Below are 57,671 nucleotides of genomic sequence, written 5' to 3' on the forward strand. Positions count from 1 at the left end.
AGCTATTATTATTATACTTTTGAGTTTTCTACTTTTATTAAAGTCAAAAAATAATAAACGTATTGAGAGTTTGTTATACCGAGATAGTCTTACAGGAATTTGGAATTTAAATAAATTTTGTAAAGAAGCTATTAAGAGTTTAAGAAGTGCAGAAAGTGGTTCATATGTGATTGTTTATTTAGATATAAAACAATTTCGAATGATTAATGACACTTTAGGTTTTTCAGAAGGAGATGAAATACTTTGTGCACTAGCTAAAGCTTTACAAGATTCTGTATCTTTTGAAGAATCTTGTGCTCGCGTTTCTGCAGACCAATTTGTTATGTTATTAAAATACGATAGTTGGGAGTGCTTAGAAGAACGTCTCTTCAAGATTGATAATCAATTAAATGGTTGGGTAGAAAAAATGAGAAAAACTTACCAACTTATTCTTGTATTTGGTGTATATATAGTAGATGAAGTTGAAAAACATGATATATCTCTCATGCTTGACCTAGCAAATTATGCAAGAAGAAATACAGAAATAACTCACAAAAGTTGTGTTGTACTTTATGATATGACTATGAGAGAGGAAGGGCTACATCAAAGAAACTTAACAGATAGAATGCAAATAGCCTTAGAACAAGGAGAGTTTGTTCCATACTTTCAACCAAAGGTAGATATGAATACAAATAAATTGGTAGGAAGTGAAGCATTGGTAAGATGGAATTATCCACATAAAGGTATAATAAGTCCTGCAAAATTCATTCCTTATTTTGAAAAAAACGGATTTGTGGTAGAAATTGACTTTTATATCTATGAAGAAGTCTGCAAAATGTTAAAGAGATGGATGGATTTGGGATTAAATATTAGTCCAGTATCCTGCAATTTTTCCAGAATTCATTTTAATAATGAAAGCTTCTCAGAAAAATTGATAGAAATAGCGGATTCCTATAAAATACCTCACAAATACCTTGAAATAGAAGTCACAGAAAGTATTTTTGTTGAAAATCTCAATCAGATTTTGAGTCATTTTAATCAACTAAGAGAATCAGAATTTCCTATTTCTATAGATGATTTTGGTTCTGGATATTCCTCTCTTGGCTTATTACAACAATTTTCTGTTGATATAATTAAGTTGGACCGTACATTTATACAAAAAGGAATGCATGGTAGTCGTGAACAAGCTGTCGTGCGTGGAGTGGTAAATATGGCAAAAGAATTAAATATGAAAGTTATATGTGAAGGGGTAGAAAGTATAGAACAAGTGAGAATACTAAAAAAAATTGGATGTTATTTGGCACAAGGATATTTTTATGCAAAGCCAATGCCACAAGATGATTTTGAGCAATTATTAAAAAATCCTGTGCTTAAAATCAAATCAAATGTTTAAGGTACTCGTTTATTATATAAGAGAAAAAGAAAAATACCTATTCTAAATTTATATTAACTAAATTGAAAAAGCTATAAATAATAGAATTATTATTTATAGCTTTTTATTATATTAAGTAGTTAATTAAAATTAAATACAAATTGTAGTCATTATATTTTCTGTTTAAGTTTTAAAACTTGTTTTACTATATTTGTTGAATGGTCAGAAATTCTTTCTAAGTTAGTAAGTAAGTCAAGGTAAAGTACACCAGCATCAATTGTACAACTACCATTATTTAATCTAATCATATGAGAATTTCTAAAAGTTTTTTCTAAGTAATTTACTTCATTTTCAACTTCTAAAACTTTGTTTGCTAATTCAAAATCTTTTACATCTAAAACTACTAAAGCATCCTTAAAGTTAGTCATAGTTTTATTGTATATTTCATAGATTTCTTTTATTGCACTATCAGAAAAGTTAACATTCATTTCTTTAACAGTCATAGCCAATTCAGCTATATTTTCAGCATGGTCAGATACTCTTTCGATATCATTTACTGTATTGAAAAGTAAATCTGTTCTAAATCGTTCATCATCTCTGAGTGGTTCTTTAGAAAGTTTTAACAAGTAATTTAATATATCTTTTTGCAATTTATTAACAACTTTTTCAGACTCAAAAGTTTTCTTAATATCCTCACTACTTTTATTTAAAAAACCTGCAATTGAATGTTCTAAAGAGTTTGTAGCCTTATGGCCCATTCTAACAACTTCTTGTACAGTATTACCAAGTGCTATAGATGGAGTACTAAACATTCTTTCATCTAAGTACTTAGTATTGTTTACAATTTCTGACTCAGTTTCCTTAATAGGTATAAGTTTATTTGCTAATTTAACTATGTATTTAGAAAATGGCAATAATATTATAACATTTGTAAGATTAAATAAAGTATGTGCATTTGCTATTTGTCTAGCTGTGTCAGTTGGGTCAAAACGAGTAACTATTGCTGATATAGGTTTATTTAAAACAAGCATAAATATTATTGTACCAATGACATTAAAGCTTAAATGCATTACAGCTGCACGTCTAGCATTTCTATTTGCACCAACACTTGATAAAAGTGAAGTAACACAAGTACCAATATTATCTCCATAAAGTATAGGTAAAGCAGCTGATAGAGGAAGTATTCCTTGAGAAGCTAAAGCTATTAGCATACCCATAGAAGCACTTGAACTTTGTATGATACCAGTGATTGCAAATCCTGCTAATATACCAAGGATAGGATTTTTACTAAAATATAAGAGTGTATCAGTAAATCCCTTATACTCAGCAAGTGGAGCTACTGCATCTTTCATAAATTCCATACCTGTAAATAATATACCAAAACCAATAAGTATTTCAGCTAAGTGTTTTGTTTTTTGATTTGATGTAAATAAATAAAATACTATACCTATACCTAATGCAATTGGGGCTATTCCTTCAAGATTAAATGAAACTAATTGGGCAGTAACAGTAGTACCTATATTTGCACCCATTATTACACCAATGGCTTGACTTAGATTCATTATTCCTGCATTTACAAAACCTACAACCATTACAGTAGTAGCACTTGAACTTTGTATGATACCTGTAACAACTGTACCCACCAATACACCCATAACAACATTACTTGTTAAGAGTTCGATGATTTTCTTTAATTTGTCTCCTGCCGATTTTTGTAAACCTTCTCCCATTAAACTCATTCCATAAAGAAAAAGTCCAAGTCCACCGATAAGACTAACTGCTATATTCACGATATTTCCTCCCTTAAGAAATTAATAAATTTTTTATATGAATTATAAACTTTATTAACTAAAATTTATCGTTTCCATAATATAGAATAACAAATTTTGTCAATTTAAATATTAACGTTTTGTTAAGTATAGGTTAAGAGAATGTTAAATCTTTAAGTTGTTGTTAATTTGAGAAAACTTATATCATATAGTAATTTAAATACTTAAGGTGATATTTAGCATATTTTGGATAAAGTCAACTTAACAAAGAATTAACTGTTTTCGTCAAAATATTTATAATTAAAAAATATCATCCTTTGCAGAATGATATTTTTTAATTATAAATATTTTTATATTCAATTGGTGTAAGGTTGTTGAACTTTTTAAAAACCATACTATAATAATTTTGGCTATTGAACCCAACAAATACAGCAACATCTAAAATAGACATGTCTTCTCGAAGCAAATATTTTTTACTTTTTTCGACTCGAACCTTATTGAGAAAGTTAGTAAATGTATATCCACTTTCTTTTTTAAATAGGGAGCAAAAATAACTTTTATTAAGTTGTAAATCATTACATATATCACTTACTGTTATATCCTCTGAGTAGTTTTTATGAATATAATCGATAGTTTTTTTTACATAAAAACTAAGAGCTGGTTTGTGTTTCATTTTATCATTACATATTTCTGATAAAAGATTTGATATATAATCTACACATGATAGAGGCTTAAATGGTATATCAGAAAACTCAATATCATTATTAATGCATGATTTAAAAGGCCCTATAACAAAATAGCCACTAGAAATATCAAATTTATGTATTGGCATAATTAAAAATTGTATGTCATTGCAAAAACTTAACATTATATAGGATAAGTTTTTATTAGATATAAAATCTGTGCTTTTTATATTATTGAATATGTTTAAACTTGAAAAGTATATTTCTAGTTTATCACTGTAGCCAACACTACAAAGTTCTTTTAAATCCTTATTAATCACTTTTGTTGGGATATTACAACAGTCAAAAAAATCATTAATGATAAGTTCTATATCATCTTTAAAACATTTCAAAAAATCACCTCATCTAAATTTATACAAATATTTTTATAAAAAAACAAATATAGTTAAGAATTTAAAAAACATATCGCGTAAAATAGTTATTGCGAATGATAATTAATTTCGTTAAATAATATTATGATGTAAGAGAGGTAAAAAGTCAATGAAAAAAATAGCTATTTATGGGAAGGGAGGAATTGGAAAATCAACAACAACTTCCAATTTATCTGCATCACTTTCTCATTTAGGATATAAGGTTATGCAAATAGGATGTGACCCTAAATCAGATTCTACTAAAAATTTAATGAAAGGAAAATTTATACCAACAGTTCTAAATGTAATGAAAGAGAAGAAAGATGATTTAAAACTTGAAGACATAGTATTTGAAGGATATGGTGGAGTATTATGTATTGAAGCAGGAGGCCCAACTCCAGGAGTAGGTTGCGCTGGAAGAGGCATAATAGCGGCCTTTGAAAAATTAGAAGAATTAAAGGCGTTTGAAATATATAATCCAGATGTAGTAATTTACGATGTACTTGGAGACGTTGTTTGTGGAGGATTTTCAATGCCAATAAGAAATGGATTTGCAAATGAAGTGTATATAGTAACTTCTGGAGAAATGATGTCAATGTATGCTGCTAGTAATATATCTTTAGCTGTAGAGCAATTTAAAAATAGAGGATATGCTTCTTTAAAAGGACTCATATTAAACGCTAAAAATGTTGAGAATGAAATAGAATTAGTTGAAAAATTGGCTGATGAAATAAAAAGTAAAGTTTTTCACTATATCCCAAGAAATAAAATCATGCAACAGTCTGAGAATAATGGAAGAACCGTTATAGAAGAAGATAAAGATGATGAAATGTCACAAGTATATATAGAACTTGCAAATAAGATTATGCAAAGTAACTAGATAAATATAAGATTAAAATAGAAAATACAGATTTAAAATAAAGTTTATTATGGAGGAAATTTTTATGAAATTTAAAAAGATATGTTCAGTATTTTTACTTAGCGCATTAATATTAACAGGATGCTCAAAACCATCAAATGATGAGTCTGCAAATAAGGAGTCAAATAACAACGTAAAAGTTGTTTCAGCCACAGTAGCAGCAACACAAGTACTAGATAAATTAGATGCTACTTTAGTAGGTATTCCAACGACTAAATCTGAATTGCCAGAAAAATATAAAAATCTACCAGAAGTAGGACAAGCTATGAATCCTGACTTAGAAATTGTAGCATCTCTTGAGCCAGATGTATTTATAGTTGATAGTATGTTTAAAGAAAATGTTGAGAAGAGTATGAAAGAATATAACCTAGATACATTCTATTTTGAAACTGGAACATACACAAAGTTTCTTAAAAGTATAGAAAATTTAGGTAATAAAATAAATAAACAAGATGAAGCAGAAAAACTTATAAAAGAGCTAAAAGGAGTAGAAGAATTGGTCGTAGAAAAATCAAAAAAACAGGATAAAAAACCAAGAGTAGCTATTTTATTTGGTGGTGGAAATAGTTTTATGCTAGCTACAAAGAGCTCATATCTTGGTGATTTGGTTAAAACAGTAGGTGCTGAAAATATAGCTGATAACTTAACAGATAGTGTGGATTCAGATTATATACAATTTAGCTTAGAACAAATTATAAAAGAAAATCCAGATTACATACTTAGATTTGCACATGGGAATATAGAAGAGACTAAAAAAGCATTTGATGATTCTTTTGATAAAAATCCTGCATGGGCTACATTGAATGCAGTGAAAAATGGAAAAGTTATAGATTTAGACTCAAGTATATTTAATGTATCAGCAAATATACATGTCAAAGATTCAATAAATAAACTGGGAGATATCTTATATGGAGATAAATAGATTTTAGGTGAATAATATGGATAATAAAAAAGTCTTATTGATATTTACAGGGTTGATAACTGTAATTATTTTATTAATTGTTTTTTCTACTGTAGGGAGTGTAAATTTAAGTATTGGGGAAATATTTGATGCATTGATAAATGAAAATAATACAATGGTTACTACAATAGTTTATAAAATGAGGTTGCCTAGAAATATTTTAGCAGCGTTAGTTGGTGCAAATCTAGCAGTTTCAGGATTATTGTTACAAGCTGTTATGAAAAATCCATTAGCAGACCCTGGTATAACAGGTATATCTACAGGAGCAAGTGTAGCTGCTATTATAATATTGCTTTTATTTCCACAATATACAAGTATGTTACCAATAGTTGCTTTTATAGGAGGACTCATATCTTGTGGAGTAGTATATTTGATGGCGTATAAAAATGGGCTTAGACCAGAGCGAATTATACTAGCTGGAGTCGCTGTAAACACTATATTAGGTGGTGTTATATCGTATTTATCAACTATGTATAGTGAAAGAATTCAAAGTGCAATGTTGTGGTTAAACGGAAGTTTAGCCACAAAGACTTGGTTAGATGTAAATATGCTAATATGGTATTCTGTTATAGGATTGATAGGATCAATTTTACTTATCAGAAGCGCAAATGTACTACAACTAGGAGATGACGCAGCTACAAATCTTGGCTTCAATGTAAATAAAAGTAGGTTTCTAATCTCATTAGTAGCTATATTTTTAGCAGGTGTTTCTACCTCTATAGTTGGTGTCATCAGCTTTGTGGGTCTTATAGTACCACATATAACTCGTATGTTGCTTGGTAGTGACCATAAATATACGATACCATTTAGTATAGTACTAGGGAGTATAGTATTATTAATTGCAGATACATTAGCAAGAACAATAGGAGGCTCTATAGAGATTCCAGTAGGCGTTATTATGTCTATAATAGGGGGTCCATTCTTCTTATATTTATTAAGAAAGAGAGGCGGTTATTAATGTTCAATGTAAAAAATGTCAAAATAGGTTATGAAGATAAGATTATCATAGACAATCTGAGTGTGAGCATTAAGGAAAAAGAAGTAGTTTCTATATTAGGTCCAAATGGTTCAGGAAAATCTACGCTACTTAAATCCTTATCTAGAATTTTGAAAATTAAACAGGGTGACATATATATTGGTAAGAAAAATATGAAAGTCATGAGTAATAAAGAAATTTCGAGGAAAGTGGCATTATTAGCTCAACATAATGCCTCCTTAAAGGATATAAAAGTAAAGGATTTAATATATTATGGAAGAATACCACATAAAGGTTTTTTTGAAAGTAAAAATAAAAATGATGAAGAGATAGTAAATTGGGCAATGAGAAATACAGGTCTTGAAGCATATAAAGATAAATTGGTAAGCAATTTATCTGGAGGAGAAAGACAAAGAGTATGGTTAGCGATGGCACTTTGTCAAAAGCCAGATATACTTTTATTAGATGAACCTACAACATATTTAGATATATCTCATCAATTAGAACTAATGGAACTTGTAAAAGATATAAATAAAAAATTTGGAATGACTATAATTATGGTTCTACATGATATAAATCAAGCGAGCAAATACAGTGACAGACTTATTATTATGAATAATGGTGCTATAGTAGCGGATGGCCATCCTAATAACGTAATAAGTGAAGAAATAATAAAAGATGTTTATAAGGTAAAATGTGATATAGATATAGACCCAATTAGCAAAAAGCCTAGGATTCATCCAATAATGTTATGTAGAAGAACTAGTAGTATATAAAGTTTTAACATTTGAAATGAGCACAGTTTAAAAATATAAAAAGTAATATAAGTGTAACTTTAAATTTATAAAGTTGTATAAGTAATAGGATTGGAAAGGAAAAAATATGTATACTTTAAATGTATTAAATAGATTAAAAGATATAGCATATGATAAAGATATAAAATCTTTATCATATGCTGTGTTTCCAGGGACTCATTGTCCATTGTTTGGAGTTGTATTAACTGCATCATATATAAAAAACATGGCTCTTGTGATAGTAGGAACAAATGAATGTACTTATTATAGTAAAAACTTTGCATATCATAGACAGTCTGGTCAAGATAGTGTTTATTCAGTAGTTCTAAAAGATAAAGATATAGTTTTTGGTGCAGAAAAAAAAGTAATAGAAGCTGTAAAGTATATTTCAGAAGTTGAAAAGTTTGATGCAATAATGATAGTAACTACATGTGTACCAGAGTTAATAGGTGAGGATTATAATGCTTTATCTGAGGAATTGGAAGAACTGATAGGTATCCCTGTTTTAGCAGTTAATACCGAACATTATACTTGTAATTCTCATATAATTGGAATGACTAGAGCTTTAAAGAGTTTATCATCAGTTATGGAGAATCATACAAATAAAAAAGGTGTTAATATTTTAGGGCATAGACAAGAGAATGTAGAAGATACAGAGCTTGTAAAGTTACTTTTTAAAGAAGGCGTAAAAATAAATTGTGTAATACCATCTAAATGTACTATAAGAGATATAAAAAGTGCATCTAGTGCTAAATTAAATATAGTAACAGACATGATAGCATTGGATTTAGCAGAAGATATGAAAAATAAATTTGGAATAGAATACATATATTTTGATAAAAACATGAAAGAGTCAATTATAATGGAAAACTATAATAAACTTTGTAACATTTTAGATATAGATGTACAAGATGAATTATTAGAACAAAGACAAAAATATAATTTGTTATTGAATAAATGTAGACTTCTAATGGAAGGTAAAAAGCTAATTTATGGGAATACACCAATGATGGTGTTTGAAACAGTGGATTTCTTAACAGAATTAGGGTTAGTGCCAGAATTTATACAAGTGCGTGAACTTTATGAACAAGATGGTTTATTTAAAGACAACATAATAAAAAAAGGACACAATCCATATATAAGCAGAATTGCGAATATAGCTCCACTTAGAAGTTTGTATGATACTATAAATGCAGATATTTATATAGGCCATGAAAATCCAATGTTATTAAAAGAAAAAGGACTTATGCAAATAACGTTAGACGAACATGCACAAAAAATAGGGTTTGAGCTTCCAATAGGCATAATGGAAACTTTAATTAAATTGTTTGATGTGGAGAAAGTTACAAGAAAGGAAGTGATTTAATATGGAAGTATATAAATATTTTCCAAATCCTTCTGATAGAATGGGAATAATATTTACAGTATCATCAATAAGTGAAGCCTGTGTCATAGAATTTGGCCCATCAGGAACAACTCACTATGCGATAGAAGCAATTGGAAGTTTAAATGGAGAAGACAAAGCAAAGATTTATTCAACTCATATGAGTGAAAGTGATGTTACGTTTGGAAATTATGATAGATTAGAAAAGGCTATAATTGAAATAGATAATGATATTAACCCAAAATATATATTTGTAATGGCTTCATCTGTATCTTCTATTATAGGTGTGGATATAGTAGGAATCTGCAATATCATAAGTGATTCTGTAAACTGTAAGTTAATCCCAATTACAACAGGTGGATTAAGAGAAGATTATAATCAAGGAGTTGAAGATTTTCTTTATATATTAGCAAAGGATGTAGTAAAAGAGAGCAATGAAAAAATTGATAGTTTTAATATAATTGGATGTAATATAGACCAATATAACTTTTTATCAGATTGTGAAGAAATTAAAAGGATGATAAAGACTTTTTTCAAAAAAGAAGTAAATGTAACCTTTACATCATACACATCAATAGATGAAATAGAAAATGCATCTAAATCTAGTTTAAATATAGTACTTAGGAAAGAAGGTATTAAAGCAGCCACTTTTATGAAGGATAAGTACAATATACCTTATGTGTATAAAAAGCCTTATGGAATAAAAAATACTGAAGAATTTATTAAAGACATACAAAAAGTAACTATGTGGGATTTGGATAAAAGTGCTTATGAAGCTGAAGTATCTAACATAAAAAGACAAGTATTTAATATAAAAAGGAAGTTTTATTTTTATAAGGAAAGCAAAAAATGTGCTGTATTTGGAGATTATGACACTGCTTTAGGATTTAAAGATTTATTGAATGAATTAGGTCTTGAAGTTGATAGAGTTAATATATTGCATAATACAGATTGTAATGACGAATCTGTATATATTGGAAATAATGAGTTAGAAAGAAATAAATATTTAAAAGAAAATGAGTTATTGGTTTTATTTGGAGATGGTACTAGTATTGATATGAGTCACAATTCAAAGTTAGATATACAGATAAGTAATCCAAACCTAAAAAGTGTAAATATATATCCATATACACCATTTATTGGACTAAGAGGAGTGCTTTACATAATTGAAAGAATACTTAATATATCACTATAAGATAGATTTATTAAAAGGTTAATACATATTTTCTCACAATAATTTATGAATTCTGTTAGGATTTGTAAGATATGGGATATAATATAAATAAGTAAATTTTATAAATAGATAATTTACTTGCTTTATTTTAATTATGCTGGAGAAGTGGGGGAATAGGTTATGGAAAGACTAATGGAGCTTTTAGAAAGAAAATTTTTAAAAGATGTAGAACTCTTAGAATTGGAAGATATAGAAAATGTAGTAGAGTGTAAAATGACACAGCCATACAATGCTCACTATAATGAATACTTAGTAAAAGTGAAAAATGGAGATATAATAGAAGAATATTTTGTGTATTTAAAACATAGATAGATGTAAAAGAGGTGTGTATTTTATTTGTAATATTACAAAATAAATACACACCTCTTTTAGTATTAGAGTGTAAAACTATAAAATTTTAATTTATATCTATTTGATATTTTCAACAATATCAGTTAATATTGAGTCTAAATCATTACTAATGTCTGTAACACCATTATGAGTAATATCTATGATTTCTTTAGTCATAGGAAGTTCACCTAGAAGTTTTAAATCTAAATCATTTAAAAACTTTTCAGTAGAGTCACCATCAAATAGTTTGATTTTTTTAGAACAATCAGGACATTGAATATAACTCATATTCTCAATAACTCCAAGAACATTTATGTTCATTTTTTTAGCCATATTAACAGCTTTTGATACAATCATAGATACCAAATCTTGAGGAATTGAAACCATAACTATTCCACTTATAGGTATAGATTGCATAACTGTTAATGCAACATCTCCAGTGCCTGGGGGCATGTCTATAAGTAAATAGTCTAGTTCTTCCCAAAGTACATCAGTATAAAATTGTTTTACAACTCCTCCAACTAGAGGTCCTCTCCAAACAACAGGTTCATTTTCATCATCTATCATAAGATTTATAGACATTACTTTTATGTTATTTGAATTTTCTACAGGATAAATATAAGAACCATCAGAATAAGCTTTTACATTTTTTAGACCCATAAGTCTAGGAATACTTGGTCCTGTTATATCAGAGTCTAATATACCAACTTTATATCCCATTTTATTTAGCTTATTAGCAAGTAAAGCAGTTACAGTCGATTTACCAACTCCACCTTTCCCACTCATAACACCAATTATTTTTCCGAATTTATTGTTAGGGTTATTTTCAATAGAACAATTTGATTGACTATTACAATTTCCCTTTGATAGACATGAATTACAATCTGCCATATCTATTACCTCCAATGTTTAGTATTTATTAGATTATTTGTAACCTACATATACTATTTTAGTACAATTAAACAATAAAGTCATTATTTAAAAGGAACTTAGAATATTTTCTATTAATCAAATAGTAATTTATTATAAAAAAAAGAAGGTAATAAAAAAATATAACCTTCTCAATAAAATGGTTGTTTCAATTGACCTATAGAGTTTAATCATATAAACATATAGGAAATATTTCAATATATTATACATAAATGGTCATTTTATAAGTATAACTGGGAATTATATATATTTTTTATAGAAGTTTGTTGAAAAACAATTAAAAATCATGAAGAAAAAAGATATAATTAGAAATGTAGTGATAAATTTAAAAATGTGGTAATAAATATTTTACTAAAAATTATAGCATTGAAATATTTTAAATAACATCAGGAGGAATATAGATGGAAATAAAACCAAGAAGTGCAAAAGTAGAAGAGTTTGATAAAGTAACAGGATTAATAAACTATGTGTTTAGAATATCAAGAAACTATAAGCCAACTATGGTGGAAGAGTTTCCACTTTTATTGAATAAAGATAACATAGAAAATATGATTATAATATCAGAAAATGAAAAAGTAGTTTCAGATGTAAACTATTTGGTACAAGATGTATCTATTCAAGGAAATAAACTAAAGGTTGCAGCTATAGGTGGAGTATGCACACATCCAGATTATGAGAAGAAGGGATATTCATCTAAAATACTAGATAAAGCAGAAGAAAAAATGTTTTCTGATGGTGTAGATGTTTTAATTATTTCAGGGACAAGAAGTTTATATAGTAGAAGAAACTGTAGTGTAGTGAAGAGTTTCTATAAATATACAATAAAGCCAGAAAATATTGAAATACCATATGAAATAGTTGAATTTGATGAAACTAATTTTGAAAAAGATGCTGATTTAGATAAAATGATTGAATTATATAATCAAAATAGTACTAGATTTATAAGAACGAGAGATGAATTTAAAAAATTATTACATGCAGCTACTATTGCTTGGGGGCCAATTGATTATAAGAAAGTATTTATAAAAGAAAATAGTAATATAATAGGATATTTAATAATAAGAACAATAAAAAAAGAAGGTTCTATTATAGGAGAAGTGGTTGAAATAGGAGTGAATAATATAAATGTTGAAAATATATTAAAATATGTTACGAATAAATTTGGTTTAGAGTATTTAGACTATAAGGTACATGTAAGAAATCTAAAGGACCAATTAGGATGTAATGAACTAAAGTCTTTAGATTATCAACAAGGAACAATTAAAATAATAAATTACAGTAAATTATGTGATAATTTAAAAGGTTATTTTAATCAATATGTAGATTCTGAACTATTAGAGCATATTGAGTTTAAACAAGTTGAAAATAAATATATCATCAAATATAAGGAAGAGGAGCTTATGATAGAAAGTTTAGATAAACTTAACAAGCTATTTTTCGAAAGAAATGAAGAACAATACAATGAATTTAAACATTTAAAAAAAATATATGAATTTACTACAAAAGTATTTCCTATAGATTTTCCATGGACTGCAAATTTAAACTACCAATAATTATTATACTTTTTGCCTAAGATTTAAAAGAAATGTTCTTAGAGATGGCTTAAAGAAGTTGATTCAATTAGCTAATCAAAGAAGAGATTACCTACATCAAGTAACTTGAGTATAAAGTTATTTGGTATGGAAGATTAGTTCAATGAGTGTTGGAAAAGTACTTTTATGAAGGAATTTGAAAGGATGAGTATTATATGGACATACTTGAAAAAATAGCAGAATGTATATTAAATATGGGTGTAAATAATATAGAAGAGTTGGTAAAAGACGCTATAGAGGAAAATATTAATGTAGAGGATATATATGAATATGGGTTAAACAAGGGTATGATAGGTGCTTTAGATAAGTTTGAGAATAAAGAATACTATCTTTCAGAAGTGATAGTATGTACAGATGCATTAAACAAAGGTATTAGCATCTTAAAGGGCACTGGAAAGATAAAGAAAAAATCAAAGGGAGTAATTTTAATGTCTGTAGTAGAAGGTGACACCCACGAGATTGGAAAAAATATTGTAAAAGTAATGGTTGAAGCTACTGGATATAAAGTAATTGATTTAGGTGTAAATAGAAAAAGCGAAGATATAATAGAAGAAGCTATAAAAAACAATGTAGATATAATAGGTTTATCTTCAATGATGACAACGACAATGGAAAACATGAAATCAGTAATAAATAAGCTTAATAGACTTAATTTAAGTAAAAGGCCAAAGGTAATAATTGGTGGAGGTCCTGTAAGTATGGATTTTGCAGAAGAGATAGGTGCAGATGGATATAGTCCAAATGCTCCAAAAGCAGTTAAATTAATAGACAAACTTATAGGAGGAGAAATTTAGAATGTTTTCAGATATGACTTTATTGCAATATATAAATAGTGAAGATAGAGGATTTTTCCTGCCTGATATGGGTACAAATGGTTTATTTTTAATAAATAAAAAAGCATATGAAGTATATGATAGTGTAGATTTACAATTGGAATTAGCAAGAACTATGGACAAATATTTTGAATCAGATTTTATATATTCATTTTGTGATGGAATTACATTTTGTGAGACTCTGGGCTTAGAGACACTAAGACCAGATTACGATTTTCCAAGTGTATTGACACATACAATAACAGATAGTGAAAAGTTAAGAAAATTAGATGTACCAGACCCTTATACAAGTGGACGTATGCCACTCAATCTAGAAAGCTTGTCACTAATATCAAAAACTATAAAAAAACCATTATATGAATCAATACAAGGTCCATTTACTCTTGCAGGTCAATTAGCTGGGGCTACACAACTTTTAAGGTGTATAATAACTGATAAAAAATTTGTGGAGGAGTTATTAGAATTCACTACTGAGTTAGTAAGGCGATATGCTGTGGCTGCAAATAAAGCAGGTGCAAAATATATTTCAATAGCAGAGCCAACATCAGTAACTTTAAACAAAGCTAGATTTAATGAATATATAGTAAAAAATTTAAATGAGATATATGATGAACTTGATTGTTGGAAAGGTATGCATATATGTGGAGACACAAGAGAGTTGTTAGATGATATGTTGAGTTGCAATGTAGATGCAGTAAGTTTAGACCAAATTCTAGACTATGAAGAGATTGCACCAAGAATTCCAAAAGATATAGTTTTAATTGGAAATTTAGACCCAATAAAACTTCTTGGACGTTCTACACCTGATAAAATCACAAAGGAAACACTAAAGTTGTTAAAAAAGATGAGAAAGTATGATAATTTCCTATGCGATTTTGGTTGTAACTGTTTAAATACAACACCAGTAGAAAATTTACAAGCAGCCATAAAAGCAGGCAGAATTAGTTATAAAGAATTAGATAGGATTGATATGAATGAGTTGGAATAACAGTAAAAATATGCCTTATTTAGAATTTATAGATTTAGAAAATATTTATATAAATAAAGCTACAGTGCTAAAGTTTTTGGGATATTCTAATAGAAAAGTTCCAGAAATGATTAATGAAATAGTTGAAGAAGAAATAAAAAGTATAAAAAGCATATTGAATATTAAAGTTTATATAAGTGAAATTGATACTGATAAAATGCCTAAAGAGTGTAAAAAGGCATTTGCTATTTTATATACTATAGGAGATAAAATTGATATTAAGATGAACGACTACATGAAAAATTGTAATATGATGGCAGGTCTAGCACTAGACAAAATAGGTGTAGTATGTTTAGATTACATTAATGAAAAAATAAAAATGTATTTAAAGGAAACCTATAGTAATCTCAATATATCATACGAGATATATCCAGGAGATAAAGATTTTAAAGTTGAAAATCAAAAAGACATTTATGAATATATAAAAAATAAATACAATAATTTGGAAATAAAAATCAATGATTATCATCAATTGGCTCCTATAAAAAGTGTCGCGATGCTCATATTAATGGGTGATAAGGAAAATACTGAATCAAGATGCAGTAAATGTATTAGAAAGTGTTTTTAGAAATTTTTACAAGATTAAAGTTGATATTGGCAAGTTGCAATAATTTTTTTAGCTTAAAGATACGCTAGCTAAAAAAATTATTGCAAAATAATAAGATTCTACTTATAAATTATAATAAATTTTTTAATTCAATGAGAGTGTTTATTTCATAAGTTGGTATAGAACTAGTATAATTTATACTGTTATTGGAGTTTAACCAACAAGTATCTATTCCTGAATTTATTCCTCCTAATATATCTGAAGTTAAACTATCACCAATCATCAAAGCCGAAGTTTTATCATAACACTTAAACTTTTTAAATGCATATTTAAATATTTCTGGATTCGGTTTTGATACTTTTACTTCTTCTGATACAATCATTCCATCAATATATTTTTTTATTTCTGAGTTTTTAAGCCTATTATTTTGGACTTTAGAAATTCCGTTTGTTATTATGATAATTTTATATTTACTTTTAAGGTATGGCAATACATCAAGTGTACCTGGCATTAAAAAAGTACATTCTGACAAAAGATTTAAGTACATTTTACTAAGAATTATAGGGTCAACATTTAATTTCATTTCCTTTGCAAAAAGTTCAAATCTAAGTAGCTTAAGCTCATCTAAAGTTATAGTGTTTTTTTCAAGGTCAAGCCAAAGCTTATCACTTATATTTCTATATATTTTTATACATTTTTCAAAGTTAAAATCCAATCCAAATTTAGATAAAAGTTTCTTGAAAGCATAAGATTCACTCTTTTTAAAATCAAATAAAGTATCATCTGCATCAAAAAATATAAATTTATATCTCTTCATAAGGTATACCCTTTATAGTATAACTGCAAAAACTACTTTACTTTCACTATTAGAATCATTTTGCCATTTGTGCTTTGTTCCTAGAGGAATCTTAACACTATCACCTTTGAATAGAGTAAATTCATCATCATCCATAAATAGTTTGACTTCTCCTTCTAAAATGTATGCAATTTCATCTCCATTATGAGTAATTCTATCAACACAAGAAGATGTATTTGGAGCCAAATCCATAATAGCAAATTCTAAGTTACCACTAGAATCTGGAATTAAAACTTCATATACAACATCATTACTTCCAGGTAAAATAACTTTCTTTCTACTATCGCGTCTCACTATTAAACTTTTTTTATCTACTTCAGATACAAAAAATGTAAATAGAGGAACATTTAGAGAAGAGGCTATAGATTTTAATGAGTTTACAGATGGATTAGCAAGACCTCGTTCTATTTGACTCAATAATGATGGTGTAACATCTGCTAGTTTTGCTAAATCTCGAATACTTAGATTTTGTTTTTTTCGAACTTCAGCTATTTTTTCTCCTAAATTTAAATCATTCATATAAATATCCTCTCTTTTTCGTTTTAAAAATATTACTTTAAAATAACCTAAATAAAAAGATTATATAGTATGAAATCATTATAACATATAAGATATAATTTTGAATAAATAATGTTAAATCTAATTGAATAAATTAAAATATAATTGACAAGTGGATACAGAATACTTAAAATATATTTAAATAAAATTAAATTAAGTAAAAAATAATTAACTTACTTTAAGATAGGAGGGAATAGTGTGCAAATAACAACTTTTGGAGCTATATTTGGCTTATTAGTAGCAATTATTTTAATTATAAAGAAATTTCAAGCTGTATATAGTTTAATGTTAGGGGCATTTGTTGGGGGAATAATTGGAGGAGCGAGTATAACAGAAACTGTAGATTTTATGGCAACTGGAGCTATGAATATCTCACCATCAATTCTTAGAGCTTTAGCATCAGGTGTATTGGCTGGAAGTCTAATAAAAACAGGAGCAGTTGATAAAATATCAGAACAAATCGTAAAGATATTAGGAGAAAAGAGAGCCTTACTTTCTATAGCTGCTTCAACAATGGTACTTGCAGGAGTAGGTGTAAATTTGGATGTATCTGTAATAACTGTAGCACCAATAGGCTTATACATAGGAAGAAAATTAAACTACTCTAAATTAGCAATACTTTTAGCTATGTTAGGTGGAGGTAAAGCAGGTAATATAATATCACCAAATCCAAATACCATTGCGGTAGCAGGAAATTTTTCTGTAAATCTATCTAGTGTTATGATAGCAAACGTAATTCCAGCAATTGTTGGTATTGTGATTACAGTTGTTTTGGCAAGTTTATTAATAAATAAAGGAAACAAGGTGGAATCATATGAACTCTTGGAGCAAAGAGAGGACTTACCAAGTTTGTTTAAGTCATTCTGTGGTCCAATTGTAGCTATATTTTTATTGTTTTTAGGAAATATATCACCTATAGTAATAGACCCTATGGTTGCACTTCCTATAGGAGGAGTAGCGACCTTAATAGCTACAGGAAATTTGAAGAATACAAGAGAGTATTTATCTTTTGGATTATCTAAGATGCAAGGTGTATGCATATTATTACTCGGAACAGGGACTATTGCAGGTATTATACAAATGTCTGAATTACAACAGAGTACAATAGGTATACTACAATATTTAAATATGTCACAATTTTTATTAGCACCAATTTCAGGTATACTTATGTCACTGGCAACAGCATCATCAACAGCTGGAGCTACTATAGCATCATCAACTTTTTCTGATGCTATATTAAGTGGTGGATTATCGCCAATTTCAGGTGCATCAATTGTTAATGCAGGTTCTAGTGTATTTGAACAATTACCACATGGTTCATTATTTCATACTAGTGCAGGTAGTATAAATATGGATATAGGTGAAAGATTTAAATTGATTCCGTATGAAGCACTAATAGGAATAGTAATGACTATAGTTTCAACATCTATACAATTAATCTTATAATAAATATAAATATTTAATGAAAAAAGTAGGATTTTGTTATTAAATATTGAATTTATATAAAAAAGAAAGATTGGAGTTTTAAGGTGAATAAAAAAAAGATAGTAATTATAGGGATTATTTATTCATTTTTAGTTGTAGTTTTACTCGCAAATATGTATGTAGGTATGGAGTATAATTTGAATATATTTGAATATGTTAAGAAATCACTTCCATTTACAGAAGAGGAAAAACAATGGCTAAAAAAACATGAAAATTTAGTTTATAGTTCTGACCAGAGCTCTCCTCCTCTTAGATATAAAGGTCAAGAAGATGGTCAATACAAAGGAATTGTTGTTGATTTAATTAATTCCCTATCAATCCAAATAGGGAGAGATTTCTATTTTAAACCAAATACATGGTGGAAAGAATCCTTTGTAAATCCAGTGGATGATAGTATAAGATTTTTTGACTTAATTCCATCAAAAGAAAGAGCAAATAAGTTTGTATTTACTGACCCAATTTATACGTTAAGCGCAAATATATTGAAAGATAAAAAATCACAGAATATAAATAGTTATAGAGATTTAAAAGGAAAAACAATAGCAATACCAGAGGGTGACTATTCTATAAACTTTTTGAAACAAAGAGTTGATAATATAGATATTGTGTTGACTCCAGATATAAAGACTGGAGTCAATTATTTAATGTCAGGTAAAGTAGATGTAGTTGTTGGTGATGAACCAGTACTACAATACTATGTAATAAACTATGAACTTTCAGATAAATATAGTATTTTAAATACTCCTATTTATACCAAAAAGGCAGTTCTCGCTGTTCCTAAACAATATGAAGAATTAGTTGGTATTTTAAATAAGGGAATTTTTAAACTTCAGAAAAATGGTGTATATAAAGATTTAAATAAAAAATGGTATTCTATATATAATGAAGTTGATGATGTATTATATGATAGAGGAGTCATACCAATCATTTATATTTTTATAGGCATAATTTTGATATCTATTTATATTTTTTATAGTTATACATATTTATTAAAAATAGAAATAAAAAGGAAAACAGAAGAAGTAATAGAAAATAAGAAGGCTTTAGAGGCTACATTTAATAGTATCACAGACATAATAATGCTTATAGATGACAATTACAATATAGTTGAATCAAATAAAGTATTCTATGATTTTATCAATGAGACACAATATAAAAAAGAAGAATTAATTGATATAATAAAAAATATTATTGAGAATACATTTTCTGAAAATACACATGAAACAAGTGAAATAGAATTGAGTAATAAAATTTTGAAAATAAGTACTTTCCCTGTAGAATATAAAAAAAATAATGTTGAATATATAGTAGCTTTAATTAAAGACATAACTAATGATAAAATAATAGAAGCAAAGTTGTTGAGAGATAATAAAATGATATCTATAGGGCAACTAGCTTCTGGAGTAGCACATGAGATAAGAAACCCTCTAGGAATAATAAGAAATAATTGTTATCTTTTAAAAGATAATGTCACTATAGAAGAGGTAAATGATTGTGTAAAATCAATAGAAAGTAATGTAGATAGAGCAAGTAATATAATAACGAACTTATTAAATTTTGCAAGAATATCAGATGATAGTTTAGAAAATATAAATATAAGAAATTTTATTGAAAATATAGTCAAGCTTCAGTATAAAGTTTTACAGTTAAAAGATGTTGAAATAAATATAAACTGCAATAAGGATTTAGTGTGTTACATAAATGGAGAGTCTTTAAAACATGTATTTATAAATTTAATATCTAATTCAGTAGATGCAGTACATAAAGGCGGTAAAATTATTATAAATTGCTATGTGAAAGAGCGCTGTTTATTTATAGATTTTAAAGACAATGGTGATGGTATAAAAGAAAACGTTTTAAAGGATATATTTAATCCTTTTTATACTACAAAGCCGATTGGTGAAGGAACTGGATTAGGATTGTATATTACATATAATGAGATTAAAAAGAATAACGGAGATATAAGTGTCAAAAGTCAATTGGGAGTTGGTACTTGTTTTTATATAAAAATTCCACTAAATAAAGAGGTGACTATATGATGAAGATACTAGTAGTTGATGATGAATTAGAGTATGGGACAATAATGAAAAAAATTTTGCAAAAGAATGGATATGTGGTAGATATAGCACTAAGTGGAGAAGAAGCTGTGAGTATTATCAAAAAAAATAAAAATTATGATTTGATTTTGTCTGATGTTATGATGAAAAACATGGATGGAGTACAACTTTTAGATAAAATTAAATCTATTAATAAAAATATAGAAGTTATATTAGTTACTGGATATGGAAGTATTGAAAATGCAGTTGAAGCCATGAAAAGAGGAGCTTTATCTTATTTTATAAAAAGCAATCCTATTGAAACTTTATTAGAAGAAATTGAGAAAGTAAAAACAGAAAAAGAAGTAGTTTGTACACAAAAAAATAATTTGGACTTTACTTTAGAATCTAAAAATAAGGATTTTAATAATATAATAAAAATCGCAGAAAAGGCTGCTTGTAAAGATGTAAATATACTAATTCTTGGAGAATCTGGTGTAGGAAAAGATGTTTTAGCTAGATATATACATAGTCTAAGTCCAAGAAGAGATGAAATATTTGTACCTGTAAACTGTTGTTCTTTTTCTGAAAACTTATTAGAATCTGAGTTATTTGGACATGAAAAAGGTTCTTTTACTGGAGCAGTAGATAATAGAAAAGGCAGATTTGAACTTTCAAATAAGGGCACTTTATTTTTAGATGAAATAGGAGATATACCTCTAAATGTACAAGTAAAATTGTTAAGGACACTTGAAGATAAATCTATAGAGAGAATAGGAAGCAACAAGTCTATTAAAGTTGATTTTAGATTAATTTGTGCAATGAATAAAGAACCTAAAATAGAAATACTAAATGGTAATATAAGAGAAGATTTTTTTTATAGAATAAGTACAATAACAATAACTATACCACCTTTAAGAAATAGAAGAGAGGATTTAAATACACTTATAGACTTTTTCTTAAATAAATACCAGATTGAACATGATAAAAAAATATCCTCAATTGATAAAGAAGTAGTTGATTTTTTAATAAATTATGATTATCCAGGTAATATAAGAGAATTAAAAAATATAATCAATAGATTAGTAGTTTTAAGTGAAGGAAGTAAGTTATCAAAAGATAATTTAAACTTAATATCAAACAATACAAACATAGATGATAAAATAAGTATTAGACCTCTAAGAGAAATAAGAAAAGAATTTGAGTGTGAATATATTGAAAAGGTTCTATCTCTATGTGGAAATAATATTTCAAATACAGCAAAAAAATTGGAGATTAGCAGAAGACAATTAACTAATAAAATATCAGAGTACAATATTAAGTGAGAAAAAAACTTCTCATATACTGAGCAAAAAATTTCTCACAATTATTAAAAGATAAGTAGAAAAATTCTACTTATTTTTTTTATTATAATTTTAAAATTTAAGACTTACAATAATTATAGGTAAATTCAATGTTTATATAAGTAAAAAATGAAAATATCTATGGCATTAACATAAAAAAGCTATATTTTAAATAATTGGCATATAAAATGCTTTATATATAAATAAACGTAATAATAGATATTTTTAATTGCGATTAAATGTATTAAGGGGGATTTTCATATGAAGCTAGAGCTAGGGAATATATTTATAAAAAATGTTGAATTTGGCGAGAAAACAGAAGTAAAAGATGGCATATTATATGTGAATGGTAAAGAAATAGAACAGATAGCTTTAGAAGATGAAAGAATTGTAAGTGTAAATGTTGAACTTGCGAGACCTGGTGAATCAATAAGAATAGCACCAGTTAAAGATGTTATAGAACCTAGGGTTAAAATTGGAGATGAAAGCAAAATATTTCCTGGAATTATTAACAAAGTAAAGACTGTAGGAAGTGGAAGAACTCATGTCCTTTCAGGAGCTTGTGTTATAACTTGTGGAAATATAGTCGGGTTTCAGGAAGGTGTAATTGATATGAGTGGTCCTACTGCTAAATATACACCTTTTTCAAAAACAAATAATGTATGTATTGTTATAAAAGCAAAAGAGGGAATAGAAACTCATGATTATGAAGAAGCAGCTAGAATAGTTGGATTAAAGATAGGTGCCTATATAGGAGAAGCAGGCAAGGAAATTGAACCAGATGAAATAATAGTATATGAAACAAAACCACTATTAAAACAAGTGAAAGAATATCCAGACCTACCAACAGTAGCATATGTTCATATGTTGCAATCACAGGGACTTTTACATGATACTTATTATTATGGAGTTGATGCTAAACAAATAGTTCCAACATTTATGTATCCAAGTGAAATAATGGATGGAGCCATAATATCTGGTAATTGTGTTGCACCATGTGATAAAGTGACTACTTTTCACCATTTAAATAATCCAGTTATACATGACTTATATAAAAGACATGGAAAAGACTTGAATTTTATAGGTGTAATTTTAACTAATGAAAACGTATTTTTAGTTGACAAAGAAAGAAGTTCTGATATGGTTGCAAAGTTAGTGGAATTTTTAGGGGTTGATGGAGTATTAGTGACAGAAGAAGGATACGGAAATCCAGACACTGACCTTATGATGAATTGTAGAAAATGTAGTGAAGTTGGAGCAAGTGTAGTTTTAATAACTGATGAGTTTCCTGGAAAAGATGGAAAGAGTCAATCTATAGCAGATGCTACTAAAGAGGCAGATGCACTTGTTTCTTGTGGTCAGGGAAACTTAGTAGTCCATTTTCCTGCTATGAAAAAAGTTATAGGAACTTTGGATTATGTTGAAATGATGATTGGTGGATATAAAGGATGCTTAAATGATGATGGAAGTATGGATGCAGAATTACAGATTATAATAGCATCAACTATAGCAAATGGTTACAATCATTTGACAGCAAGATATTATTAAATAAATATTTGAGTATAGGTTATTGTTAATACCATTATTAACTTAATTGATGTAATAACTATAAAGTGATTTGGAGGATTAAGATATGAGTAAAATCAGAGTTGTTCACTATATAAATAATTTCTTTGCTGGTATAGGAGGAGAAGAAAAAGCAGATATTCCACCAGAAAAAAGAAAGGGAGTAGTAGGACCTGGAATGGCATTTCAAAGTCAATTCAAAGATGAAGCAGAGATAGTTTCAACTGTAATTTGTGGAGACACATATTTTGGAGAAAATATTGAAAATGCTACTAGAGAACTTTTAAAAATGATAAAAGAAGAAAAACCTAATTTATTTATTGCAGGGCCAGCATTTAATGCAGGGAGATATGGAGTAGCCTGTGGAACTATTTGTAAAGCTGTTGAAGAAGAATTAAATATTCCTGTAGTTACAGGAATGTATAAAGAAAATCCAGGTGTAGATATGTTTAAACTAGATTTACACATAATAGCTACAGGAAATTCAGCAGCTAGTCTTAGAAAGGTAGTTCCAATAATGTCAAGACTAGGGATTAAATTAGTTAAGGGTGAAGAAGTAGGACCTCCCGAAGTAGAAGGATATATAATGAGGGGAATAAGAAAAAATTTCTTCCATGAATTTAGAGGTTCTGAAAGAGCAATTGAAATGCTGGTTAAGAAAATGAATGGAGAACAATTTGAAACTGAATATCCAATGCCAGAATTCGATAGAGTTACACCTGTAAAGGCTATCAAAGACTTATCTAAAATAAAACTTGCATTAGTAACTTCTGGGGGGATAGTTCCAACTGATAATCCAGATAAAATCGAATCTTCAAGTGCTACTAAGTATGGTATTTATGATTTAACAGGTATGAATTCTATGTCAAATAAAGATTTTACAACTATACATGGAGGTTATGATAGAGCATATGTACTTGAAAATCCAAACTTAGTTGTGCCATTAGATGTGGTTAGAGAATTTGAAAAAGATGGTGTGATTGGAGAGTTGGCAAATTACTTTATAACCACTACAGGTACTGGAACAAGTGTGGGTAATTCTAAGAGATTTGGAGAAGAATTTTCTAAAAAATTGGTAGAAGATAAAGTAGAGGCTGTAATTTTAACATCTACATGAGGCACTTGTACTCGTTGTGGAGCAACGATGGTAAAAGAGATTGAAAGAGCAGGTATAGCAGTTGTCCATGTTTGTACTGTAGTACCAATATCACTTACAATAGGAGCAAATAGAATTGTTCCAGCAGTAGGTATACCATACCCACTTGGGAATCCAAAGCTAGGAGAAGAAGAAAGTAAAAAAATTAGAAAGAACATAGTTTTAAAAGCCTTAAATTCATTAAAAGAAGATGTAGAAGACCAAACAGTATTTGAATAATAAAAATATAGCACAACACTTAAATTAAAATAGATGTCATGAAATAGTTTTTAAAAATTATTTTATGATATCTTTTTTTATTAAGTAATTTAAAAATATTAAATATATTTGTTTGTTTTTAAATTTACTAGAATGGAAAATTAAATTTAGAGTATTGATACATAAATTTAAATTAGATATACTATGAAACGTAAAGTTATTCACTTTGGAACATATATTAAGCATACTAGAACAGATTAATTGAAAGAAAGAAGTTAACTTTATATAATAAAATAATATGAGAAAGAAGGTGTTACATATTGATTTCAATTGCTATTTGTGATGATGAATCGTATATGCTAAATGATTTAAAAGAAAATATAGAGCTATATATGAATAAAAATAATTTATTATATAATATAGAGCTTTTTGATAAAGCTGAGACTCTATTATATAATCATGAATTATTTGATATTATCTTTTTAGATATACAGATGGAAGGTATTAATGGAATGCAAGCAGCTAAAAAACTAAGGTCATATGATAATGATTGTTTTATAATTTTTGTGACAGTTTTAAAGGAATTTGTATATGATGCTTTTGAAGTAGATGCTATAAATTACTTGCTCAAACCATTATCTAATGAAAAACTATCTAAGACAATGGATAGAATAATTATAAAGCTGGATAGTAATGAAAAAAATTATATAACAATACAAAAAGGGCACTCATATTGGAGGTTAAAAATAGCAGATATTTTATATTGTGAAGTTATAAAAAGAAAGATTTATATCCATTTAAAAAAAGAAATTATTGATTATTATGAAACTATTGATAGTCTAGAAAGAAGTTTACCAATAAATTTTTTTAGATGTCATCGTAGTTATATAATTAATTTACAAGCTGTATATAGCTATGAAAATGGTAATGTAGTTATGGAAAATGGAGATATGATACCTGTTTCTAGGTTACGTCAACAAGAATTTTCTGAAGCTATGCTTGAAAATATGAAAAATAGGAGGAGATAGCATGGCTAATTTATCTTCTTCTAATGTATTATTAGAATATAGTATTTTGTTCGTTTTTGCAGTAGATAGAAGTCTAATGGCAGTATTGCAATATTACTTTCTAATTAGTTTTACAAATACTAAGTCGAAATTTGGGGACTGTAGTTTATACTTGTTAGTATCAGTTTTGTCAATTAGTATAAATACATATTTTAATTTATATAATTTATTTTATTCACGGCTTATATTTTTTCTACTGACTTTTTTGTTTGTAAAGTATGTAATAAAAAAATCTACAGTTTTATCTATAGTATTATCTCTATTAGTATATATAATTGAGCAGTTAGCATATGGATTTATAGCTCCATTTAATTACTTACTATTTATAAATAATACAGATATAAATATTTATAAATTTGTTATAAATACAGAGATTTCATTTTTTATTACGATTATAATAGTTGGATTTATATATTGGTATAGTGCTAAAAAATTTAATATTAAAACTGTAAAATTTGATAGATATTCAATAATTTTGATAATGCCATTGTTACTCATAATATTATTTTGGCAATCATTTGAGCATACTGGTTATTCAAGTTCAACGATAAATATCGATACAAAACTTCAAACTGTAAAATTATTAATGAATACATCTCTTACTAAAGAAATTCAAGCTTTCCTTTTTTCTTCAATTGGAATTATATGTGTTTTTTTCTCTTTATTTGAGTTTAAGAAATTGATGCAATATTTAAAAGAAGATAAAAATAAGGCGATTTTAAACCAACAAATTCATTCTCAAAAAAATTACATTGAAGAAGCAAAATCTCGATTGTCACAAACGATGTCTTTTAGGCATGATTTTAATAATCATTTAGCTATTGTAAATGGATTGCTAAAAAAAGGCGAAATTTTAAAAGCACAAGAGTACCTAAATAAACTCGAAAAAATAACCAGTGACCTATCATTTTCTTGTAATACAGGAAATGTTGTAATTGATGCCCTTTTCAACAATAAATTAAGCATAGCAAAACAATTAGGAATACAGGTGGATTGTGACGTAATTATACCAAGTAATACTAGTATAAATGATGTTGACCTCTGTATAGTATTTGCCAATGCTATTGACAATGCAATTAAAGCTTGTAAATTTGTAGATAAACGAAATAGATATTTAAAACTATCAACTAAACTAGATGGTGGATTTTTTATGATAGAAATAAGGAATAGTTATAATGCAGCAAATAATTACACAAGTGGTTCAGGTATCGGAATTTCAAATATAAGAGAGGTTGCTAAGAAATACCAGGGAGCTATAAGTATAGAGAATACATCAGATTATTTTCAAATAAATATATTACTAATTATTTCATTACACTATACTGACATTTCAGAACAATTAACTTGAAAATAGAATTTGTAACCAATATTATATATGTAAATAAAAGTATATATAAATGAAAAATTTAACATATAGAAATAGGAGGTTACTAAAATGAAAATTGAAAGTATAAGTGGTCAGACACCAAGGATGTCTAATATAGACAGTTCAGGTAATAACCAAAGTGAAATACAAAGTTTAGAACAGCAAAAAAAAGTATTGCAAGAAGAATTGGAGAAAGTTAAAAACGATAAAAGTATTGATAATGAAATGGCTAAGTCAAAAATAGAAAATTTTAAAAAAGAAATAAAAGAAATCGAAAGTAAAATTCAAGAATTAAAAGAAAAGAAAGCACAAGAGTCAGAGGGAGGACAAAATACTGTTTCTGAAGTGAAGAATAGTACATTAGATAGAAAAGAAGAAAATTCTAATAATAAAAATGCAAAAACACCATATGATATTTTTGAAAAAAGCAATGAAGAAGAACAAAGGGACAATACTTATAGTCTTGTTCAAGACGATAAAAATTTAAAAGTAAAATTTAATAGACCTATATAGTGTATCTAGAAAATCAACTTGTTGAAATATTAATTAGTATTTTATATTCTTAAGTAATAATTATATAAATATATTAAATGTAAATAAATATACTATATTTATACAAATTTAAATATAGCTTTATAACTACTATTTATGAATTTCTATTTTAAATTTTATAACAAATATAAATGTCAGTGGCTATCTTCTTAAGATTACTTATGGTTCTAATACAAATGTTTTTAATGCAAATAAAAAAAGAGATTTTAAAATCTCTTTTCTTATTTTTATTTTATATTAATTATTTTTTAAATTTATATTTTTTGCATCAGATTTTCTAATAGCTAAATCAAATCCTCTAAATCTAATCACTATAGGATCATTAAGAGGGGCTATTTTTTTTACTTCAACTTCAGTGCCATCTATTAATCCTAAAGCAAGAAGTCTCTTCATAAGTTTTTCATTCCCAGCTATATTATCTATAATTCCCTTTTGTCCAAGTTTTAAGTTGTAAACAGTCATTATTAACACCTCCTAATGAAAATCATTATCAAGTTCTATACTTATAATATATAATAAAAAAGCTAAATTGTCAATATATAACAAAAAATAAACATACTAGCTCAGTATGTTTATAAAAAATAGTATACAAGGGATACTAATGGCATCTAGTAAAAAACCACTTACTAAGGGAACAACCAAAAACGCTTTTGGAGAATCTCCGTATTTTTGTGTTAAAGAGCTCATATTGGCTAAAGCATTTGGAGTAGCACCTATTCCATGTCCAATTAAGCCACTTATTATGATGGCAGAATCAAAATCTTTTCCAAGTATCTTAAAACAAATAAAGATTGAAAATAAAATTATAAAGATTACTTGAAAAGTTACTATTAGAAGAATTGGAGGCAATAATGTTGATAATTCAAATAAATCTATATTCATAAGTGATAATGTTAGAAAAATTCCTAATGAAAGTTCTTTTAGAAACTCTATAAGTTTAAAATTTAACTCTAGTATATTTATTTTGTCATTTAAATTTCTGAAAATAACTGCTGAAAACATACAAGTCACAACAGAAGGTAAAAGAATGTTACATGTCATATAAAATATTCTGCTTATAATTTCTCCTGTATTTATACAAATAAATATAAGAAGAACTTGCTCTAAAAATATAGTAGGAGTTATCTTTTGGGACGAGTTATTTTGGATTATTTTATTCCTGTTTCTAAAAAATTTATTCATTACTCTCATTGAATCTTTTTTATATTTAAGACTTGATAAATCTGCTTTTGTTGAAGGTTGCAATTTATACTTTTCTATTAGAAATCTAGCAACAGGGCATCCCAATATCCCGCCTATAATAAGACCTATTGTTGCAGCCGATAAGCCAACTCCAACTGCACCATTTATACCAAGACTTTCTATTGTAAGCCCAAATGCAGCCGAGTAACCATGACCACCTTCCATAGATACATTACCGCACATAAGTCCTAAAAGTGGTTCAAGTTTTATAATTTTTGATATTGATATGGCTATGATATTTTGAAAAAATGCTAATATTCCACATAAAATCCAATATCTAAATAATACACTACCACCTTTTTTTATAAGGTTTATGCTTATTTCAAGTCCAATAGTTGTAAAAAAGAAAGTTATGAAATTTGGCATTAAGTTTCCACTTACAGAGATGTCTGCTATATGAAAGTATTTAAGAAATAAATTTAAAAAACAAAATAATAGACCTCCTATTACTGGTGCAGGTATACAGAAGTTATTTAAAAATTTAATCTTATTCTTTAACAGATTACCAATTAAAAAGAATAGCATAGATAAGGTTAAAGTTTGTATAGTATTAAAAGTTAAAGTAATCAAAATAAGTCCTCCTTTGTAATTTAAAAATTTAAAATCGCCTTTATATAATTTAAATTATTATGTAATGGAATTTTTACTATCAAATGTATATTAATAAATGTATATTAAAAAAAATCAATGGATATAATTAGATAATTATAAATTAAATGAGAATATTTTACTAATACACAGCTTTTAACATGAAAAATTTTAGTATATTGTTATAATAGAAATAAGACTTAAAAACTTATCAATAGAATATATTATTTATAAGTATAAAAGGAGGATAAAATGTTTGAAAATTTACCTAAGATAGAATTACATTGCCATTTAGATGGAAGTGTTAGAGTAGAAACTATATTTGATATAGCACTTAAAGAGAAAATAGACTTACCATCAGATAATATTGATGAAATAAAAAAATTATCAAAAGTTCCACATGATTGTACTTCACTTGATGAATATTTAAAAAAATTTGATTTACCTCTAAAAGTTATGCAATCTAAAGAAAGTTTAAAAAGAATTACTTTTGAACTTTTGGAGGATGTAAGTAAAGAAAATATTAAATATATAGAAATTAGATTTGCTCCATTACTTCATACTCAAAATGGGTTGAGTGCTAAAAGTATAATTGAAAGTGTGGTTGAAGGAATTAGAGATGCTGAAAGTGTTTATGATGTAAAAGGGAATTTAATATTAGGTTGTATGAGAACAATGACCTCAGAAGAGGCATTGTTGGTAATTGAAGCAGGTAAATCTTTTATAAATAGAGGTGTTGTAGCAGTAGATTTATGTGGTCCAGAGAAGGACGGATTTTGCAGTGAATATGAAGAAGCTTTTAAATTGGCAAGAGATTATGGATATAAAGTTACAGTACATGCAGGAGAAGCTGCAAGTGGAAAAAATGTATTAGATGCTATAAATATTTTAAAGGCAGATAGAATTGGCCATGGTATAAAAATTAATGGAGAAAAATATGCATATGATTTAGTTAAAAATAAAAAAGTATTACTGGAAATATGTCCAACCAGTAATGTACAAACTAAGACAGTAGATTCTTATAAAAGTCATCCATTTTACGATTTTTATAAAGATAATTTGAATGTAAGCATAAATACTGATAATAGAACTGTGTCAGATATAAGTTTAAATTCAGAACTAAATCTAATATTTGATATATTTAATCTAAATTTAGAAGACTATAAAATAATTTATAAAAACACAGTAGAAGCAAGTTTTGCAGATAAGGAGACTAAAAAATATTTATACAGTCTAATTTAGTAGGTTAAATGAACTATAACTTTAAATCAATTAAGTAAGTTAATTAAATTTGTATTTTAGAGTAGGAGATAAATTTGAAAAATTATAAAGAGATTTCTTATAATGAATTAGCAAAAAAAGAATTAGAACAATGGAAGAAAGATATATTAAAAAAACCGTCTATATTTGATAAGGCGTCAAAAGGTATACAAAATAAATTCAATGGAGTCTTGCCAGATAAATACCATGAAATAATGACTTCTTCAATAAAAGGAATGACAAAAACTGTATTGTTTGGATATAAATATGCGACAAAGACACCAATTAGAAATATATCTTTAGAGGAAAGGGAAAAGCTAGTTGATGAAAAGGCTAAAAATTATAAAACTACAGCAATGATTGAAGGAGCAGGTACAGGAGCTGGAGGGATTTTTTTAGGGCTTTCTGATTTTCCTCTACTTTTAGGTATTAAGATAAAATTTTTATACGATGTTGCTTCAATATATGGATATGATGTCAAAGACTATAGAGAAAGAATTTATATACTAAATATATTGCAGTTGGCCTTTTCTAGCCAATCTCATATAAATACAACATTTAAATTGATGGATAATTGGGATGAGTATATAAAAAATTTACCAAATGATATCAATGATTTTGATTGGAGAACATTTCAGCAAGAATACAGGGACTATTTAGATTTAGCCAAATTTTTGCAACTAATGCCTGGAATAGGAGCATTTGTAGGATTTTATGTGAATGGAAAATTAATTGATAAATTACATGAAACAGCAGTATTTGCTTATAGATTGAGGATTAGAGAGTTTAATTAATAAGTGTTAAAATTTTAAAAATGACTATAAAATATATCTATATATATATTGATTTGCATTGATAAAAACAATGATGAGTGAAAGGTAAAGCATGATAAAATCTAATGTAGAGGTTTGTATTTTAATGTAAATATTTAAGTTTTACTGTTTAAAATACAAAATGAATTATAAAGAGAAGTAATTGGGAGGAATGTTTTCATGGCAAATTTACCAAAACAATTTGATAGTTTTAATGAAGCTAGACAAAAAGGATTTATAAATGCAAAGGAACTTAAAGAAAGTGGGAAAAAAATGGTTGGAGTGTTCTGTACATTTACTCCAGTTGAAATTCCAATGGCAGCAGGAGCAACAGTAGTAGGTGTTTGTGGAGTTAGTGAAGAACCAATTCCAGATGCAGAAAAAGTGTTACCAAGAAATCTTTGTCCTTTAATAAAATCAAGTTATGGACATGCAATAACAGATACATGTCCATATTTCTATTTTTCTGATTTATTAATAGGAGAAACTACCTGTGATGGCAAGAAAAAAATGTATGAAGAACTTGCAAAGGTTAAACCAACATATGTAATGCATTTACCAAATACTGCAAAAGGTGAGTTTGCTTATAAGCTTTGGAAAGATGAAATGATAAAATTAAAAGATGAAGTTGAAAAGTCTTTAGGAGTGACTATAACAGAAGATGATATAAGAGCTGCTATAAAAGATAAGAATGAAGAAAGAGAACTTCTAAAAGAGTTTTATGCACTTGGTAAATTACAGCCATCTGCACTTACAGGTCTTGAACTTCATAATGTTCTATATCAAGCAGGTTTTAAATTTGACCGTGCTGAACTTAAACAATCTTTAAGAAAAGTTATAGATGATATGAAAGAAAGATATGAAAAAGGAGAATGTCCAATTACAAAAGATAAACCAAGAATTCTTATAACAGGTTCTCCAATTGGTGGAATAAGTGAAAAAATAGTTAAAACTTTAGAAGATGCTGGAGCATCAGTTGTTGCATATGAACTTTGTGGAGCTATAAGATCAAATGATTTATTAGTTGATGAAGAAAATGAAGATGTGTATGATGCTTTAACACAAAAATACATAAATATAGGTTGCTCTTGTATGATGAACAATGACCATAGAATTGAACTATTAGATAGAATAATAGATGAATATAATGTAGATGGTGTAATAGATGTAGTTTTACAAGCCTGTCATACATTTAATATAGAAAGTTACAGAGTAAGAGAATTTGTTACAAAAGAAAAAAATAAGCCATTTATGTCTCTTGAAACTGATTATTCAAAATCAGACACTGAACAATTAAGAACTAGATTTGAAGCGTTTGTGGAGATGTTATAGGAGTAAATAATAGGAGGGTTTATGTTTAGTATAGGAGTGGACTCAGGGTCAGTAGCAACAAAAGGTGTGTTATTTGATGGTCAAAAAATTGTCAAAAAAATAATTATACCAACTGGATGGAGCCCTAAAAGTACATCTAAACAAGTTTATGAGTTGTTAAGCGATGGAATTGATAAAAAAGATATAAAAAAAGTAGTAGGCACAGGTTATGGCAGAGGAGTAATGGACTTTGCTGATAAGAAAGTAACAGAAATAACGTGTCACACTAGAGGCGTTTACTTTTTAAATGAGAATGTAAGGACTATTTTAGATGTAGGTGGCCAAGATAGTAAAGTTATAAATTTAGATAGAGATGGAAATGTATTTAATTTTATAATGAATGATAAGTGTGCTGCTGGTACTGGTAGGTTTTTAGAAATTACTTCTAATCTTTTGGGGAGTGATATAGAAAGTATTGATACACTAGCTCAAGGAAATGAACCAGTTAATATATCTAGTATGTGTACAGTTTTTGCAGAGTCAGAAATAGTAAGTCTCTTAGCTCAAAATATTTCTACTGGAGATGTAGCAGCAGGAATACTTAAATCTATTGCAAATAAGTCAACATCAATGCTAGCAAGAGGAGAAATAGTAGATGAAATTGCATTTACTGGAGGCCTTGCAAAGAGTAAAGTGTTAGTAAAAATGATAGAAGAAATATTAGATAAAAAAATATTTATTGCAGAAGATACTCAGATAATGGGAGCTCTAGGAGCTGCAGTAATTGGATTTAAATAAAAATATCTTAAATAATAAAATAAAAAGTTGAAGTTATCCAAGATAATTTCAGCTTTTTATTTTATTCTATTTATTTTTAAAGGAAAACTTTGGTATAATTGATTTAAATGATTATATATTTAGAAATAATCAATATTTAGTCATATATAGTATTAAATCTTTAAAAATTAGCTCGAAGTTAGGGGGAGAAAGTATGAAAAAGTTTGCTTCAAGAAAAGCATCAAGGTTTATTGCATTATTTTTAATTTCTATTTTAGTAATGTCAACGATTCCTGTGTCAGCTGAAAATGGAAATACATTGAATCAGATAAAAAAAGCTGAATACAGTGAGGCCTATAAACAATATCTAGAAGATGCTAAAAATGGACGTACAGAAAAATATAATGGTATTATACCAAATCCATATCAATTGGAAGGTACTAAAGTTCAAAGCAAAGGAAGAACAGCTCCAGCATCTTATGACCCAAGAAAGTTAGGATTAATGACATCAATAAAAAATCAAGAAAATCTTGGAATATGCTGGGACTTTGCAGCTATGGCAACTTTAGAAAGTTTCCTGAAATTGAAGAATTATGGAGACTATGATTTATCAGAAGAACATTTAAGATGGTGGGCTTCAGAAGGTGAATATGGATGGACTGTAAATGATATGGATGGTGCTTTAAATTATGAAGCTATGGGATACTTAACATCTTGGTCAGGTCCTAAATTGGAAAAAGATATTCCATATAATGGTAAAATATCTAAAGCACAAGGAGCAACAAAACCAGCTAATATGAATACAGCACCAACTGTCTTTAATGTAACAGATGCTGTATGTGTAAGTAATGATATGAACTCTACAAAAAATGCTATATTACAGTATGGAGCAGTAACATCAGGTTATTATGAAGATATTAGGTATCAAAGTGAAGACCAAAATTCATATTATTGTCCAACAAAAAGTTTTAACACTAACCATGCTATTTCAGTTGTAGGTTGGGATGACAATTATTCTAAGGATAACTTTAATTCAAGCAATAGACCATCAAAAAATGGTGCATGGCTAATAAAAAATAGTTGGGGAGATTATAATTCTGAACGTGGATACTTCTGGATATCTTATGAAGATAAGACTCTTATGTCTGATATAGATAATTTCTCAATCAGAGGAGGTCAAAAACCAAATGATGATGAAAAAATGTATCAACATGACTATGCAAGTATTGTTCCTTTAATTTCAAACAAGATAACAGCTGCAAATGTATTTGACTTTAATAGGGGAGATGAGACTCTAAAGTCTGTAATGTTTTTAACTGAGAGTATAGGAGCTAAGTATGAAATATATTATGCTCCAGTAGTAAATAGCATACCTCAAGAAAATAACATGAAAAAATTAAAAGAGGGCACTACACAATATTCGGGATACATAACAGTTCCAATCGATTCTTTTGATATACCAGAAGGAAAAGGTGCTATAGTAGTTAGCATAGAAGATAAAAGTGGAGAATCAACTATAGGTTCAGAATCAAATGTTCCAGGTTACGATACGTTTAAAGCAAAAGCAAACTTAGGAGAAAGTTACATTATAGATAGTACTGGAAAATTCTATGATATAAATAGAGATAGCAAGTTTTATCCATGTAACTTTACTATAAAAGCTGTTACAGAAAAATCTTCTGGGGAAAGTATCCCAAATGAATCTTTAATTGGTAGTGATAGATATGAAACTGCCATTAAAGTTAGTCAAAATGGCTTTAGTTCTTCAGAAAATGTAGTTTTAGTAAATGGAAGTTCAATAGTGGATGCATTGGCAGCAACTCCTTTTACATCTGCTATCAATTCACCAATACTATTAACACAAAAGGAAGCTTTGAATTCAAAAACTAAAGCTGAAATACAGAGATTAGGTGCAAAAAAAGTATACTTAATAGGTGGAGAAAATTCCATAAGTAAAGAAACTGAACAACAATTAAAAAACTTAAATATATCAACTGAAAGAATATCAGGAAGTGACAGATATAAGACAAGCTTGCTATTAGCTCAAAAACTAAATAGTATAAAAAATGTTTCTCAAATAGCTGTTGTAAATGGTGTAAAAGGTTTGGCTGATGCAATTAGTGTAGGTGCAGCCGCAGCAGAAAATAATATTCCAATTATACTTGCAAATGAAAAAAGCGAATTACAAGGAGCAGATGAATTTTTAAACTCACTAAATATAGAGAAGTCTTATATTATTGGCGGTACAGTATCTTTATCAACTAGTTTGGAAAGTAAACTTAAAAATCCCACTAGATTATCTGGTAGTAGCAGAGACGAAACAAATTCAAAGATAATAGATAATTTTTATAAAAAAGATACTTTGAAAAATGCATATGTAGTTAAAAATGGAATCAAGAGTCAAAATGATTTAATAGATGGATTAGCAGTTGGCCCTTTAGGAGCAAAAAATGCGTCACCAGTAATTTTGGTTGGTGATAAATTAGCTGATAGTCAAAAAGATGTTCTTAAAAATAAAACTTTAGAAAAAGCAACTCAAGTTGGTGGAGGTGCAAATCAAAACGCCTTTAAGGAGTTAGTAAAATTAAAAAGTGCTAAATAAGATAGATACTAGTAGATTAATATATTTATAGTAGAGAGTGTCAAATGTAAGCTGTAAATAGTTATTTTAATTATTGATAACTGAAACAATCAATAATTGTAAGATTCTATTTACAGCTTTAAATATATGTATTAATATTTTAAGTGTATAAATAGAAAAGGGTTATTTTTATATAGAAAGTCTTACATCCTATATAAAAATAACCTGTATTTAATTAACTTTTTTATATAGTTCTAATAGCTATTATAGAGCTAAGTGGTAAATATAGTGTGTAAGTCTCGTTTAAAGATGGATTAGATTCGTCTATATATCTTGAACAAAGTGTAATTGATAAGCTGTCTGCTTCTATAATTTCCCCATATAAAGGGCAACTGCTAAAATAAGAATTTACTTCAACATATTTATTTAAGTTTTCTTGAACAAAATCATAAAAACGATTTTTTGTAGTAGTAGTCATAAAATCAACTCCTTCATTTTTTATTAAAAATGGAACTTTTAAAAAGATAAATATGATTACTGCTATTAGAAACTAAGTTAAAAAATAAGCAAATAGATATGAAAATAGAATAATATATTATTTATACTTTAATTATAACATTATAGCATAAAAAAAGCTATATAAAATTCAGAATTTTCGAAGATTTTTAATGGAATTAAGAAATTTATTGACATTAAAGTGGAAATGAATTATATTGACTGTAAAGATTAATTTAGTCAAATAGGAGGTGAAAGGATGCCTAAATCATATTCTGATAAAGAAAGAGAATACATAGTTAAAAGACTTAAAGAAGAAGCTAGTTTGTGCATTGAGCAATATGGTATTAGAAAAACTACTGTTGATGAGCTTGTAAGACGAGCAAATATTCCAAAAGGAACTTTTTATCTGTTTTTTCAATCTAAAGAATTACTTTTTTTTGAAGTATTGAGAGATATACATGATTCAATACAAAATCAAATGTTATATGAATTAGAAAAACTTGATGACAGTGTTACATATGAGCAGTTGACAGATATATTTATGAAATTTTATAAGTTAGTTGATGATACTTCAATTTTAAATCTGTTAATTAATGGAGAATTTGAAATACTAATGCGAAAATTACCAGATTCTATAATTGAAGAACATTTTAAACATGATGATTTTGAAATTAGTAAGATGATATCTTATATTCCAAATGCAAAAAATAAAAGTGTAGAAAACTTTAGTGGTGCGTTTAGAGCAGTATTTCTTACTATGTTATACAAACATGAAGTTGGTGAGAATTGCTTTGATGATGCTTTAAGATTGATGATAAGAGGTCTAGTTATACAACTTATGGAATAAATTTTTAAACTTGTTTGCTAATATTTTTACTAAAAAGTATTAACAAACAAAAAAATTGGTTTTTATTGACTATATAGTTAAAATAGTCAAATATATAAAAAGGCGGGATAAAAATGATTAAAGTTGATAATTTATCATTTAGTTATACAAATAAAAAATTTTTACAAAATATTAATTTTGAAGTAGGGAAAGGAGAAATACTAGGATTTTTAGGACCATCTGGAGCAGGTAAATCAACGTTACAAAAAATTCTAATTGGTATGATAACCAATTATGAAGGAAGTGTATTTGTAAATGGAATAGAAAGCAAAAAACATTCAAATAAATTTTATGAGAATATAGGCGTTGATTTTGAATTTCCTAGTTTATATGAAAAATTAACTGCAATAGAAAATTTAAAATACTTTGGATCTTTATATTCTAAAAAATTATTACCAATTGATGAACTACTAAAATCAGTAGGATTAGAAAGTGAAGCAAATAAAAAAATATCAGAATATTCAAAGGGTATGAAATCAAGACTAAATTTTATAAAAGCTTTATTACATAATCCAGATATATTGTTTTTAGATGAACCAACAAGTGGACTTGACCCATCAAATAGTAAGATTATGAAAAATATGATTTTGTCAGAAAAATCTAAAGGTAAAACTATTATTTTAACAACTCATAATATGTTGGATGCAACAGAACTTTGTGATAGGGTAGCATTCATTGTAAATGGGAAAATATCTGCATTAGATACACCACATAATCTTATTATGTCAAAAGGTGCTGTTAAAATTAGATATACATATTTTGATAATGAAGATTTTGATAATGAAGAAAAAACTTCTGAATGTTTTTTAAATGATACTAGTAATGACAAAAAATTAAATATGCTTATTAAGGAAAATAAGCTCTTATCAATACATAGCAGTGAACCGACATTAAATGATATTTTTATTGAGATAACAGGGAGGAATTTACAATGAGATTAAAAAATCTTATCTTAGGAGATGTAAAGTTTCAATTTAAATATGGATTTTATTTTTTATATGTTACTTTAAGTGTTGTATATATTTGTTTGCTTAATGCCTTTCCACCATTATTGAGAGAAAAGGTAGCTATAATTATGATTTATTCTGACCCAGCGGCAATGGGACTATTTTTTATGGGAGCAATTGTACTTCTTGAGAAGAGTCAAAGAGTTTTAAATTCCCTAGCTGTATCTCCCATAAAAATATCAGAATATATTTTATCAAAAGTGATTTCATTGTCAATAATATCTAGTATTGTATCTATGGTAATTGCAATTACAGCAAATTTAAATAATATTTTGATAGTAATTATGGGAACTTTCTTTGCATCCATAATATTTTCATTACTTGGGCTTATACTTGCAAGTAGAGCATCAAGTTTAAATCAATTTATTGTTTTAACTATTCCTATTGAGATTGTCTGCTTTGTGCCACCAATAATTAATGTATTGATGGATTTAAGTGTATTCACCAACTTGTATCCTTTTAATATATGTATTTCTCTTATTAGTGGAGATAAAAATTCTTTAGTAACTGATATATTAATTTTAATATTGATGACTATAATAGTTTACTTTATAACATATTATTTTGTTTGTAGTATTTGGAAAAAGGTAGGTGGTATAAAGTTATGATAAAAATTATTAATGCTTTTAGACAAGAATTTGAGCAAATAAAAGGTGATGCTATGCTTTTTGTAGTATGTATTTCTCTAATATTATGTGGAGGACTTATAAAATTTGGAATACCATTAATTCAAAATATATTAATTGATAGTTCTTATTATAAATTAACTTTAGAACCATATTTTTTAGTATTTGACTTGCTTTTAGCTTTTATAACACCTTTTATGTTCTTTTTTGCTTCTACTATGGTTATGTTAGGAGAAATTGATGATAATATTTCAAAGTATTTGATAATCACTCCTATTGGAAAAAGTGGTTATCTTATTTCAAGACTTGGAATACCAGCTATATTAGCCTTTGCCATTACAGTAATTTTATTATTAACTTTTTCGATAACTAAAATTTCTTTTTTATTAAATTTGGCAATTTCTTTAGTATCTTTGACTCAGGGAATTATTATATCAATATTAATAATTTCTTTATCATCAAATAAATTAGAAGGTATGGCACTTACAAAGTTATCAGGACTTTTTTTGTTAGGTATTCCAGCACCATTTTTTATTTTAAATAAAATACAATATATTTTACTTTTCTTACCATCATTTTGGTTAGCAAAGGCATTTAAAGATAGTAACTACCTATATATTTTTATCTCATTTATTGTATCATTAATTTGGATTGTTTTATTACTTAAAAAATTCAATAAAAAAATATCTAGTTAAATAGATTATCAAAATAAATGTAAGGTTGACTTGACATAAAAATTAGAAAATGTTACAGTTTAAATGTAAGGTTAACATTACATGAATGGAGTATATATGAAAAATAAAATCAAGGTGTTAAGAGAAAAATTGGGGTTAACGCAAGAACAACTAGGAGAATTAGTCGGAACATCTAGGCAGGCTATAAATGCTATAGAGACTGGAAAAAATGAACCTTCAATATGGTTAGCATATGATATTTCAAGAGTTTTTAATGAACCAATAGAAAGTATATTTTTATTTGAACAAAGTGAGAGAAAATCAAGAGCTCAGATAAGTAGGGGGGAATATTATGGCTCTAAGAGAGATTAGAACTTTTGACGATGAAATTTTAAGAAAAAAGAGTAAGAATGTAGAAAAAGTAGATAATAAGATAAGAGACCTATTAAATGATATGGCAGAAACCATGTACAATACACCAAATGGTGGGGGTTTAGCTGGATGCCAAGTGGGAATATTAAAACGTTTAGTTGTTATAGATTTAGGAGAGGGACTTATTAAACTTGTCAATCCTGAAATTATTAAAGAAGAAGGAGAGCAAATTGTTGTTGAAGGTTGTTTAAGTTTTCCTGATGTATGGGGAAAATTAAAAAGACCTAAAAAAGTTACAGTTCAAGCTTTAAATGAGAATGGTGAGAAAATAATAATTAAAGGTTCAGGACTTATGGCAAAATGTCTTTGTCATGAGATAGACCATTTGGATGGCATAGTTTTTACAGATAAAATTATTGAACGTGTAAAACTATAAGGTAATTTAAGTACTAAATTTAGATAATATTTTATAGTGAGGAGTTAGATTATGAGATTATGGCATAAAGATTTGATTGATGTATTACCAAAAAATCAATTAGTAAGTCAATGGAGAGAACTATTCGCTATAAAAGGTTCTATAGAGAAAAAAGGTACTCCAAATCATCTATTAGTAAATAAAGTATTAAATTATAGTATTGATGAATTTAAGTTTTATGCTAAAGTTGTACATGATGAAATGGTAAAAAGGGCTTATAGACCTAATGAAACTAAGTTTATAGAAATGCTAAAATGGAACAATAACAATTTCTCAATGGATGTATCTGTAGTATATAATCTAAATTTAGAAAATTTATATAGAGATTGGCATAATGAAATATATTTAAAGCAATGTCTATATAATTTAGAAGAAAAAGCAGTGTGTGGAGGAATATCCATGAATGAATGGGATATATTACTTTGTAAATACGATGATGACTATGAATTATGGCATGGTAATAACTTACTTTAATTACTATAATTTAATATTATGATATTATTAGATGTAAAGAGGTGATTGTTTGTATAATAAAGTAAAATATATTCCAATAAATTGTGAAACTGCTTGCAATAAACTAAAAAGAAGTATTCCATATAAATGGGATTTAAATATTTATCGTGGATGTGAACATGCATGTAAATATTGTTATGCTATCTATTCACATAAGTATATTAATTCTAATAATTATTTTGAAGATATCTATGTAAAAACAAATATAGTAGAAATGCTTGAGAAACAATTGAGTAGCAATAAGTGGAAGCGAGAAGTAATTAATATAGGTGGAGTGACAGATAGTTATCAACCTATAGAAGCTGAGTATAAAATTATGCCAGAAATATTGAATCTATTAATCAAATATAAAACCCCAGCAATTATTTCTACAAAATCGGATTTAATTTTAAGAGATTATGATTTGGTTGATAAATTATCTAGAATTACATATATTAACATAGCATCTACAATTACGACTGTAGATGAAAAGACACAAAAGCTCATTGAGCCAAATGGAGTAGATTCAATGAGAAGATTTGAAATGTTAAAAGAATTTAGAAAAACTAACGCTTCAGTTGGTCTTCATATTATGCCAATCATACCTTATATTACAGATAATTTTGATAACATAAATTCATTATTTAGATATGCAAAAGAAAGTAATGTACACTATGTGCTACCTGGAACTCTGTATTTAAGAGGTATAACTAGAGGTGTTTTTTTTGAATTCATTAAAAAAGAATTTCCTGATTTATTTGATAAATTATCAGTATTGTACAGTACAGGTTCAGCTAATAAAGAGTATAAAAACCAACTTTATAAAATGGTCAATCAACTTAGAAATAAGTATTCTTTATCAAGTAGTTATGACAAAGTAATGAAAGAAAAATTAAAACATTCAAGCGATATTCAGTTGTCTTTTTTTGATTAATTTTAGATACAATAGTGTACTTTTTAATTTAATATTATAAATTATTTAAACTGAAATTTATTGACAAATAGAGATAGTAAGTATACAATACATCTATAAAATAAAAATATGAAAGGATGATGTTGTTCGGGGTACTTGATATCATAAAATCGTTGATGTAAGTATTGCTGGAAAAGAGTAAATAAAATCAAATTTAATAAGTAAACAAAATAAAGCGATAGTTTTATTGTTGTGCTTAAAAATATTTGATTCTATTTTACTCTTATTTAAACTCATCTTTTTGAAGTTAAACCACAGAGTAAAATCTGTGGTTTTTTTATTTTATAAATAAATTTTAAGGAGTGGTATGTTTTGTTAAACAAATTATGCATGTATTTAGAAAAACCAGAACTTTATAAGGAAAGTAAAGTTAATTTTTGGGATGATGAATATATCTCAAAACAGTTATTAAAAGCACATTTAGATGTTGATTTTGAAGGAGCAAGTAGAAGTCTAGACTTTATTAATGATTCTGTAGATTGGATAGTTAAAGTTGCATCTCCAGATAAGTATCCAAATTTAATCGATTTAGGATGTGGTCCAGGATTATACTCAGAAAGATTTGCACAGAAAGGTTATAAAGTAACTGGAATTGATTTTTCAAAACGTTCTATTAATTATGCACAAAGTAGAAATGAAAAGAAAAATCTAAATATAACATATTTATTTCAAAGTTATTTAAATATGAATTACAGTGAAGAATTTGATATAGCTACTTTAATTTATTGTGATTATGGAGCTTTATCAACTAAAAACAGAAGTCTATTGATGGAGAATATTTACAAGAGTTTAAAACCTGGAGGAAAGTTGATATTAGATGTATTTACAATAAATAAATACGATGATTTTAAAGAAGTTAAAACATGGGAAATAAATGAAAATGGAGGCTTTTGGAGTAGTGAAAGATATATGTGTATACAAGATAATTGCAAATATAGTGATTACAATACATTAGAACAAACTCTTGTTATAACAGAAGGAAGTGAAAATGTATTTTATATTTGGAATAAATACTTTTCAAAAGAGAGTTTTTTTAGAGAAATTAAAGATATTGGCTTTAAATCTATTGAAATTTTTAATAATGTCAAAGGTGAAGCATATTCTGATGATAGTATGACTATGGGATTGGTTTTACAAAAATAGTAAAAAAATAATGAATATATTTAAATGAATAAAAACTTGAAATCTACAATGATATCACATAAGAAAAGTATATATATTGAAAGATGGACATTTTTATGTTATTTTTAATACATTATAAATTTGATTATATAAAAATAAAAGCAATATTTTTGTTATTATTTTTTATATAAAATTTATTTGAATATATTTTTTTAACAGAATATGATATTAAAATTAATATATAGTTTAGAAGGATGTGGTATTAGTGCTAGAGATTCAAGGAAAATACAATAAAGCAAAAATATTTACAGATAATGTAGATAGTACAACAATAAGTCAAATAATAGAATTATGTAATCAGGAATTTACAACAAAATCTAAGATAAGAATAATGCCAGATTGTCATGCAGGTTCTGGCTGTGTAATAGGTACTGTAATGACAATACAAGATAAAATAGTCCCAAATCTTGTTGGAGTAGATATAGGGTGTGGGGTTATATGTGTAAATCTGGGTAAAGTTGATTTGAATTTGAAACAGATAGATGATTTTATAAGAAAAAAAATACCTCATGGATTTAATATAAATAAATATAGTAAAGCAAACTATAAAAAAGAGATAGAATCATTATATTGTATAAAAGGTATAGGAAAAGCTACAGAGGAATATAATCGAGCTATTGGAAGCCTTGGAGGGGGAAATCATTTTATTGAGTTAAATGAAGATAGTGAAAAAAATAAATATTTAATAATACACTCTGGTAGTAGAAATCTTGGCAATAGGGTAGCAAAATACTACCAAAAAAAAGCTTATGATTACTATGTCAGAATTAGCAATAGCTTTGATGAAGACAGTAAAAGACTTGTTGAGCAGTACAAAAAGGAAAATAGAGAAGAAGAAATTCAGGATGCATTGATAACGCTTAAAGAAGAACATAATTTTACCCCTAAAATACCAAAAGATTTATGCTATTTAGAAGGAAAATTGATGGAAGATTATCTTCATGATATGGATATTATACAAAAATATGCTGAACTAAACAGAAATACAATGGCTAAAAGAATAATTGAAGAATGTATAGGTCTTAAGTTCAATGATTTAGACCATTTTCAAACTATACATAATTATATAGAAATTGAAAACAGAATACTAAGAAAAGGAGCTATAGCATCGTATGAAGGAAGAAAGTTATTGATTCCTATAAATATGAGAGATGGTGTTATCTTGGGAGTAGGAAAAGGAAATTTAGATTGGGTTAATTCTGCACCTCATGGAGCAGGACGTATACTTTCAAGAGGAGAAGCCAAAAGAAGTATAAATATGAAAGATTATGAAGATTCTATGAAAAATGTATTTACAACGAGTGTAAATATTAAAACCATTGATGAAGCACCTCAAGCGTATAAGCCAATTGATGAGATTGTAGAAAATATAAGAGAAACAGTTGACATAATTAATATATTGAAACCAATTTATAATTTTAAGTCAAATTAACAATTTGGAAGATTAAGATAATATAGTAATCTTAATCTATATAAAAAATAAAATTTATAAAAAAGGAGTACAAAAAATAGTACTCCTTTTTTATATGGAGGTTCAGAAATAAGGATTCATTCAATTATGAAAATAAATCCTTGGATATTTCTTAAAGAGAAACTTGACAATTGATAAGTAAAGATATAATATGTATAGTAACTAAACAGTAATGAAACTAAACAAATAGAGGTGAAAGTATGAGAGATTATTCTAAACTAATTACATTGATGGAACGTATTATTCACAAATACAATCAGTGGGAAGATAAAAAGCGAACTTATGGAACAGAGATTCTATTATCAAAATCAGAAATTCATACAATATCAGCTGTTGGTGATAATCCTGGAATAAACATTACATCTCTTGCAGATGTTTTGGGTATTACAAAAGGAGCAGCTTCTCAGATGATTTATAAACTAGTAGATAAAGGAACTGTAGTAAAAAAAGTATCTCCTGATTCTGATACAGAAGTAGTTTTGAGCCTTACAGATGATGGAATGAAAAATTATAAAGCTCATCAAGAATATCATAAGCAAACTAATGATGAATCACTAAAACTGTTAGATGATATGCCAGAGCCTTTTTATGAGTATATGTTGAGTTATTTTTCTGCTTTTGAAGAAAGTATTGATAAAAAATTAGAAGAAAAGTAATAGCTGTGTGTGAAAAAATTGCTATCGTAGAGGGTAGCAATTATTTTTGAAAATATGTTTAGTAACTATACTGTATTGAAACAAAACATTTGAAAGGATGATTGATATGAATGGAAATCAAAAAAGAATCTATCTTTTAGAAAAAGAAGATGTAAGGAAATCACTGTTAAAATTAGGAATGCCTACTATGATGGGGATGATAGTATCAGCATTATATAATATTGTTGATGCTTTCTTTGTAGGTCGTTTGGGGACACTGCAAACTGCTGCAGTATCCTTAGCATATCCATTAACTATGGTTGGTACTGGAATAGGATTGCTTTTTGGAAGTGGTGCAGGTTCTTATATTTCAAGGCTTCTTGGTAAAAAAGAATATGAGGAAGTAAAGGCTTGTAGTAGTATAGCTTTCTTTTCAGGTATATTTTTAATCACTGTTTTGGTTACAATTATGCTATTATTTTTTAATCCTCTTATGAATATTTTAGGGGCAACAGATAGCACACTTTATTATGTAAGAGAATATGGTTTGATATATATTTTGGGGCTTATATTCAATGTTTTAAATATAATGATGAATAATATGATAGTTGCAGAAGGGAGTTCTTCATTTAGTATGACTGCTATGTTGCTTGGTGGATTAACAAACTTCATATTAGACCCAGTTTTAATATTTGGATGTCATATGGGAGTTTCTGGTGCAGCTATTGCAACATTAATTTCACAACTTGTCTCTACCTCATTTTATGGATTTTATATTTTAAAAGGGCATACATTTTTGAAAATTTCTTTTAGTTATTTTAAAATCAAGCGTACTATTTACACAGAGATTTTCAAAATCGGTCTACCAGTTTGCTTCTTCCAATTTTTGACTGGTGGGGCAGTGAGTTTAACTAATATTGTTGCTAAACCATTTGGAGAAGCTGCTATTGCAGCTATGGGAATTGTTAATCGCCTTATGTCTTTGGAATCAAATGCTTTATATGGTTTTTTAAAAGGTTATTCTCCTCTGATTGGATATAACTATGGTGCAGGAAAAATAGATAGAGTTGAAAGAGCTACTAAGACAGCAATATATTGGAGTACTGTTGTAAATGTATTGTTTGGAACTTTGTGCATTTTATTTTCAAAGCAATTTATTTATATATTTAATCAAGAATCAGTTAAAGTATTGGAAATTGGAAGAACTGCTTTAATTGTTGATGCTATTTCATTTATGACATTAGGGGTTCAAATTGTCATAGGAAATTACTTTTTAGCAATTGGAAAGGCAAAACAAGGTGGTATGCTAAGTATATGTCGTCAAGGTTTGCTGTTCATTCCATTTCTGTTGATCTTCACAAATTTATGGGGGATGAAAGGTCTTATTGCAACTCAATTGGTAGCAGATGTATGTGCAACAATTATTACTGTCATAATGTGGTTTAAAGAAAAGTCACTACAATTAGTATAGAAGAGATTTATAGAAGAGATTTTATCAGAAAAGAAAATATTATTGAAATATTGATAAAGAAGTATTCTAGTTTTGTATTTCAATAAATACTTGTCGAGAGTAAGATATTGAATTATATAAATTCATAAGAAATAGTAATTTGTTTTGATTATTTAAATATGGGATAATATAATATGAATGTATTCCTAACTTTAAATTAGAAAGAAGGTGTGAATAATGAAATATTATGTGGTTGATTCATTTACAAATAGATTATTTAAAGGAAATCCTGCTGGTGTTTGTGTTCTTGAAAAGAGGTTATCACTAGAATTAATGCAGAAAATAGCAACAGAGAATAATCTTCCAGAAACAGCTTTTGTAGTTAAAAATAATGGAAATTATGACTTACGATGGTTTACACCTAAAGAAGAAATTGATTTATGTGGTCATGCAACTTTAGCTGCAGCTTATGTTATATCCAATTTTATTGATATAGATATTAAGAAAATTTGTTTTTTTACTCAAAGTGGAACTCTTGAAGTTACACGAAATGGGAATCTATATGAAATGATATTTCCAAACAGAGAACCTATTGAAATTGAATTATCAGTACAACAACGTAGTTTACTGGGTTGTACACCAGTGGCTATCTACTCTTCAAGAGATTTAATATTGTTACTAAGTAATGAACAAGAAGTTATAGACTATACACCTAATTATCAAGATTTACGTAAATTAACAGGTTGGCTAGGTGTTATAATTACATCACAAGGAACTGATACAGATTTTGTATCTCGATATTTTTGTCCAGAATTAGACTCAGAAGATTCTGTTACAGGTTCATCTCATTGTAGTCTTATACCATATTGGGCTGAAAAGTTGGGAAAAGATAAAATGATAGCATCACAACTTTCTAATCGTGGTGGCATTATTCAGTGTGAATTATTAAAAGATAATGATGTAAAAATTTCTGGAGAAGCAGCTTTGTTTATGCATGGAGAAATAATGGATAATATTTAAAGTTGTTAATAGCAATAGTAAGGAAGATAAATTTATGTCCACATTGACAAATTAAAATAAAAAAGTTAATATTTAACTGATGAAGATAAAAACACAGTCTGGTTGGTAGTCCAGACGCAGCAATTGCTGTCAGTAACCTGCCTCCTTGGTTGTCCATTCTTTAGAAATAAAGCAAATAAATAGGAGGAACTAGCAATGGATAATGTTAGTGGAAAATTAACAGTCTTATTTGAAGAACCGTTTTGGATAGGTATATTCGAAAGACAAGATGGTAAAAAATATGAGGTGTGTAGGGTAGTTTTTGGAGCAGAACCTAAGGATGTAGAAGTATATGAATTCATACTTGAAAAGTTCTTTTCATTAAATTTTGGAAGTATCAAATTGGATAAAAATGTATCTAAAGACAATATTGGATATAAAAGGATGCAGAGAAAAGTAAAAAAAGAACAGTCTAAAGAAACTATAGGAACTAAAGCGCAAAATGCTCTTAAGCTTCAACATGAAGAAAGAAAACAAGATAAAAAAATACTAGCTAAGTCTAGAAAAGAAGAAGAAAAAGAAAGACTTTTTACTTTGAAACAAGAAAAAAGAAAAGCCAAACATAAAGGTCATTAATTTAATTGGTTAGATTTTTATGAATTGCTAGATAAGAGGTGTATAAAATTAAAAAATTTATACACCTTAAATTATTAATAAAAATAGAATTATTATATTTAAAAATCACTTTAAAGCATATAAAAATAGAATAATAACAATTGTAGTAATATTATAAATGGTATCCCAAGTGTAAATTTAATATGCTTAGTTTTATGTCTAAAAGAATACATTCCAATGATAGAACCGATGCTACCTCCAATTATTGCTATGGCAAGAAGGGTAGTTTCTTTTATTCTCCATTTATTTTTTATTGCTTTTTTCTTATCAATATACATTGAAGATAAACCAATAATATTAATAATTATAAAATATATAGAAATCAAATTTTTCACAATATTACCTCCATAAGACGTATAATAAAAATATATTATACATTATAAAGCAAGAATATTTTTTTTAAAAGCTTAATCTATAATTACTATATATAAAATATTTCATAAGAACTAATATTGTATTAATTGGAAAATTTAAAAAAATTAAACAATTGCTAAAATAGGGGGTATATTTATAAGACATAAAGTGATAAAATTTACTTAGAAAATAATGTAAAATAACAGGAGGACAAGGCAAAATGAAATTCATAGTAGAAAAAGAAGTATTTGATAAATTAGAAAATGTATGTTTTGGTGTAGTAGTTGCAAAAGGAATAGACAATACTAAAGAAATTGAAAGAATAAATAATCTTTTAGATATAAGCATAGACAGAGTAGAAGAGTACTTTAAAGATAAAAAGGTAAAAGAAGCAGAAGAAATTATACCATACAGAGAAGCATTTAGAAGCTTAGGGATGAATCCAAATAAATTTATGAGTTCGATAGAAGCAATGACAACAAGAGTTGCTAAAAATAAAAAGCTTCCACATATAAATCCTATTGTAGACTTAGGAAACTCTATTTCTTTAAAATATCTACTTCCAATGGGTGCACATGATATGGATTTTAGAGATGATGATGTATTTGTTAGATTTTCAAAAAAAGGGGATAAATTTATTCCATTTGGAGAAACTGAAGTTGAGTTGATGGAAGAAGGAGAATTAATTTATTCTGTTGGAGATATGGTAAAAACTAGAAGATGGATATGGAGACAAGGTGAAGAAGGAAAAATTACAAGTAGTTCAAAAAATATATTTTTCCCTATAGATGGTTTTACTAATGCAAATTTAGATCAAGTAATGAGTGCAAGAGAAGAGTTAGCAAAATTATTAAAAGAAATATTTGATTGTGAAATTAAAGTAGGGTTCATAGATAAAGATAACTTAGAAATGGAGATATAAGAAACTGTATCCAATACTTATTTTAAAGTATTATGTCTATAATTAATTAAGGATATTTAAATAAAGAGAGGTCGTAGTAAATTTGAAAAAAACTATAATAAAGAATATAAATCCATTGGTTGAAAGTAAGTTTATGGGACTTTTTGAAATTGAGTATAAAAATAAGCTAGATGAAGATAAGATATGGATGGTAGCATCAAGAAAAAGCAGTGAACAACTAAAAAGTATTTATCTTGAAAATAAAGAAGATAGTGCAGATGCAGTTGCAATAGTAGGTCTTCATAAAAGTAGTAAAAAATTAATTTTAATAAAACAATTTAGAGTACCCATTAATGGATATATATACGAATTGCCAGCAGGTCTTATCGATAAGGGTGAATCTATAGATATTTCTGTTGAAAGAGAACTTAGAGAAGAAACTGGGCTTACTCTTTTAGAAATTCAAAAAAATAAGAGTAATGAGAAAGTATATCTATCTCCTGGTATGAGTGATGAATCGATTGCATTTGTTTACTGTATATGCGATGGTAATATAACTGATGAATTCTTAGAACCAGATGAAGATATTGAAGTTATTTTAGTTTCACAAGATGAAGCAAAAGAAATTTTACAGAGTAATCATAAGATAGATACAAAAGCATTTTTAATTTTACAAATGTTTGTAAGTTTAGGAACTAAATTATTTGAATAATTATACAAAAAAGAGATTGTATTATGTAAGTGAGTAAAGTATAAAAATTTATTTTATTCATATAATGATATAATCTCTTTTTTGTTTTATTTTTTAAGATGTAAAGTAATCAATACAAAAATTTAAGGGTTATTTTTAGGTAATCTTTAGATGTTTTTGTATTGAGAGATAATCTTTTAATACATATTGTATTTTCAAATATAGATATAGTTTAAAAATTCAAAAAAATGGTGGTGAAATATGTCCCAAGGGACATTGGGCAAAATACGTCCCTCCAGCCTCTTTATATTAAAAAGTATATACTAAATAAGGGTTAAAAGAGATAAAAATGATACACTAATTGTCTTTTGACAATAAAAAAACACAGAATTTAATTATTTAATCTAGAAAAAGTATTGAACAAATGAATTATTTAGTGTACAATAATCATGTAAAAACATAGTAATGGAGGGAGACATTTCATAATGAAAATTAAGGTAGGAATGAACGGATTTGGAAGAATAGGAAGAGCTGTGTTGAGAATAGCTCAAGAAGAATTAGGAGATAATATAGAAATTGTAGCCATAAATGCAAGAGCAACAACAGAGTCTTTGGCACATTTATTTACATATGATTCATGTTACGGAACTTTTAGAGGTGAGGTAGAAGCAAAGGATGAAGATACACTAATAGTAAACTCTAAAGAAATAAAAATACTGAGATACAATGACCCGGAAGAATTACCATGGAAAGAGTTAGGGGTTGATATAGTTATAGAATCAACAGGATTATTTACACAAAGAGAAAAGGCAGAAAAACACATTAAAGCAGGTGCAAAAAAAGTAATAATAACAGCTCCAGGAAAAAATGAAGATATAACTATAGTTGTTGGAGTTAATGAAGAACAATATGATAATGAAAAGCATAATATAATCTCAAATGCATCTTGTACTACAAATTGCCTAGCACCATTTGCTAAAGTATTGGACGAAAAATTTGGTATAGTAAAAGGTTTAATGACTACTGTACATTCATATACTAACGATCAAAGAATATTAGATAAGAGCCACAAAGACCTGAGAAGAGCGAGAGCAGCGGCTGAATCTATAATACCTACCACTACAGGAGCAGCAAAAGCTGTGTCAAGAGTATTACCACAATTAGAAGGAAAATTAAATGGTTTTTCACTTAGAGTGCCAACACCAACAGTTTCACTCGTTGATTTAGTATGTGAACTTAAAGAAAACGTTACAGTTGAGCAAGTGAATTCTGTATTAAAAGAAGCTGCTGAAGGAGAATTAAAGGGTGTTTTAGGATACTGTGACAAACCACTTGTTTCTATAGATTATAGAGGCGATTCAAGATCATCTATCATAGATGCTCTGTCCACAATGGTTATAGAGGATAATATGGTCAAAGTAGTTTCATGGTATGACAATGAATGGGGATATTCCTCAAGAACTGTTGATTTAGTAAAATATATAGCTGAAAAATTAAAATAATACATAACTAAAAAAAAATTTTTGAAAAAAATTTATAAAAATAGAAAAAAAGATTATGAAAAATATTGAAGGAAAAAATTTTTCATAATCTTTTTTGATTAATATAAAAGTTATAAGTTACAACTTGTTATTAGATATTAGGTCGTTAGAGGAGGTTATATCTATTTAGTAAGAAATTGTATCATTTTATATATGAAAGATAATATGTCGAAAACTTGCAGAAATCTGAAAAATTTTTATTATTGGAATACTGGTTTTCATTTTATTTATGATAAAAAAATGACAAATAAAGTTGCAAAGAGTAATATTTATAAGTATAATTAAAAAAGAGAAAAGGTTTTGTTAAGCTTTACAACAAAAGAAAAGAAGGGATGATTCAAAATGGAGAAGTTAACAGACAGGAGACAGGTTAAGGCAGTAAGCATGGAGACATTCGTTTTCATAATATTACTAATAGTTGGATTTGGCTATGTTGGTAGTATTATGGGCGCAGGAATGATGTTTAAAGTAATAATGAGTACAGCACATGCTTTACTATTAGAGACAGTTTTCTTAATTATGGCTATGGCAGTTCTTGCAGGCGCATTAAGCGCACTACTTTCAGAGTTTGGAGTAATAGCATTAATTAATAAAATTTTCGCTATATTTATGAAGCCTTTATACGGATTACCTGGTGCTAGTATAGCAGGGGCTATAACAACTTATTTATCAGATAATCCAGCTATTATACCTTTTGCTAAAGATAAAACATTCACACAGTATTTTAAACAATATCAAGTTCCAGCACTATGTAATTTAGGAACAGCTTTTGGTATGGGACTTATCTTAACAACGTTTATGATATCTCAAGGTACAGAATATGTATTGCCAGCATTGATTGGTAACTTAGGTGCAGTAATAGGTAGTGTTGTAAGTGTTAGAATAATGTTGACATTTACTAAGAAGTTCTATAACTATAATCCAGAAGAAGATAAAGCAGCAGGAACATTAGAGAAAAAAGCTGAATTTAGAGAAATAAGAGAAGGAAATGTGTTCCAAAGAGGCCTAGATGCTATTCTTGAAGGTGGTAAGATGGGTGTAGATATGGGAATGGCTATAATCCCTGGTGTCCTAGTAGTATGTACATTAGTTATGCTATTAACTTTTGGACCATCTACAGACCCTGCTACAGGTCAAGAGGTTTATACAGGAGCTGCATATGAAGGAATAAAATTACTTCCAGTTCTTGGGGATAAGCTTGGATTTATATTAGAGCCATTATTTGGATTTACATCACCAGAAGCAATAGCATTCCCTATAACTTCATTAGGAGCTGTTGGAGCAGCAATGTCTTTAGTTCCAGAATTTATAAAATCAGGAGCTATAACTCCTAATGATATAGCAGTATTTACAGCAATGGGTATGTGTTGGAGTGGATATTTAAGTACACATATTGGTATGATGGATGCATTAAATGCTAGACAATTAGCTGGAAAAGCAATTCTTTCTCATACAATAGGTGGTTTATGTGCAGGAGCAGCAGCTCACTTTATATTTATGCTCGTATCATAAATATGATAAATAGAAGTAATTAAAATAAAAATAATATACAAAAAAATGGTTGTCTATATGCAATAAGGAATTGTGTACTGACAACCATTTTTTTTGAATGAAGATATTTTATAATATACGAACATTAAATTGGTATTAGAGTTAAGTTATATTTATGTAAAAAGTAACAAAAATCTGTAGAAATTTATGACAAAATTTAGTACACTAACTATATGTTCTTATTTAAAATTTAAAGGTATTATTAGAAATTACCTAGTAGAGTAAGCTTGGTTAATAAAAGAATCATAAAAGAAAAATATTAATCATAAAAATTATAAAATAACTTACTTAAAATAAAGCCATAGAACTTACAAAAATTAAAAAAGCATATAAGTATGGAGGGGTACAATGGATGAATTATTTCATATAGGAATTGATGTAGGTTCTACAACAGTAAAGGTTGTGGTACTTAATAATAACAATATAGTTCATAAAGAATATAAAAGACATTATTCTGATGTGAAGAAATCAGTTAAAGAAGTACTAAATGGAATATACGAAAAATTGGGAGATATAAATGCAACCATTATAATAACTGGTTCAGGAGGAATTGGAATCTCAAAAAAACTTGGGGTAAAATTTGTCCAAGAAGTTATATCTAGTACAAAATCAATAGAATATTTCCATCCGGAAACTGATGTTGTTATAGAACTTGGAGGAGAAGATGCAAAAATAACCTATTTAAGTGGAGGAATAGATCAAAGAATGAATGGTATATGTGCAGGTGGCACTGGAGCATTCATAGACCAAATGGCTTCCCTTTTAAAGACAGATGCTAGTGGTTTAAATGAATTAGCTAAAGGCTACAATGTTATTTACCCAATAGCCTCAAGATGTGGTGTTTTTGCTAAAACAGATATTCAACCTCTTATAAATGATGGAGCTAAGCAGACTGATATAGCAATGAGTATTTTTAATGCAGTTGTCGTACAAACAGTAAGTGTTCTTTCTTGTGGAAGAAAAATAGAAGGCAATGTTGCATTTTTAGGTGGACCATTGTATTTTTTATCTGAACTTAGAGAAGCTTTTAAAAGAGTACTAAATTTAAAAGATGAAAATGTAATTTTCCCAGAAGATGCACAGCTTTATATTGCTATTGGAGCAGGATTATTATCAGTAGATGAAGATAGTATAAAACTTAAATCTCTAATAGAAAAACTAGACAATATAAAAAATATTGAAGATGGAGAAGTAAATTTATTAGAACCTTTATTCAAAGATAAAAACGAGTATGAAGAATTTTTAAGAAGACATGAAAAAGAAAAAATAGATTATGTAGATATAAATTCAATTAAGAAAAATTGTTATCTAGGAATTGATGCAGGTTCTACTACTACTAAGGCTGCGCTTATTGATGAAGATGGGAATCTAGTATATTCTTACTATAATAGTAATGAAGGGAATCCACTAAAAACAACAATCAAGGTCATAAATGAAATATATGATATATTACCAAAAGACGTTAAAATCTTAAGTTCAACTGTAACTGGATATGGAGAGGGACTTATTAAAAAAGCATTAAAAATAGATAATGGAGAAATAGAGACTATAGCACATTATAAAGCTGCTAAATTTTTTAATAAAGATGTAGACTTTATACTTGATATTGGTGGTCAAGATATGAAGTGTTTAAAAATAAAAGAGGGTGTAATTGATAATATAATATTAAATGAAGCTTGTTCATCAGGTTGTGGTTCATTTTTAGAGACATTTGCAAGTTCTTTATCTATGACAATCGAAGAATTTGCACATGAAGGTATCTATTCTCAAAGCCCTGTCGATTTAGGTTCAAGATGTACTGTGTTTATGAATTCGAGAGTAAAACAATCTCAAAAAGAAGGGGCAAGTGTTGGAGATATATCAGCAGGCTTATCTTATTCTGTAATAAAGAATGCTTTATTTAAAGTAATAAAAATCAGAGATTTAAATGAGATTGGAAATAATATTGTTGTACAAGGTGGAACATTTTACAATGATTTAGTACTTAGAAGTTTTGAAAGGTTAATTGGCAAAAATGTAATTAGACCTAATATTTCTGGAATTATGGGTGCTTTTGGTTCAGCTCTTATAGCTAGAGAGAAGTATGAAAGTGGATATCAAACATCTTTATTATCTAAAGAAGAATTGAATAGTATAAAATTAGAATCAAGTGTAATTAGATGTAAAGGATGCTCAAATCATTGTCTTCTTACAATAAACAAATTTTCTGATAATGAAATTTTTATTTCAGGAAACAGATGTGAGAAGGGAGAAGCTATTTATGGCGATAAAAAGATAGGTTTAGAAAAGAAAAACCCCATAAATCTATTTAAGTATAAATATGATAGGATTTTTAAATACAAACCATTAGAAAAAGATAAAGCAAAAAAAGGAGAGATAGGAATACCAAGAGTATTAAATATGTATGAAGATTATCCATTTTGGTTTACATTTTTCAATGATATGGGATTTAGAGTTGTACTTTCAGATAGGTCATCAAAACAATTATATGAAACTGGTATAACTAGCATTGCTTCTGAAACAGTGTGTTATCCTGGGAAATTAGTTCATGGTCATATAGAAAATTTAATTTCAAAAGGAATAAAGAATATATTTTATCCTAGTGTAACCAATGAAAATAAAGAAGATTTAAGTGCAGATAATTATTATAATTGTCCTGTCGTAATATCCTATTCTGAAGTAATAAAAAATAATGTGGAAAATATAAGAAACAAAAATATAAATTACATAAATCCATTTATAAGTCTAAATGATAAGGAAAAGTTGAAAAAGAGACTTCATGAGGAATTATCAAGACGTTTTAATGGTATAAATATAACTAAGGCAGAAATTAATCATGCAGTTGATAAAGCGACTGATGAACAAAATTCATTTAAAATGGAAATGCAAGCAGCAGGTGAAAGAGCACTTAAGGAGATAAAAGAGAGAAACTTAAAGGGAATTGTATTATGTGGTAGACCATATCATATAGATCCAGAAATAAATCATGGAATGCCAGAGCTTATAAATTCTTTAGATATGGCAGTACTTACTGAAGATTCTATATGTCACTTAGCAAATATGCAAAGACCACTTAGAGTTGTAGACCAATGGGTCTATCATTCAAGATTATACAAAGCAGCTAGTTTTGTAAGAGATAAAAATTATTTAGAATTGGTTCAACTTAATTCATTTGGGTGTGGTTTGGATGCAGTAACTACAGACCAAGTTCAAGAAATACTTAATGAAAAATCTAAAATATATACTATTATAAAAATTGACGAAGGTAATAATTTGGGAGCTGCAAAGATAAGAATGAGGTCTTTAAAAGCAGCTATGTTTGAGAGAGAAAGTAAAAATATAGATGTAAAAAATATGAAAGTAGATAGAATACAGTATGCAAAGAATAATCAAATAACGAACAAACATACTATATTAGCACCACAAATGTCACCTATACATTTTCAATTCCTTGAAGAAGCTGTAAATCTGAGTGGATATAAGATAGAAATTTTAAAAGATACAGATAGTAGTGTTATTGAGGAAGGTTTGAGGTATGTAAATAATGATGCTTGTTATCCAGCTATAATAGTAGTAGGTCAATTAATAACAGCATTAAAGTCTGGAAAATATGATTTAAATAATACATCTGTTGCAATAACTCAAACTGGTGGCGGTTGTAGAGCTACAAATTATATTGGATTTTTAAGAAAAGCTATGTATGATGCAGGGTTTAAAGATGTTC

The 57,671-nt window shown here is 27.5% G+C and carries 53 protein-coding genes (2 of these 53 cut by a window edge); 44 read left to right on the forward strand and 9 right to left on the reverse strand.

The window, feature by feature from the left end; all coding sequences use genetic code 11:
* Nucleotides 1-1,372, forward strand: the final stretch of a protein-coding gene (locus IC173_RS12885) for an EAL domain-containing protein (protein WP_227855690.1). The gene continues 1,535 nt to the left of window position 1, outside the view; the window shows 1,372 of its 2,907 coding nt (coding positions 1,536-2,907); the start codon falls outside the window, past its left edge; its stop codon occupies nt 1,370-1,372.
* A gap of 149 nt (nt 1,373-1,521) precedes the next feature.
* On the opposite strand, the gene IC173_RS12890 is transcribed toward IC173_RS12885, so the two are convergent.
* Together IC173_RS12890 and IC173_RS12895 are read right to left on the reverse strand one after the other, a co-directional pair.
* Nucleotides 1,522-3,141: a Na/Pi cotransporter family protein gene (locus IC173_RS12890; protein ID WP_227855691.1), complete on the reverse strand. Its 1,620-nt coding sequence runs from the start codon at nt 3,139-3,141 to the stop codon at nt 1,522-1,524.
* A gap of 313 nt (nt 3,142-3,454) precedes the next feature.
* Nucleotides 3,455-4,195: a helix-turn-helix transcriptional regulator gene (locus IC173_RS12895; RefSeq protein ID WP_227433223.1), complete on the reverse strand. Its 741-nt coding sequence runs from the start codon at nt 4,193-4,195 to the stop codon at nt 3,455-3,457.
* 148 nt (nt 4,196-4,343) lie between these two features.
* Between IC173_RS12895 and IC173_RS12900 the strand changes: the two genes are divergently transcribed.
* The 7 genes from IC173_RS12900 to IC173_RS12930 all read left to right on the forward strand — a co-directional run bounded on the left by IC173_RS12900 (nt 4,344) and on the right by IC173_RS12930 (nt 10,793).
* Entirely contained in the window at nt 4,344-5,093 is a 750-nt protein-coding gene (locus IC173_RS12900) for an AAA family ATPase (protein ID WP_227433224.1), read from the forward strand.
* Between the two features lie 64 nt (nt 5,094-5,157).
* Nucleotides 5,158-6,054 carry an ABC transporter substrate-binding protein gene (locus tag IC173_RS12905; protein WP_227433225.1) on the forward strand — a complete coding sequence of 299 codons (897 nt, stop codon included), beginning with the start codon at nt 5,158-5,160 and terminating at the stop codon, nt 6,052-6,054.
* A gap of 16 nt (nt 6,055-6,070) precedes the next feature.
* Nucleotides 6,071-7,051: an iron ABC transporter permease gene (locus IC173_RS12910; RefSeq protein ID WP_227855692.1), complete on the forward strand. Its 981-nt coding sequence runs from the start codon at nt 6,071-6,073 to the stop codon at nt 7,049-7,051.
* On the forward strand, nt 7,051-7,845 hold the full coding sequence (locus IC173_RS12915; RefSeq protein ID WP_227433227.1) for an ABC transporter ATP-binding protein: 795 nt from the start codon (nt 7,051-7,053) through the stop codon (nt 7,843-7,845). Before IC173_RS12910 ends, IC173_RS12915 begins: the two co-directional genes overlap by 1 nt.
* Nucleotides 7,846-7,951: 106 nt before the next feature.
* Complete coding sequence (locus IC173_RS12920) at nt 7,952-9,229, forward strand: nitrogenase component 1 (protein ID WP_227483230.1); 1,278 nt, start codon at nt 7,952-7,954, stop codon at nt 9,227-9,229.
* Between the two features lies 1 nt (nt 9,230).
* Nucleotides 9,231-10,442 carry a nitrogenase component 1 gene (locus tag IC173_RS12925; protein WP_227855693.1) on the forward strand — a complete coding sequence of 404 codons (1,212 nt, stop codon included), beginning with the start codon at nt 9,231-9,233 and terminating at the stop codon, nt 10,440-10,442.
* 159 nt (nt 10,443-10,601) lie between these two features.
* Complete coding sequence (locus IC173_RS12930; RefSeq protein ID WP_227433230.1) at nt 10,602-10,793, forward strand: hypothetical protein; 192 nt, start codon at nt 10,602-10,604, stop codon at nt 10,791-10,793.
* 96 nt (nt 10,794-10,889) lie between these two features.
* Here the strand turns inward: IC173_RS12930 and IC173_RS12935 are convergent, their stop codons facing one another.
* Complete coding sequence (locus IC173_RS12935; RefSeq protein WP_227855694.1) at nt 10,890-11,702, reverse strand: Mrp/NBP35 family ATP-binding protein; 813 nt, start codon at nt 11,700-11,702, stop codon at nt 10,890-10,892.
* 440 nt (nt 11,703-12,142) lie between these two features.
* Here IC173_RS12935 and IC173_RS12940 point away from each other — a divergent pair, with 440 nt between their 5' ends.
* From IC173_RS12940 to IC173_RS12955, 4 genes are all read left to right on the forward strand, one after another.
* A complete protein-coding gene (locus IC173_RS12940) occupies nt 12,143-13,294 on the forward strand; it encodes a GNAT family N-acetyltransferase (protein ID WP_227433232.1) in 1,152 nt (383 codons plus the stop codon).
* Between the two features lie 194 nt (nt 13,295-13,488).
* Nucleotides 13,489-14,127 (forward strand): B12-binding domain-containing protein, encoded by a 639-nt coding sequence (locus tag IC173_RS12945; protein ID WP_227433233.1) that lies wholly within the window; start codon nt 13,489-13,491, stop codon nt 14,125-14,127.
* 1 nt (nt 14,128) lies between these two features.
* On the forward strand, nt 14,129-15,154 hold the full coding sequence (locus tag IC173_RS12950; protein ID WP_227855695.1) for a uroporphyrinogen decarboxylase family protein: 1,026 nt from the start codon (nt 14,129-14,131) through the stop codon (nt 15,152-15,154).
* On the forward strand, nt 15,141-15,761 hold the full coding sequence (locus tag IC173_RS12955; protein ID WP_227433235.1) for a hypothetical protein: 621 nt from the start codon (nt 15,141-15,143) through the stop codon (nt 15,759-15,761). Before IC173_RS12950 ends, IC173_RS12955 begins: the two co-directional genes overlap by 14 nt.
* A 109-nt stretch (nt 15,762-15,870) precedes the next feature.
* Here the strand turns inward: IC173_RS12955 and IC173_RS12960 are convergent, their stop codons facing one another.
* Nucleotides 15,871-16,557 carry a YjjG family noncanonical pyrimidine nucleotidase gene (locus IC173_RS12960; RefSeq protein ID WP_227433236.1) on the reverse strand — a complete coding sequence of 229 codons (687 nt, stop codon included), beginning with the start codon at nt 16,555-16,557 and terminating at the stop codon, nt 15,871-15,873.
* A 12-nt stretch (nt 16,558-16,569) separates the two neighbouring features.
* Entirely contained in the window at nt 16,570-17,115 is a 546-nt protein-coding gene (locus IC173_RS12965) for a helix-turn-helix domain-containing protein (RefSeq protein WP_227433237.1), read from the reverse strand.
* A gap of 237 nt (nt 17,116-17,352) precedes the next feature.
* Between IC173_RS12965 and IC173_RS12970 the strand changes: the two genes are divergently transcribed.
* From IC173_RS12970 to IC173_RS13005, 8 genes are all read left to right on the forward strand, one after another.
* Nucleotides 17,353-18,600, forward strand: a complete 1,248-nt coding sequence (locus tag IC173_RS12970) for a GntP family permease (protein ID WP_227433238.1) — start codon at nt 17,353-17,355, stop codon at nt 18,598-18,600.
* A gap of 83 nt (nt 18,601-18,683) precedes the next feature.
* Nucleotides 18,684-20,678, forward strand: a complete 1,995-nt coding sequence (locus IC173_RS12975; protein ID WP_227433239.1) for an ATP-binding protein — start codon at nt 18,684-18,686, stop codon at nt 20,676-20,678.
* On the forward strand, nt 20,675-22,000 hold the full coding sequence (locus tag IC173_RS12980) for a sigma-54-dependent transcriptional regulator (protein ID WP_227433240.1): 1,326 nt from the start codon (nt 20,675-20,677) through the stop codon (nt 21,998-22,000). Before IC173_RS12975 ends, IC173_RS12980 begins: the two co-directional genes overlap by 4 nt.
* Before the next feature lie 279 nt (nt 22,001-22,279).
* Nucleotides 22,280-23,566, forward strand: coding sequence for a sarcosine reductase complex component B subunit alpha (gene grdG, locus IC173_RS12985; RefSeq protein ID WP_227845220.1), 1,287 nt, complete (start codon nt 22,280-22,282; stop codon nt 23,564-23,566).
* Nucleotides 23,567-23,651: 85 nt separating this feature from the next.
* Nucleotides 23,652-24,959 carry a sarcosine reductase complex component B subunit beta gene (grdF, locus tag IC173_RS12990; protein WP_227855696.1) on the forward strand — a complete coding sequence of 436 codons (1,308 nt, stop codon included), beginning with the start codon at nt 23,652-23,654 and terminating at the stop codon, nt 24,957-24,959.
* Between the two features lie 299 nt (nt 24,960-25,258).
* Nucleotides 25,259-25,966 (forward strand): LytR/AlgR family response regulator transcription factor, encoded by a 708-nt coding sequence (locus IC173_RS12995; RefSeq protein ID WP_227845221.1) that lies wholly within the window; start codon nt 25,259-25,261, stop codon nt 25,964-25,966.
* Nucleotide 25,967: 1 nt separating this feature from the next.
* Complete coding sequence (locus IC173_RS13000) at nt 25,968-27,353, forward strand: sensor histidine kinase (protein WP_227855697.1); 1,386 nt, start codon at nt 25,968-25,970, stop codon at nt 27,351-27,353.
* A gap of 87 nt (nt 27,354-27,440) precedes the next feature.
* On the forward strand, nt 27,441-27,884 hold the full coding sequence (locus IC173_RS13005) for a FlxA-like family protein (RefSeq protein WP_227855698.1): 444 nt from the start codon (nt 27,441-27,443) through the stop codon (nt 27,882-27,884).
* A 276-nt stretch (nt 27,885-28,160) separates the two neighbouring features.
* On the opposite strand, the gene IC173_RS13010 is transcribed toward IC173_RS13005, so the two are convergent.
* Together IC173_RS13010 and IC173_RS13015 are read right to left on the reverse strand one after the other, a co-directional pair.
* A complete protein-coding gene (locus tag IC173_RS13010) occupies nt 28,161-28,385 on the reverse strand; it encodes a FeoA family protein (protein ID WP_003423664.1) in 225 nt (74 codons plus the stop codon).
* A 96-nt stretch (nt 28,386-28,481) separates the two neighbouring features.
* Nucleotides 28,482-29,735 carry a sodium/glutamate symporter gene (locus IC173_RS13015; protein ID WP_227483216.1) on the reverse strand — a complete coding sequence of 418 codons (1,254 nt, stop codon included), beginning with the start codon at nt 29,733-29,735 and terminating at the stop codon, nt 28,482-28,484.
* A 270-nt stretch (nt 29,736-30,005) separates the two neighbouring features.
* Between IC173_RS13015 and add the strand changes: the two genes are divergently transcribed.
* The 5 genes from add (at nt 30,006) to IC173_RS13040 (ending at nt 36,515) form a co-directional block, all read left to right on the forward strand.
* Nucleotides 30,006-30,995 carry an adenosine deaminase gene (gene add / locus IC173_RS13020; protein ID WP_227483215.1) on the forward strand — a complete coding sequence of 330 codons (990 nt, stop codon included), beginning with the start codon at nt 30,006-30,008 and terminating at the stop codon, nt 30,993-30,995.
* A gap of 74 nt (nt 30,996-31,069) precedes the next feature.
* The gene (locus IC173_RS13025) at nt 31,070-31,807 is read left to right on the forward strand and encodes an EcsC family protein (protein WP_227433250.1); all 738 of its coding nucleotides are present in this window, start codon (nt 31,070-31,072) and stop codon (nt 31,805-31,807) included.
* Nucleotides 31,808-32,005: 198 nt separating this feature from the next.
* Nucleotides 32,006-33,157 (forward strand): double-cubane-cluster-containing anaerobic reductase, encoded by a 1,152-nt coding sequence (locus tag IC173_RS13030; RefSeq protein WP_227483213.1) that lies wholly within the window; start codon nt 32,006-32,008, stop codon nt 33,155-33,157.
* Between the two features lie 21 nt (nt 33,158-33,178).
* Nucleotides 33,179-33,934, forward strand: a complete 756-nt coding sequence (locus IC173_RS13035; protein WP_227433252.1) for an acyl-CoA dehydratase activase — start codon at nt 33,179-33,181, stop codon at nt 33,932-33,934.
* A gap of 193 nt (nt 33,935-34,127) precedes the next feature.
* Nucleotides 34,128-36,515: a cell wall-binding repeat-containing protein gene (locus IC173_RS13040; RefSeq protein ID WP_227855699.1), complete on the forward strand. Its 2,388-nt coding sequence runs from the start codon at nt 34,128-34,130 to the stop codon at nt 36,513-36,515.
* 223 nt (nt 36,516-36,738) lie between these two features.
* On the opposite strand, the gene IC173_RS13045 is transcribed toward IC173_RS13040, so the two are convergent.
* Nucleotides 36,739-36,972: an ATPase gene (locus IC173_RS13045; RefSeq protein WP_227433254.1), complete on the reverse strand. Its 234-nt coding sequence runs from the start codon at nt 36,970-36,972 to the stop codon at nt 36,739-36,741.
* A gap of 276 nt (nt 36,973-37,248) precedes the next feature.
* On the opposite strand from IC173_RS13045, the gene IC173_RS13050 reads away from it, so the two are divergent.
* The 14 genes from IC173_RS13050 (at nt 37,249) to IC173_RS13115 (ending at nt 48,870) form a co-directional block, all read left to right on the forward strand.
* On the forward strand, nt 37,249-37,839 hold the full coding sequence (locus tag IC173_RS13050) for a TetR/AcrR family transcriptional regulator (protein WP_227433255.1): 591 nt from the start codon (nt 37,249-37,251) through the stop codon (nt 37,837-37,839).
* A 113-nt stretch (nt 37,840-37,952) separates the two neighbouring features.
* Entirely contained in the window at nt 37,953-38,813 is an 861-nt protein-coding gene (locus IC173_RS13055) for an ABC transporter ATP-binding protein (protein ID WP_227851050.1), read from the forward strand.
* A complete protein-coding gene (locus IC173_RS13060; protein WP_227855700.1) occupies nt 38,810-39,493 on the forward strand; it encodes an ABC transporter permease in 684 nt (227 codons plus the stop codon). The genes IC173_RS13055 and IC173_RS13060 overlap by 4 nt, the downstream gene beginning before the upstream one ends.
* Nucleotides 39,490-40,206 carry an ABC transporter permease gene (locus IC173_RS13065; RefSeq protein ID WP_227855701.1) on the forward strand — a complete coding sequence of 239 codons (717 nt, stop codon included), beginning with the start codon at nt 39,490-39,492 and terminating at the stop codon, nt 40,204-40,206. The genes IC173_RS13060 and IC173_RS13065 overlap by 4 nt, the downstream gene beginning before the upstream one ends.
* A gap of 96 nt (nt 40,207-40,302) precedes the next feature.
* Nucleotides 40,303-40,557, forward strand: a complete 255-nt coding sequence (locus tag IC173_RS13070; protein WP_227483153.1) for a helix-turn-helix transcriptional regulator — start codon at nt 40,303-40,305, stop codon at nt 40,555-40,557.
* On the forward strand, nt 40,538-40,993 hold the full coding sequence (gene def, locus IC173_RS13075) for a peptide deformylase (RefSeq protein WP_227435871.1): 456 nt from the start codon (nt 40,538-40,540) through the stop codon (nt 40,991-40,993). The genes IC173_RS13070 and def overlap by 20 nt, the downstream gene beginning before the upstream one ends.
* Before the next feature lie 51 nt (nt 40,994-41,044).
* Entirely contained in the window at nt 41,045-41,506 is a 462-nt protein-coding gene (locus IC173_RS13080) for a pyrimidine dimer DNA glycosylase/endonuclease V (RefSeq protein WP_227855702.1), read from the forward strand.
* 49 nt (nt 41,507-41,555) lie between these two features.
* A complete protein-coding gene (locus IC173_RS13085; protein WP_227483152.1) occupies nt 41,556-42,458 on the forward strand; it encodes a radical SAM protein in 903 nt (300 codons plus the stop codon).
* Nucleotides 42,459-42,809: 351 nt separating this feature from the next.
* Nucleotides 42,810-43,640, forward strand: a complete 831-nt coding sequence (locus IC173_RS13090; RefSeq protein WP_227483151.1) for a class I SAM-dependent methyltransferase — start codon at nt 42,810-42,812, stop codon at nt 43,638-43,640.
* Nucleotides 43,641-43,884: 244 nt separating this feature from the next.
* Nucleotides 43,885-45,111 (forward strand): RtcB family protein, encoded by a 1,227-nt coding sequence (locus IC173_RS13095; RefSeq protein WP_227483150.1) that lies wholly within the window; start codon nt 43,885-43,887, stop codon nt 45,109-45,111.
* A gap of 239 nt (nt 45,112-45,350) precedes the next feature.
* Nucleotides 45,351-45,806, forward strand: a complete 456-nt coding sequence (locus IC173_RS13100; protein WP_227435888.1) for a MarR family winged helix-turn-helix transcriptional regulator — start codon at nt 45,351-45,353, stop codon at nt 45,804-45,806.
* Nucleotides 45,807-45,912: 106 nt separating this feature from the next.
* On the forward strand, nt 45,913-47,256 hold the full coding sequence (locus IC173_RS13105) for an MATE family efflux transporter (protein WP_227855703.1): 1,344 nt from the start codon (nt 45,913-45,915) through the stop codon (nt 47,254-47,256).
* 216 nt (nt 47,257-47,472) lie between these two features.
* Nucleotides 47,473-48,255 (forward strand): PhzF family phenazine biosynthesis protein, encoded by a 783-nt coding sequence (locus IC173_RS13110; RefSeq protein WP_227483148.1) that lies wholly within the window; start codon nt 47,473-47,475, stop codon nt 48,253-48,255.
* A gap of 195 nt (nt 48,256-48,450) precedes the next feature.
* Entirely contained in the window at nt 48,451-48,870 is a 420-nt protein-coding gene (locus tag IC173_RS13115) for a YjdF family protein (RefSeq protein ID WP_227483147.1), read from the forward strand.
* Nucleotides 48,871-48,980: 110 nt separating this feature from the next.
* Here IC173_RS13115 and IC173_RS13120 read toward each other — a convergent pair whose 3' ends face one another.
* On the reverse strand, nt 48,981-49,244 hold the full coding sequence (locus tag IC173_RS13120) for a DUF1294 domain-containing protein (protein WP_255604585.1): 264 nt from the start codon (nt 49,242-49,244) through the stop codon (nt 48,981-48,983).
* A 239-nt stretch (nt 49,245-49,483) separates the two neighbouring features.
* On the opposite strand from IC173_RS13120, the gene IC173_RS13125 reads away from it, so the two are divergent.
* The 5 genes from IC173_RS13125 to IC173_RS13145 all read left to right on the forward strand — a co-directional run.
* On the forward strand, nt 49,484-50,185 hold the full coding sequence (locus IC173_RS13125) for a B3/4 domain-containing protein (RefSeq protein WP_227435897.1): 702 nt from the start codon (nt 49,484-49,486) through the stop codon (nt 50,183-50,185).
* 82 nt (nt 50,186-50,267) lie between these two features.
* Complete coding sequence (locus IC173_RS13130) at nt 50,268-50,876, forward strand: NUDIX hydrolase (RefSeq protein ID WP_227823851.1); 609 nt, start codon at nt 50,268-50,270, stop codon at nt 50,874-50,876.
* A 464-nt stretch (nt 50,877-51,340) separates the two neighbouring features.
* Nucleotides 51,341-52,357: a type I glyceraldehyde-3-phosphate dehydrogenase gene (gene gap / locus IC173_RS13135; RefSeq protein ID WP_227435901.1), complete on the forward strand. Its 1,017-nt coding sequence runs from the start codon at nt 51,341-51,343 to the stop codon at nt 52,355-52,357.
* 381 nt (nt 52,358-52,738) lie between these two features.
* The gene (locus IC173_RS13140) at nt 52,739-53,908 is read left to right on the forward strand and encodes a hypothetical protein (RefSeq protein ID WP_227483144.1); all 1,170 of its coding nucleotides are present in this window, start codon (nt 52,739-52,741) and stop codon (nt 53,906-53,908) included.
* A 387-nt stretch (nt 53,909-54,295) separates the two neighbouring features.
* Nucleotides 54,296-57,671 carry the 5' portion of a 2-hydroxyacyl-CoA dehydratase gene (locus IC173_RS13145; protein WP_227855704.1) on the forward strand. Its footprint extends 881 nt past the window's final position, so the window shows 3,376 of its 4,257 coding nt (coding positions 1-3,376); the start codon lies at nt 54,296-54,298; its stop codon lies beyond the right edge, outside the window.

This window comes from Clostridioides sp. ES-S-0048-02 (assembly GCF_020658495.1).
Classification (GTDB): domain Bacteria; phylum Bacillota; class Clostridia; order Peptostreptococcales; family Peptostreptococcaceae; genus Clostridioides.

What these genes read in the sequence shown, in the direction of transcription:
- IC173_RS12900 (WP_227433224.1), top strand. Translation starts at nt 4,344, where the DNA reads ATGAAAAAAATAGCTATTTATGGGAAGGGAGGAATTGGAAAATCAACA.
- IC173_RS12905 (WP_227433225.1), top strand. Translation starts at nt 5,158, where the DNA reads ATGAAATTTAAAAAGATATGTTCAGTATTTTTACTTAGCGCATTAATA.
- IC173_RS12910 (WP_227855692.1), top strand. Translation starts at nt 6,071, where the DNA reads ATGGATAATAAAAAAGTCTTATTGATATTTACAGGGTTGATAACTGTA.
- IC173_RS12915 (WP_227433227.1), top strand. Translation starts at nt 7,051, where the DNA reads ATGTTCAATGTAAAAAATGTCAAAATAGGTTATGAAGATAAGATTATC.
- IC173_RS12920 (WP_227483230.1), top strand. Translation starts at nt 7,952, where the DNA reads ATGTATACTTTAAATGTATTAAATAGATTAAAAGATATAGCATATGAT.
- IC173_RS12925 (WP_227855693.1), top strand. Translation starts at nt 9,231, where the DNA reads ATGGAAGTATATAAATATTTTCCAAATCCTTCTGATAGAATGGGAATA.
- IC173_RS12930 (WP_227433230.1), top strand. Translation starts at nt 10,602, where the DNA reads ATGGAAAGACTAATGGAGCTTTTAGAAAGAAAATTTTTAAAAGATGTA.
- IC173_RS12935 (WP_227855694.1), bottom strand. Translation starts at nt 11,702, where the DNA reads ATGGCAGATTGTAATTCATGTCTATCAAAGGGAAATTGTAATAGTCAA.
- IC173_RS12940 (WP_227433232.1), top strand. Translation starts at nt 12,143, where the DNA reads ATGGAAATAAAACCAAGAAGTGCAAAAGTAGAAGAGTTTGATAAAGTA.
- IC173_RS12945 (WP_227433233.1), top strand. Translation starts at nt 13,489, where the DNA reads ATGGACATACTTGAAAAAATAGCAGAATGTATATTAAATATGGGTGTA.
- IC173_RS12950 (WP_227855695.1), top strand. Translation starts at nt 14,129, where the DNA reads ATGTTTTCAGATATGACTTTATTGCAATATATAAATAGTGAAGATAGA.
- IC173_RS12955 (WP_227433235.1), top strand. Translation starts at nt 15,141, where the DNA reads ATGAGTTGGAATAACAGTAAAAATATGCCTTATTTAGAATTTATAGAT.
- IC173_RS12960 (WP_227433236.1), bottom strand. Translation starts at nt 16,557, where the DNA reads ATGAAGAGATATAAATTTATATTTTTTGATGCAGATGATACTTTATTT.
- IC173_RS12965 (WP_227433237.1), bottom strand. Translation starts at nt 17,115, where the DNA reads ATGAATGATTTAAATTTAGGAGAAAAAATAGCTGAAGTTCGAAAAAAA.
- IC173_RS12980 (WP_227433240.1), top strand. Translation starts at nt 20,675, where the DNA reads ATGATGAAGATACTAGTAGTTGATGATGAATTAGAGTATGGGACAATA.
- grdG (WP_227845220.1), top strand. Translation starts at nt 22,280, where the DNA reads ATGAAGCTAGAGCTAGGGAATATATTTATAAAAAATGTTGAATTTGGC.
- IC173_RS13000 (WP_227855697.1), top strand. Translation starts at nt 25,968, where the DNA reads ATGGCTAATTTATCTTCTTCTAATGTATTATTAGAATATAGTATTTTG.
- IC173_RS13005 (WP_227855698.1), top strand. Translation starts at nt 27,441, where the DNA reads ATGAAAATTGAAAGTATAAGTGGTCAGACACCAAGGATGTCTAATATA.
- IC173_RS13010 (WP_003423664.1), bottom strand. Translation starts at nt 28,385, where the DNA reads ATGACTGTTTACAACTTAAAACTTGGACAAAAGGGAATTATAGATAAT.
- add (WP_227483215.1), top strand. Translation starts at nt 30,006, where the DNA reads ATGTTTGAAAATTTACCTAAGATAGAATTACATTGCCATTTAGATGGA.
- IC173_RS13030 (WP_227483213.1), top strand. Translation starts at nt 32,006, where the DNA reads ATGGCAAATTTACCAAAACAATTTGATAGTTTTAATGAAGCTAGACAA.
- IC173_RS13035 (WP_227433252.1), top strand. Translation starts at nt 33,179, where the DNA reads ATGTTTAGTATAGGAGTGGACTCAGGGTCAGTAGCAACAAAAGGTGTG.
- IC173_RS13040 (WP_227855699.1), top strand. Translation starts at nt 34,128, where the DNA reads ATGAAAAAGTTTGCTTCAAGAAAAGCATCAAGGTTTATTGCATTATTT.
- IC173_RS13045 (WP_227433254.1), bottom strand. Translation starts at nt 36,972, where the DNA reads ATGACTACTACTACAAAAAATCGTTTTTATGATTTTGTTCAAGAAAAC.
- IC173_RS13050 (WP_227433255.1), top strand. Translation starts at nt 37,249, where the DNA reads ATGCCTAAATCATATTCTGATAAAGAAAGAGAATACATAGTTAAAAGA.
- IC173_RS13055 (WP_227851050.1), top strand. Translation starts at nt 37,953, where the DNA reads ATGATTAAAGTTGATAATTTATCATTTAGTTATACAAATAAAAAATTT.
- IC173_RS13060 (WP_227855700.1), top strand. Translation starts at nt 38,810, where the DNA reads ATGAGATTAAAAAATCTTATCTTAGGAGATGTAAAGTTTCAATTTAAA.
- IC173_RS13065 (WP_227855701.1), top strand. Translation starts at nt 39,490, where the DNA reads ATGATAAAAATTATTAATGCTTTTAGACAAGAATTTGAGCAAATAAAA.
- IC173_RS13070 (WP_227483153.1), top strand. Translation starts at nt 40,303, where the DNA reads ATGAAAAATAAAATCAAGGTGTTAAGAGAAAAATTGGGGTTAACGCAA.
- def (WP_227435871.1), top strand. Translation starts at nt 40,538, where the DNA reads ATGGCTCTAAGAGAGATTAGAACTTTTGACGATGAAATTTTAAGAAAA.
- IC173_RS13080 (WP_227855702.1), top strand. Translation starts at nt 41,045, where the DNA reads ATGAGATTATGGCATAAAGATTTGATTGATGTATTACCAAAAAATCAA.
- IC173_RS13100 (WP_227435888.1), top strand. Translation starts at nt 45,351, where the DNA reads ATGAGAGATTATTCTAAACTAATTACATTGATGGAACGTATTATTCAC.
- IC173_RS13105 (WP_227855703.1), top strand. Translation starts at nt 45,913, where the DNA reads ATGAATGGAAATCAAAAAAGAATCTATCTTTTAGAAAAAGAAGATGTA.
- IC173_RS13110 (WP_227483148.1), top strand. Translation starts at nt 47,473, where the DNA reads ATGAAATATTATGTGGTTGATTCATTTACAAATAGATTATTTAAAGGA.
- IC173_RS13115 (WP_227483147.1), top strand. Translation starts at nt 48,451, where the DNA reads ATGGATAATGTTAGTGGAAAATTAACAGTCTTATTTGAAGAACCGTTT.
- IC173_RS13125 (WP_227435897.1), top strand. Translation starts at nt 49,484, where the DNA reads ATGAAATTCATAGTAGAAAAAGAAGTATTTGATAAATTAGAAAATGTA.
- gap (WP_227435901.1), top strand. Translation starts at nt 51,341, where the DNA reads ATGAAAATTAAGGTAGGAATGAACGGATTTGGAAGAATAGGAAGAGCT.
- IC173_RS13140 (WP_227483144.1), top strand. Translation starts at nt 52,739, where the DNA reads ATGGAGAAGTTAACAGACAGGAGACAGGTTAAGGCAGTAAGCATGGAG.